The organism is Mycobacterium sp. E1214 (assembly GCF_001666755.1).
Taxonomy (GTDB): Bacteria; Actinomycetota; Actinomycetes; order Mycobacteriales; family Mycobacteriaceae; genus Mycobacterium.
Genome location: NZ_LZJC01000028.1, coordinates 1 through 56,648, shown reverse-complemented (window position 1 = coordinate 56,648; position 56,648 = coordinate 1). Strand labels below are relative to the sequence as shown.

The window sequence follows — 56,648 nt, the reverse complement described above, 5'->3', positions numbered from 1 at the left end:
GCGGATCGGCCCGCGATTTCTCGTCCTACGAGACGAGCTTCGACGGCGACCTGGTGGACGCCATGAACGCCGCGCTGCTCGCGCTGGATCCCGACGCTCGCACCGTGCCTTACATGCTTTCCGGTGGCACCGATGCGAAAGCGTTCGCCCGCTTGGGAATTCGTTGCTTCGGGTTCAGCCCGTTGCGCCTGCCGCCGGACCTGGATTTCAGCGCGGCGTTCATGGCGTCCACCAGGTCGCCGTCGAAGCTCGTCTCGTAGGACGAGAAATCGCGGATCCATTCGCGGGTCACGTCCGGGCCGATCAGTTCGTCGATCTCGGCCTCGAACGCCTCTTTGCGGCCCGGCAGGATCCGGCAGTCGACCACCGCTTCGGCGATCGCCGGGACGACGTTGGCCTTGTAACCAGCCTTGAGCATGGTGGGGTTGGCGGTGTCATAGAGGACCGCCTTGAGCATCCGGGCCGTCGGCCCGAGCTTGTCGATAGCCCCCTCGACGTCCGGAGACTCGACGTCGAACTCGAACCCGGTCTCCTCGCTGACGGCCGCGAGGAATTGGCTGACAGTGTCGGTGAGCACCAGCGGGAAGCGGTGCCTGCCCAAGCGGGCCACCGCCTCGGCGACGGCGGTGACGGCGTTCTGGTCGTGCACCATCGAGCCGTGACCCGCCGGCCCGCGGGCGGTCAACCGCATCCAGGACAGCCCCTTCTCGGCCGTCTCGATCAGGTACAGCCGGCGCTCGGTGCCGTCGGGCCGCGGCACCGTCAGGGAGAATCCGCCGACCTCACCGATCGCCTCGGTGACGCCGTCGAACAGCTCGGGCCGGTTGTCCACCAGCCACTGCGCCCCGTACGTGCCGCCGTGCTCCTCGTCGGCGAGAAAGGCGAACACCAGGTCTCGCGGGGGCACGATGCCGGCCCGTTTCAGCTGGCGGGCCACCACGATCATCATGCCGACCATGTCCTTCATGTCGACCGCGCCGCGCCCCCAGACGAATCCGTCTTTGATCGCGCCCGAGAAGGGGTGCACGCTCCACTCGGTCGGCTCGGCCGGCACCACGTCGAGGTGGCCATGGATGAGCAGGGCACCGCGCCCGGAGTCCGCGCCCGGCAGGCGGGCGATCACGTTGCCGCGGCCGGGTCCGCCGGACTCGACGTACTGCGGCGCGTAGCCGACCTCCGCGAGCTGCTCGGCGACCCACTGGGCGCATTCGGCCTCGCCCTGGGTCGTCTCCGGTTCGCCGGTGTTGGTGGTATCGAACCGGATCAACCTGCTGACGACTTCCACCACATCGTCGCCCGGGTCGGTGGGGGCGTCGGCCGCCCCGCTCTGAAGGCTCACAACCAACGTTCCTACCATTGCCGTCGCCGCCGGGCTCGGGTCGCGCCGCCCGGCTGGGTTAGGCGCCGGTGCGACAATCCGATAGCCTTAGCTGCCAACCCATGCGGTTGGTCTGGTCCGAGTGGCGGAATGGCAGACGCGCTAGCTTGAGGTGCTAGTGCCCTACTAATGGGCGTGGGGGTTCAAGTCCCCCCTCGGACACGTCCGGCGACACGACTTAAGTCGGCAGTCGCCGTGACTCGCTGAAGATGCGGGTCGTAGTCGAGGCGCAGGCCCAGGCTTGCGTATACCTGAGCGCGTTCCGCCCCGGTTGCCTCACCAAGCACTGCTGACAGCCCGCCCAATTCCTCAACCAACTCGCTGATTTGTGCGGCAGTCATGACGCGAGGTCGCTCCGCTTGCTCAAGACGGACCTTCAGCTCGTCGCGCTCGGCGGTGCGGCGGCGCAATGCAACAGTCAAATCCTCAACGGCCACACCAGACTCCACGGCGGTAACCAGAGCAGCAACCTTCGCATTCGCCTCGCTGAGCTGGCGCCGCAAGGCCGCGTAGCCAGCCCCTGCTACCGGGTCCGCGTCTTGCCCGCGTGCCAAGTCGGCCGGATCGGCCAGGGTGGCGATCCATTCGTCAAGTCGCGCAGTCACCTCATCTTCACGGAGGTAGACGGTGCGCGGGTGATCACTCAGGTCCGCGGGTACCGAACGCGACTTACCGAGCTCACAACGGTAGAGGATGCGTGTTGTTCGCTTCCCGGCGCGGGCAGCGCCCTGCATCCGCCGTCCACATGCGGCACAGAACAGCAGCCCACGCAGTGCATATGGCACTGTTGACTCTCTGCTGCAAACAAGACCGGGACCCCGCCGCGCCTGCATCCGAAGACGAACAGCCTGCGCTAGTTCGTCACGGATCAGCGCTTCATGCGTGCGGCGTTCTGGTGCGATCCAGTCGGCCTCATCACGCCACCGCATACGAGTCTCATACCCCGCAGCGACATCATCGGGGTTGACCAGAACCTCGTATTTCTCCTGCTTGCCCCAAACACGGATACCGCGGTACGCCGGGTTGTCGAGTATCGCGCGGATCGCCGAATGGGACCATCCTCGTGGGTCACGATGCCGATTCCGTGCCGGGTCGTACTGGCTCGGTGACGGTACACCATCGTCGGTGAGCCGTTGCGCGATATAGCGCAGGCCCGCTCCGTCGGCGTACATGCGGTAGATCCGCTCGACGACCGAAGATGTCGCGGGGTCGGGTTCGAGGCGGTGAAGCCGCTGCCCAAGATTGGCCTTGGCAGGGTTTGGATGCGGGCCGGCATCGACGAGCCGGTAACCGTAGGGTGGTCGACCACCGAGATATCTGGCGGTGTCGTGCGCGAGTGCTGACATCGCCGTACGGACGCGCATCTGGATTCGAGCGCGCTCTCCCTTGCTCATGCCGCCGAACAGAGTCATCACCAGGTCGTGTGCCTCGGAGCCGGGATCGACCGCTCCGCCGACCTCGGGTACCCACAGGCCAACTCCGTAGTGCGTGAGGACAGGGAAGGTGAGCGCGAACTGCGGCCCGTAGAACGCACGGGCGGGTTCCCCAATCACTACGGCATCAAAGCTACGGTCCCGACAAGCGACATCAGCAAGCAGACGTGACGCCTCTGGCCTGCGCTTCCACGGCAGTGAACGGCTCTGTCCCACATCGAAGTAGTCGGCGGCGATGAATCCGCCGTGCGGAGTGATCAGGTCCATGGCACGCCGCTTCTGCCAGCTGCGGCTCGCCTCCGGGTCTTGAGCGTCCTCCGTGCTCACTCGGCCATAGAAGGCGAACCTCAGGCTCACGCCACTCCCCTCCCTGATCCAAGCATCCGGTCCCGCACAGCCATTATCACGTGTACCAGCGCGCGGTTGGCCTCGGACGGAAGTCGATATTGGTTGGGCACAACAATTTCAACACCCCCCTCTGACACCGTCGGCGCATCGGGACGAGCGTCACACCCGGAGCGAGCACGTGCTGCTCGGGACCTGTCAGCCATCGCTTCCCCCTGGCGGATCCCATTGTTGATTGCGGGCTTGGCCACGGACTTCGATCAGTCCGATGCGGCGGGTGTGGATGTGTTGGACGGCCGCGGAGTAGATGAGGGTCCGGTCGCCGAGGCTGGTGGGGCCGGCACGATCGAATTCCCATGCCACCAGATCATCGCCATCGGTGGAGTCGAGGCCGAGATCATGTTGGTGCGCAGTGCTTTTTAAACGTTGTTCACGGGTCCAGGCCGCGCGACGTTCGCGCAGCGCGGTCATCGTGGTGGAATAGCGGCGGGATTTGCTGGTGATGTGGCCCCGGTAGCCCAGGGTGTGCAGCCACCGACCGACACCGGCCAGTCCCTTATCGGCGAGTTGGCTGATGGCGGTCAGGATCGCCCGAACGTGGTCGCAGACATCGAGGTCAGCGATGGCCTCGGTGGAGATGCGTCGCGCGCTGATCCCGACGTCAGCTAAGGATTTGGTGACGTATTTCGCGAGGTAGCGAGCTACGCGGCGGCCTGGAAGAACCCCGCCGTGTGGTGAATCCTCCTGCACAGCAGAGCCGTCCGTGCCGGCGTGCCGGTTGTCGATGGGTTGGGTGTCGACTTGTGTGCCGAACCTGATCACCCGTGTCGCTGTATTTGAGGATGAGTCGGTGACCGTCACGGCCACGGTTCGAACGGCCTGTTGGATGATGGTGGCCAGTTCGGTTGCCGCAAGGGGCGCATGCCAGTCATGACCGCCAGAGTCATCGCTGTCGGGCGGGTCGAGGCGGATCAGGGCATGAATGTGCGGGATGAGCCGGGCTTGCAGTTCGACGACTTTGATGAAGCTGACCTGCACCGCATCCGGGTCGGCGCCCGAAGCACGTAGCTCTCGGCGCAGTGTGCGTCGCAGGGTGATGGTGAAGCGTCGCCACAGTTCGGGCAGGTGCCATGTGAACAGGACATGCCCGGTGTAGTCGTAGCAGTCCGCGCAGATCGGCTGTCCCGCATAGATATCACCTTCGCCGTGGGTTGTGCTGCACCACAGTGGTTTTCCATGCGGGCATCGGCGGTAGCCGCCAGTGTGGTGGTGGTCGCGACACACACGCTGCTTCTTGTCGCCTGCACGCGCGGCGGCGTGAACAGGCCCGTAGCTAGGTGCGGTGAGGGTGACGAACACCTGCGGACGATCGGCCACTGCTGCGGGGATGTTGTGGTGGCCGCCGGCGGTGCCAGCGTGCACGAGCTGCCACGTGTCGCGGGCGTACAGGTCTGAGCACGATGGGCATACCTGTGCGCGGCGGTTGTTGCACCGTGTCCACACCACCCGATCGCGGCCTATCTCGTCGGTACCTCTGAGTTGGATGGGGTGGGCGCAGAAGCCAACAGATTCCGCGCGCCGCCACCACGATTCGAACCCCGTCGAGGACGCGCGGCGCACCATCTGATCCACCACCGCATTGGTGTCGATCGAGCCGGGAACCCCGGGCAACACCAGCGTGGGGGCTGTCGTTGCAGTAGTCACCGTTGACCCCGGGCGGTGTCGGTGCGCCCGCTGTTGGACTGGTTGGTTCGGGTCGCGGCACGAGGTGGCCGGAATCGTGCTGCCAGAGTGGCGATGTCGTGGTCGGCGACGTGAAATGCCCGTACCCGCACCGGTTGGGCCGTGCCATCGATCATCATGTAGCCCACACCGGGAGTGGTGTCGGGGATGTGATCGCAGTCGGCCCCCGCGTCGCGGGCGCCCTGGCCCAAAACCATGGTGGTTTGGGTGGCTTCGGTCAACCGCAACCCGATTCGCACGGTAAACAGCTGCCGCACCGGCAGGGTGTCTTTGGCCGGATCTTGCACCGCTGCCACCACCGAAATGCCGACGGCCCGGCCTTGGGAGAGCAGCAGGCCCAACAGCTGTTCAATTTCGCTGCGCACCTTGCGGTCGGTCACATACGCAGTCAGCGCGGCGATCTCATCGATCACCACCACGAATAACGGCTCAGTCGGAGTCGGGGTGTGCATGCGCGTCTTGCCCCGTAACCGATTGGCGCGGGCGTGCATCACCTCCACTAGTTGCCGCAGCAGGTACAGGGTGGTGCCAGTGGCGTCGTGGGTGAACACCGTGAACATGGGTGCTCCGGCGCCCAGTTCCATGCCGCCTTTCGGGTCGATGACGCAGAGCCGCACTTGTCCGGTTTTCACGGCGGGGGCGAGGCCAGCGATCAGTGACCACAACACTGAACCTTTCCCCGCGCCGGTCGCGCCAGCCACGAGCAGGTGGTGGCCAAGCAGAGGTAGGTGCCACCAGTGGCGGGTTTCGGTGATCCCGACCCGCACCGACCCCACATCCACCGCAGTCGCCGTCGTGGGCATGGGCAGGGCAATCGGGTCGGCCAGCACGTCGCCGCGCATCAGGGTGATGCGTAGCTCTCCGGGCGCGGTCGCGCGGATGGCGATCCGGTCGGCACGCCAGGCGGCGGCTAGCGCCTCGGATTGCTTGTGCCAATCAGCCAGGGAGTGGCCGGTGACCACTCGCAGCGCCAGGACGTCGGTCGTCTTGCCGATGCGCACCGACTGCAAGGTCGGCACCAAGGTGCGTTCGCCAAGTGTGGCGGTCAGGCCGTGCAGGGTGCACACCGATTGCCAGGTGCGGGTGTAGCGCGACCAGGTCAACCAGCGCCGCCGCACCGGCTCGGTGACCCATCCGTGAAACGATCGCGGGTCCAGCCACGCCCAGCCCGCATACGCGGCAGCGAAAGCAATACCGATGATCAGACCCGCGCGTGAGCCATGGGTAATGGCCATCGCCACGCTGGCGATGATCGGGATGCTGATGGCCGGGAACAGGACCGCCCACCACAGCAGATACCCGGCCGCTTTGAACAGTGAGAGGATGAGGTCGGTGATCCAGTCGTCGTCGTTGGATTGAGAGTTCTTGCTGTTTTTGTAGTTTGATGCCATGACAGGCGTCCCTCTGGTGAGTGAATGGTCGATAGCAGCTCACGTGCTGGGGCGCGACACCCACGAGCGCCGCGCCCCAGCAAATGGGGTTATTTCTGCGCGCGGGACGCTTGATCGCTCGGCGCAGCCGCGGGGTTGGTGGGGGTGATGGCGTCGGCACGGAACGCCACGCCGCTGCGATCACCTTGAGCCCAAGGGATAGCAACCAGACCCGCGACTGAAACAGGTTGGGTGACTGTCACTTTCGGATCCCCGGCGACGGTGACGTTGAGCACTTCACCACCGGTGTCATCCAACGCCAACAGCTGCGCGGCATACAGTGGCACGCCGGTGGCGGTGTCCACTTTTGGGCTGCCGGTCTCGAAGTTCAGCCGCGGCTCGGCCGCTCGGGTGACGATGAACCGTGTGCCTGATGTGTCGATTCTTAAACGCATTGTCCCGCTGTTCCTTTCGTGATCTGTTTGCGCCCGTTGCGGCGCTGGGCTCAGTTCACGTGGACATCGCGGACGTAGCGAGGGACGTTGGCAGGCATTGCCGACACTGCCGCAGACATTTCGGACACGACAGGGACATGCCCGTGGGCATCGGACGGGCATCACCGCCGCGGGGCGGCGGCAGTCGCATGGCAAACTAGGAACCACGCGCTGAGGATGGACAGGGATGACACGGAAAGATGTGCGCTGAGACGACGGGCGATCAGGACGGCGACGCCGAGGCCGCCACGATCCCCAACGATCGCCTCACCCAACGGCTGCACGCCAAGGGACTCTCCCCACAGAGGTTCGCCACTGCGGTGGGCGTGGATATCAAGACGGTGCGCCGCTGGCTGGCCAACATCGACTACAACGTCCGCGAGGACAACGCCCGCCGCGCCGCTAAGCTGCTTGGCTGCACACCGCACAACCTGTGGCCCAACCAGTATCCTGCCCCTACCGCGAGCGCGCTGGCGACGACGTCGCTGGGTGGTCCGTTCACCGCGACGCTGTATGCCAGCCGCACCCAGCTGCCGATCACGACGTGGCAGCAGCATTTCGGCGACGCCACCACCGGCATCGACATCCTCGTCCTGGCGGCCACGTTCCTGTTTGACACCCTCGACGGCTTCCTCGACATTCTGCTCGACGCCGCCGCCCGCGGTGTGGCGGTGCGGTTTCTCGTCGGGGATCCTGACACTGCCACCACGATCCTGCGCGGCAAGGAGGAAGGCATCGGCGAGGCCGTCATCGCCCGCTGCCGCACGTCCGTGGAGTTGCTCGCCCCGCATGCCGATACCCCGGGGCTGGATATCCGCACCCACGACACCACGCTCTACACGTCGATCTTCCGGGTCGACGACGCCATGATCGTCAACTTCCACATCTACGGCTCACCCGGGCGCAACAACCCCGTGCTTGTGCTGTCGCGCCACCACGAACCACGGCTCTGGGCCACCCTCGAAGACGCTTTCACCCAGGTCTGGGATCGCGCCAGACCGCTCAGCGCGAAAGGCTGAACCCTATGCGAACCGACTACTACAACGACCCCAACGCCCCGCTGCCCAACAGCGTCGTTCCGTCAGCCTCGGCCATCGTCACCGACGAACAGGGTCGTATCCTGCTGATCAAACGCCGCGACAACACCCTGTGGGCGCTACCCGGCGGCGGACACGACATCGGCGAAACGATTGCCGACACCGCCGTCCGGGAAGTCAAAGAGGAAACCGGGCTCGACATTGAAGTCACCGGCCTTGTCGGTGTCTACACCAACCCGCAGCATGTCGTCGCGTTCACCGATGGCGAAGTCCGCCAACAGTTCTCTCTGTCCTTCACCACCAAGGTTCTCGGCGGTACCCTGGCCATCGATCACGAAAGCACCGACATCGCCTGGACCGATCCCGACGACATCCCCAATCTGGACATGCACCCGTCGATGCGACTGCGCATCGAGCACTACCTGCAACACCGCGACAGCCCCTACCTCGGCTAACCGGCTGGGTTTACAGCCAATCGCGTACCCGTCGGACCGCCGCCAACAGTTCGTCGCGCCCCGCGTCGACCGCGCGGTGCACCGGGTCCTCGGGTCCATAGCGGCCCAACACCTCGATCAATCGATCTCGCGGTGATACCGGCGCCCCGTCCGGCCCGGTCGTCAGATCGCAAAAGGTCAACACATCCAGAACATCGCTGGGCGGATCGCTGAACGCCGCTAAACCTGACAAGCCGCGCTCGGCAGCTTCCGCGTGCGCCCCAGTATGGAACGCCACCAGGGAGGCGACCAGCTCCCGAAAACCCGCCGCCCGGGCAAACTCTGCGCCATCGAGCGGATGAAACCCGGTCCGGCGCAACGACGGTGCGTAGCCGATATCGTGCAGCCACGCCGCTGCCACCAAAGAGTCCGCTGTCTGGGCATCGAACCGCCGACTCAGCCGCTCGGCAGTCGTCGCGACACCCCGCACATGCGCCAACCGCCGCAGCTGCCCCACCAGTCGCGTCTCGGCCTCTCGCCGTGCACGCTGCGCCAGCATCCCGCTCACAACCGCCATCCTACGAGTCCCATCGCCATGGCGCAGACCCGCAACTGATGCTCAGCGGAGCCCGGGCCGCCATAGCCCGCGAGGAACCGGCGGCTACCTGCGGGCTTCGCTACACTCCCTCTGCTCCCGTCCGCTGGCGCTCCCGTCCGCGCCGCTCGCTACGCTTCGCCCTCCGTCCGCCGCCACACAAGCTTGCACACGACGACGAGCGCTGTACATCTCAACGGCCACGGCATCCTGGCACCACGACAAGCCAGGACTGTCCTCGCTCCTCGCCGCATCGAGACGCCGCGGGCAGCAGGCGCGACCAACGCCCGCCTGACCGCCGCTGGCCTGCGATGTGAGAACTTTCTTTACTGCTATCAAGTCGATGGCGGCACGTTGCCACCAGCTCGACACCGCAGCCGCCCGACTCGAACGCCACGTCGACACCATCACCGCCACCGCCGCACCCGAGCTACAGCGTCGGGCCCGACACCGCTGCCACGCTGCTGACCGCCCTCGGCGACAACCCCGCTCGGATCGGCAGCGACGCCGCTTTCGCCAAACTCTGCGGGGTCAGCCCACTGGAAGCCTCCAGCGGCAAAACGATCCGCCACCGGCTCAATTGGGGAGGCAATCGCGACGCCAACCGTGCCCTGCACGTCATCCTGGTGGTGCGCATGCGCCGTCACCAGCCCACCCGCGACTACTTCGTTCACCGCCTGGCCGAAGGCAAAACCAAGAACGAGATCATGCGCTGCATCAAGCGTACATCGCCCGCGAGATCTACCACGCCCTCCGCCAACCCAGCAGAAGAACCAACGAACTCATTGCCTGAAGAACTCATTGCCTGAAGATAGGAGCATCTGGTATCAACTCCCGAAGGGCACCCGATCCGCAATGTCCACCCATTTCGTGGCGATATGGCACCTCTGTAGATGCCATCAATCCTCCCAGGTGAGTAATGTGCAGGTGGCTAATCGTTCAGGGTCATAGGGAACGCGAGATGATTTCCTTCATCACCTCATTTGTGCCGGCGTAGATTTTCTGCACGCGCTGGTCCACCCACAATCTCGAGATGGGGTACTCGGTCATGTACCCATATCCGCCGTGGAGCTGCAAACAGTCATCGAGCACCTTCATCGCTCGCTCAGTGGTCCACCATTTCGCCATGGCGACGGTCTGGACGTCGAGTTGGCCCGCGAGGTGTAGGTCGATGCAGTAGTCCAAAAATACTCGTGCGATGCGCGTTTCGGTTGCAGCTTCGGCCAAGATGAATTTCGTGTTCTGGAAGCCGAAGACGGGCCGTCCGAACGCTTCCCGCTCACGGGTGTATTTGAGTGTCTGCTCCACGGCAAGTTCCATCGCCGCGACCGCCCCAACCGCGACGATGAGCCGCTCTTGAGGTAGCTGCGTCATCAGCTGAATGAAACCCTGACCCTCGGTCTCGCCCAGGAGGTGCGAGCGGGGCACTCTTACGTCGTCGAAGAACAACTCGGAGGTGTCTTGTCCGCGTTGGCCGATTTTGTCGAGGACCTTGCCGCGCCGGAATCCGGGTCGATCGGCTTCGGCGACGATCAGCGAGATGCCGGCGGCGCCCTGACTTGGATCTGTCTTGGCGACGACGATGATCAGGTCGGCTTGCTGACCGTTGGTGATGAAGGTCTTTGCGCCGGTGATCACGTACTCGTCACCGTCAAGAATTGCTTTGGTCTTGACACTCTGCAGATCAGAACCGGTCCCTGGCTCCGTCATGGCGATAGCACCGATCATTTCGCCTGAGGCCATCTTGGGCAGCCACTGCCTCCGTAGTTCTTCGGCCGCATACTGGAGGATGTAGTGCGCGACGATTCCGCTGTGCAGCCCTGCGCCCCATGAGCTGTCCCCGACTCGGGCTTGCTCTTCGAGTACGACGGCTTCGTGCGCGAATGTGCCGCCTCCCCCGCCGTATTCTTCGGGTATGGACATGCAGAGCAGGCCTAGTTCGCCGGCTTTGTGCCACAATTCTCGGTCAACTTGGTGCTGGTCTGCGAAACGTTGCGCATGTGGGGCCAATTCGGTCGAGAAGAACTTCGCGGCAAGGTCACGAAGCTCGAGCAATTCGGCGCTCATCCAGGGAGAAATTGATGCTGTCACAGGATTCCCTCTCGGCTGTTCAATATCAATGGGTTTGATTTCTTAGGACGTTTCGATCTGATACTCGCCGGCGGAGTGACGCGCGCGTATGGCCTTCTTGTCGTATTTCCCGACGCTTGTTCGGGGAATCTCAGACACGAAGCTCCACCGCTCCGGGATCCACCACTTGGCGACCTTGTCCAACAGAAACGCGCGCAGTCGGTCGATGTCGACCTCGGCTCCACGGTGAACCACGACCAGGGCGAGCGGTCTTTCCTGCCATTTGTCGTCGGGAACTGCCACCACCGCAGCCTCGTAGATCGCCGGGTGACCAATCAGCGTGTTTTCCAGCTCGACTGAGGAGATCCATTCTCCACCTGACTTGATGACGTCCTTCGCACGATCGGTCAGCGTGAGATACCCGTCCGGGTCGATCCGGCCGACGTCGCCGGTGCGCAGCCACCCTCCGTCGAACTTGTCCGGATCATCGTCGCCGAAGTAGGCGCCGGTGATCCACGGGCCTCGCGCCTGTATTTCACCCGCTGATCGACCGTCCCACGGCACTGTCTTCTTGTGGTCGTCACGCAACCGGATCTCGACACCGCACATCGGCCGACCCTGGCTTTCGCGCATCTCCCACGCACGGGTCTCGCCTACTCCGTGCGCTGCGCGTGCGACGGTAGCCAGCGGCGAGGTTTCGGTCATGCCCCATGCCTGCACGATAGGCACGTTGTACTTGTCTTCGAATGCCCGCATCAGCGAGACGGGGACTGCCGATCCCCCGCAGGCAACCAGCCGAAGTGAGGAGATGTCCCGGGCGGGATTCGATTCCAGGTATCGATCGACATCGTTCCAGATCGTCGGCACTGCACCGGCGATAGTCGGCTGAGTCTCTTCGATGATCGACACCAGCGGCGCGGCTTGCAGATGGCGATCGGGTAATACCAAGTCCGCACCAGACATCAACGCCGCGTAGATCAGTCCCCACGCATTGGCGTGAAACATCGGGACAATGGCCAGGATACGGTCGGCCTCGCTCACTGCCAGGGCGTTCGACGTGCAGGCGGTCAGTGCATGTAGGTAGGTCGAACGGTGGCTGTAGACAACACCTTTGGGATTTCCAGTAGTCCCGCTGGTGTAGCACATGGCCGCGGCGGAACGCTCATCGATCTCGGGCCAATCGAAAGTCTCCGGTTGCTGCGCCAGGATCTCCTCGTAACGCAACACCGTCTTCCCGCATCGCTGCAGCGGAGCGAGGTCGCCGCCCCCGGTGGCGATGACCGTATGCACCGACTCCATCGCTGGTAGCGCACTAGCCAACAATGGCGCAACCGACGCATCCACCAGGATGATCTGATCGCTGGCATGGTTGGCGATGTACGCGAGTTGCTCTGGAGCCAAACGAATGTTGAGGGTGTGCAGCACCGCGCCCATGGAGGGAACCGCGCAGTAGGCCTCGAGATGTTCTTGGTTACTCCACTGAAAAGTGGCCACCCGTTGATCTGCCGTTATTCCGAGCCCGCGCAACGCATTGGCAAGTCGGCCCGCTCGCCCCAGGACGCTACGGTAGGACATACTTCGGTATCCAATTCCGTCGGGGGTGATCACCTCGCTGTTTCCGTGAATGGAGGCGGCATGGCGGACAATTGCCGAGATTGTGAGCTGGACGTCTTGCATCGTGCTGTGCATTACGCATCGGCCCTTCAGGCGAACAGGTCTGGATGGCGACTCGCATCGCCTATGAGCGTCCCGTAGTGGGTTCTGAGCGCTTGCAGGATCTCTGCCAGCGGTAGATCGTCGAAGGCGCCTCGATCCCTCAGATATTCCATGTGTTGTGTGCCGTCACCGGCGAACCCGTGCAGCAGGGCGTCTGTGCGCCCGTCGAAATCAATTGGCGGGACGCCGAACCGTGCGCATAGCTCGCGATTGAACGCCGGAGTTGCCTTGACCCAGACACCGCAGAGATGCATGAGGCTGTATCCGTGGTAGACGAAGACGTCGGTACCGCCCATCCGCTCACGCAATGTCTCGGTCTGAAGGTGGTTTCGGACATCGGCGAACCCCAGCCGCGCTGGGATGCCTGCTGCTCGGCAGGCCGCCGTCAAGAGCACCGCCTTCGGGACGCAGTAAGCGCGGTCTGCAGTTGCGATGGTGCTGGCGCGATACGCATGCGGGTCATCGGTCACGGTGTAGGGGTCATACCAAATCGAGTCGCGGACCGCAGTGAAGATGGCTATGGCCTTCGTGGTGTCGTCGACCGCGCCGCGGGTCGCCGATGCAACGAAGTCGCGTACCGATTCATGTTGCCAATCGAGGAACTCCGTGGGCTCCAGGTAAGGCGAGTTCTCACCGCTCATCGGTGCCGCAACGTCACAGGCAGTCCGTCCACGGGAATGGGCAGCGAGGTGTTGTCCCAACGCACGTGATAGTCGTTTGGGACCGTCCAAGTGTAGGTACGCAACATCTGGTGCAGGATTGCCTTCACCTCGAGTGTGCCGAACTGCATCCCAATGCATTTGTGCGCCCCCCCGCCGAACGGCACCCAGGCGAATCGGTGCTGTTGGTCCTCGCGCCGGGGCTCATCGAAGCGCGACGGATCGAAACGGTCCGGGTCGCTCCATATTCTGCGGTCGAAGTGATTTACGGCGGGTGTGATTGCGCACAAGGTTTCACGGGGGATGTGATAGCCGTCGATGGCGACATCGCGGACGGTCTTGCGCATCACCAGCGGAACGGGCGCCAGCAGACGCAGAGCTTCTTTGAGGATCAGATCGAGGACCGTCATCCGCTCCAGTTCGTCGATATCTGGCGAATCGTGACCGAAGGACCGCGCCTCCGCCGCTGCCTTCTCCTGCCACTCAGGATGTTTAGCGAGGAAGTAGGTGACAGCAGTGGTGGTGATCGTGGAGGTGTCATGGGCGGCCATCATGAGAAAGATCATGTGGTTGATCACATCCTCGTCGGAGAACCGTTCACCGTCTTCTGTGGTCGCCTGGCAGAGGGCGGCGAATAGATCGTCGGTCTCGCCTGCACGCGCGGCCGGCAGGTGTCGGGAGAAGTAGTCCTCCAACACGCGCCGCCCATGCACGCCGGCGCGGAACCTGGTGCCCGGGAGTGGAACTCGCACAAAGGAACTCGCCGCGCGAACAGTGGACACGAACGCCTCGTTGACAGCAGCGCTCTCGTCCTTGCCGCGGCCACCCATGAAGACATCCGTGGCAATATCGAGGGTGAGATTCTTCAACAACGGGTAGATCCGGACCGACGGACCGGTCGGCCACGCGGGCACGGCTGCGCGAACGCACGGGGCCACCTGCCCGACATATCCGGTCAGGCGAGGACGCGTGAACGCCTCCTGCATGATGCGCCGGTGCATCAAATGTTCGTCGAAGCTCATGAGCATCAACCCGCGATGGAAGAAAGCATCGATCAGGAAGGACCAGCCATCTTGAGAAAAGGCCTTGGCTTCGCTTGTGAACGCCTCACGCGTTGCGTCTGGACCGGCGATGACCACCATTTTGGTACCGAATGCGCCCATCCACGACACCGAGCCCAAACGTTCGTAACGCTCCCGACTGAATTCTGAACCAAATCGGATGTAGTCGACAGTGTGCCCCAGCAACGGGAGTCCAGCGTCCCCTAGGACGGCTCTCAGCCCAGATCCGGCGGGGGCCGGCGCAAGTTCCCGGACTCTCCAGTCCCGACTCCACTGTCGCCATTTGTCATCGACGACGCGGGGGGCGGGCGCCAACAGGACAGACGTCAACCGCTCCTTGGGGTGACGCGTGATTGCGAGAAGCTGATTAGCCACGATGCCTCCTGGGCGCTCTGCTGCACGGGTATCTGGTAATAGTTTACATAGATGTGCTGAATGTCAATATTCGAACAGTTAACAGTGAAATGTTAGACACCGCCTGCGACCCGGATCATCTGCGCAGCCTCGCGCGGTTCTCACTCGGGCCGTCTAACTGAAGGCGTTCAACGTGCCTGAATAGATAATCGTGACTGCGTGGTTTGCGGGTGAGGATCCGGTAGGCAAATGTAGGCCCAGGCCAGTTCGTCGGGATCGCGCCACTCGAGGTCGTGTACCAGCTCGCGCAAAGCGCCCACACCGACCTTCGCAGCCGCCGGCTCAATCGTGTGTTGTAGCTTTGCTCGATGTCTGGCCTGACGTCGACCGTACGCCCTGGGTCACTCGCCAAAATCTTGATGAGGGCACCGACATAGCGGACCTGAGACTCGATCATGTAAATGATCGACCCGGAACCGACATTCGTGTTCGGGCCATAGAGGAGAAAGAGATTCGGGAACATCGGGACTGTAATGCCCAGGTATGCGTGCGCCTGCGTCCCCCACACCTCGTCCAGAGTCACTCCGCCCCAGCCGCGAACACGCATCGGGGCGAGGAAGTCGGTAGCGCGGAAACCTGTTCCGTAAATGACGACATCCGCGCGATGGAGTACGCCATCGTCGGTCACGACTCCCTTGTCGCAAAGCTTCGCAACCGCGTTGGTCACCAACGAGACTTCACCGTTGGCAATCGCGGGGTAGTAATCATTCGAGAACAACACCCGCTTGCACCCCGGCGCATCTGATGGCGTGAGTTGCCGGCGCAGCATTGGATCGGCAACCTGCCGATGGAGGTGGTAGCGGGCGACCGCGCCGAGAATGCGTGACAAGGGCTTCGCGTCGACCAACGTCACTGCGAGCACTTCAAAAATCAGCCATACCGCGAAACGCTCAAGACGCAGCCACAGCGGCAGAACCTTAATCAGCTGTTGGTGAAGACGTCCGTACCTGCTGTCCCACTTCGGCAAAATCCAAGGCGCCGTGCGCTGATACAGCGTTACGCGCTGTGCCTCGTGTGCGATCCGTGGCACAAACTGTATCGCGCTTGCGCCTGTCCCGATGACGGCTACTTCCTTGCCGCGCAGCGATACCGAATGGTCCCAACGCGCCGAATGAAAACGCGGCCCCTCGAAGGTGTCTTCGCCGGCAATATTCGGCGTATGAGGTCGCGAGAGCTGCCCCACGGCCGAAATCACGACATCGCACCAGATCGTCTCGCTGGATCCGGTCACCAAACGCCAACGGCCGGCCTGTTCATCGAAGGTCATCTCGACGACTTCGGTCCGCGTGCGCAAATGCAGGTCCATTCCGTCGGCCAGGACGAGTCGGCGAAGATATTGGAGTATCTCGGGCTGTTCTGCATAACGTCTCGACCAACGAGTGTTGGGCTTGTCCGAGAGTGAGTACAACGCTGACGGCACGTCGCAAGCCGCTCCTGGATAGGTGTTGTCGCGCCAGACGCCGCCGATGTCTGCAGCCTTTTCCACCATGGTGAAGTTGGTGAATCCGTCCCTCTTCAGCTGATGGGCCATGGCGATACCCGCGACGCCGGCCCCGATGATCACTATCGACGGATCGTGTCCTCGAGGATCCCTCGCAAAGCCGCCTGTCATGAGACAGCTAAGAAGCAGTTGATGGCGCGGTGGCAGTGGAGCATCCACGGTCCCAACACTTTCACCGGTGGGCCGAAGCTTTCAGGAAGTTTCCAGCGCGGTGGATCGCCTCACGAGCCTCGGGCAGGATTCGGAACATGGCTTGGAACACGTGGATCTGTCCCCGGTACACCTGTATCTCAACGCTTGATCCGGCCGATCGGAGGCGGTCGGCAAGATGCCTCGAGTCATCGATCAACATTTCTCTTCCGCCTACCTGAATCAGGATCGGTGGCATGGACCTGAGGTCTGCGTCGAGCACGCTGATTCGCTCATTGCGGTGATCTGCACCAGCCACGTACAGGTCAAGAGCGCGGGCCGCGGACCGAGCAGAGGCGAAAGGATCACGGCGGCGAAGTTCGCGTGCCCTCGCGAGTTCACATGTCAGATCCAGGACCGGAGACATGAGAAGCATCGAATCCGGCAGCGGCAGTCCGTCACTACGTGCGCCAAGGGCGGTGGCCATCGTGAGCTGGCCGCCCGCCGAGTCCCCGGCCACCGCAACACCGCGTTCGCCGGAAGCCGAAGGCTGCCCTGTGACGAGCCAGCGGTATGCGTTCAGTGCATCGTCGGCGGCAGCGGGAAAGGGATAGCGTGGAGCTAGCCGATACCTCACCGCAAAGATGGGCCGACCGCTCGCGGAGGCAAGTTCACCGAGCAGGCCGCGGTGGGTAGCCGGTGAGCACATGGAGTAGGCGCCGCCATGAATGTAGAGCAACGGAACCGCGTGTGGATCGACTGCAGGAGAAGTGATCCAATCCCCGCGTATCTGATTCCCGGCGAACTCGGTATCTATTGTGCGAACCGCCACGCTTCGGCGGGGCCGCGATCCCACAAGCGCCATCCGGAGTACGCGATCCATCACCGCGAGGCCGTGGGCGCTCGACGGGATGAGTTGCGACAGCGGACGCAGTGTGTTTCGCGAAGTCATTGCCACGAAATGACTTGCAAGACTGGGGCGCCGGTCCGCCGCATCAGTGTTGGTCACCGTGCGCCAACGGATTCTGCGCGACGTTCAAATCGGTAATCGGAGAGCCGGAAGGTGCGGCTACGCCAGTAAGTCTCCAGGGTAGTTGACGGACGCAACGGAACATCGCCGTGTTTGTCGAAATAGTAACTGTTGGCATTGGAACAGCTCGGCTGCCAGAAAACCTGTCGATGTCGGCGGCTAACCATGTCACCGAAGTAGCGATCGTTCGCCTGCTGTCTGACCTCTACGTAATCAGCCTTCAGCGTGCGCGCACGACGAAGACAGCGGACGATATGCCGACTTTGCGCCTCGATGAGTGTGAAGTACGAGGAGCCGTTGTAACCATAGGGACCGAAGATATTGAAGTGATTCGGGAACCCTGGGACGCTCACACCCTCGAAGGCTTGGAGGCGGTGCTCATCCCACCAGGCAGACTGCTCCACTCCACCGCGTCCCTTCAGCACATAAGTCGGCATATTGCCCGACTCCATCACTTTGAACCCGGTGGCCAAGACCATGACATCGATCGGATAACTCTTGCCATCTTCAGTGTGAACCGAGGCATGGTCGACATGGGTGATGCCGCTGGTCTCGAGCGAAACATTGCGACGGTTGTACGTTGCGAGATAGGAATTGTGGAAACTCGGTCGCTTACAACCCAACGAATAGCGAGGAATGAGTTGGTCTCGAGTCACCGGATCGTCGACCGCCCGACGCATATAGCGTTTCGCCGCCTCTTCCATGAGGTCCGACACAGGGATCAACGAGTGAAAATGAGCTGCGATGGGAAATGTGAACTCGACGAACGCCTGACTCGCAGTGCGCGTCATCAGTTGTGCCCCTGGCACCAACCGCATCACTGTCGCGGCCCAGCTCGGTATGGAGAAATCCGGCTTCGGCAAGCAGTAAATCGGCGTTCGCTGGAAGACCGTCAGACTTGATGCGATCTTCGCGACTTCGGGAATCAGCTGCACCGCAGATGCCCCAGTCCCGATCACCGCCACCCGCTTACCGGTGAGATCTTTCGTATGGTCCCATCTGGCCGTATGCAGCGTCACGCCGGCGAAGTCGCGCACTCCTGGAATATCAGGCCACTTCGGCCGACTGAGAACGCCAGAGCAATTTATCACAAAACGCGCGGTCAGATTCTGACCAGAGGAGCAGCTCAGCCGCCATAGTGCGGCGCCTTCGTCGAAACAGGCTTCGTCCACAGTCGTGTTGAACCGGATGTAATTTTGGAGTCCGTATTTTTCTACACACCGCTCTGCATAAGCCTTCAACTCATCCCCGTGAGCGTAAGTACGTGACCAGGATGTTCGCATCTCATAAGAGAACTGGTAACTATAGGACGGAATATCGACCGCTATTCCCGGATACGTATTCCAGTGCCATGTACCGCCGACGCCATCGGCGTCATCGACTATAAGAAAGTCCGCAAATCCGGCCTTCAACAGGCTGATCGCTGTACCAATCCCAGAAAACCCGGCTCCGACTATTACAATTTCGTAGTGCTGCCCAGACTCAGAACCCATTACTTCCTCACGTGCGCTTTGATGTTTACCCTATCCGCTGCTGCAGTTCAGCGTGTTTGTGTCAACTTCAGGTCAGCATCGTCACGCCGAGTGATATCGTAATCCCGCATATCCAGACGGGACAGTTCCCTGGTGAACTGAGTCGCAAAGCCCGGATACATCGTGCCGTTATAGCCATCCTCTGTTAAATACCAGCTGCTGCAACCCGAGTTCCATGTCGTGCGTCGTAACCGCCGCTGAATATTGGAGTGGTACGCGTTTTGGCTATTCTCTTTCACATCCAGGGTATGGACTCCGTTACCTTGGTCGCGCAAGAGCTCGATCGCTTTTACGATGTAATCGATTGCCGCCTCCATATATAGAAGAGCGGAGTTGTGGCCAGGACCGGAATTAGGCCCGAAAGTGAAGAACAAATTCGGATACCCGGCCACACTCACGCTCTTGTAGGCAAATCTCCCCTCAGACCACGCGTCTTCGAGTTTTCGCCCGTCGCGCCCCAGGATCGGAAATGGCGTACCGCGTTTACACACATCGAAGCCTGTCGCGAATACTATGCAGTCCACCTCATGCTCGATGCCGTCGGCGGTTCGAATTCCGTTCGGAGCCAGTGTGGCGATCGGCCAGCTGACGAGTTTGCAGTTATCGGCCTGGAGAGCAGGGTAATAGTCGTTAGTCATAAGCATGCGTTTGCACCCAGGTCTGAACTGCGGTGTTAGCTGACGTCTCAACCAGGTATCCTTCACCTGCCGACGCAGATTCGCCTTCGCGGCCGCTTGGATGACAGATGTGGCAGCGGTATCCCAAACCATGCCCACGGCCATGACCTCATGCGCCCAAAACCACGCACCTCGTAGGGCCTGTTCGGTTGCCGGCATGCGCTTGAAAGTCGAACGCGCCCAGGCCGGATGCCGGAAATTCACCCTCGGTAGGACCCAGCCGGGCGTCCTCTGAAACACCTTGACCGACGCCGCCAACTGGACCAATTCGGGAACGATCTGCACAGCGCTCGCCCCGGTCCCGATAACCGCCACCCTCTTACCGCTCATGTCATAGGAGTGGTCCCACCGAGCACTGTGAATCTTTTTCCCCTCGTACGACTCGATGCCACGAATATCCGGGAAACTGGCGTCAGCAAGTGGTCCGCTAGCCATCACGACTGAACGGCCCCGATACCGCCTGCCGCCGGTCGTGTCGACAACCCACTCTCCGGCATCCTCGTCGAATTCCAGTGCACTCACGTCCGCACCGAAATGAATGAACCTCCCAAGATCGTATTTCGCGACAATCGCGTCGATATAGGCGAGGATCTCTGCGCTCCCCGAGTATGCGCGAGTCCAGCCTGGGTTCGGCTCGAACGAGTAGGAGTACAGCAATGACGGAATGTCGCAGGCGGCGCCGGGGTAAGTGTTGTCACGCCAGGTGCCCCCGACGCGATGTGATCGCTCCAAGATGACAAAGTCGTTAACGCCCGCTTGAAGCATTCTCATCGCCGTACCGATACCCGCGAAGCCGGCGCCGACGATCAAAGTCGTTACCGTGTCCGTCATTTAGCGACCGGTTCATAGGTCAGTTCATCCGTCCATGAAGGCGGTCGCCCGAGTACTTGCACGGGGAAGATGTCGATCGCATTGCCTAAGCGCTGGGAAACGAAGTGAAGGGGTTGGGACCGCTTGATCGAGGAGGACATGTGGGCCTTCAAGATGTGATATCCAGGCACCCTCCGCGTGTGCTCACTGCGGTCCCCGACATTGCCATATCGCGTCACCGCGTTGTACAGCTTCTCTTCGGATAGCCCCATCGCGTTGAGATTCATCAACATGCGCGTGAGAAGCGGTATATACAGCAACGCGCCAGTGAGAATACGGGGGTCCATCACAGCGCCGACCGTTTGGATTGCATGGATTCGCATGGGACTGGCGCCGAGGTCATTCAGGACTTGAAAACCTACTGCAAGGTGCCGCGATTCGTCGCTGTTGACCTTATTGAATACTTCCCCGCAAATTGGGTCGTCGACCTCATCAAGGAGAAATTTCAGCAGGGCCCCGTCCAGCGCGGTCTCCAGTGCGGGAATCGCGGCGCCGATGACAGTCAGAGGAAGAGCCTCAGCGTACCGATCTAGCCACTCGATCACGAGACGGATGTTCTTATTCGGTACAGGCTTTTCGCCTTCCTCGATCATGCCCCAGCGACGCATCAGAGCAAGTTCGGCGTTGGCGTGACGCTGCTCCTCGGCGTGAAAGTAACGGTAAATGTCTCCGAGCGCTTCGAAGGGCGCCTTCGGGGCCATCGCAGCAAAGGCGCGCGCTCCGACATGCTCAATCCACACCACGTCGGACATGAATTGCTTGAGTTTGGGACGCTGTTCGTCGGTGATCAACTCCGCACCAGGGGCGCCCCAATCGATATCGGCGAGAGCCCATTGCTTGTTCTTGATCGTCTCGAGCATGTCGCTATATGCGAACGCCATTTCACTGCTCCCTCTGTTCGGCTGGATCGTTCCATGAGGCCACGCGCTCCACCAGCCCCAACGCCCGCGTAAACTGACCGGGTAAAGCTCTTTTCAGTTGCCACAAAATTTTCGCGTCCAGTTGGGGCACTACATAGATTTGTCCGCGATCGTGCGCGTTCAAGGTCGTTCGAGCCACTTGATCCGGCGAAATGCCGGTCCACCTCATCAGGTTGGTCGCGAGTTTCGCCGCCGACTCCTCAATCTGAGGATTTTTGGCGATGTTCGTCTTGACGAAGGTGGGGCAAAGCACTGTGACATTGACGTTAGTACCGCTCAGTTCGGCCGCCAAGGTCTCGGACAGAGCGAGCACTCCGGCCTTACTCACGTTGTATGCCCCCATTCGGGGCGCCGAGCCGAAACTCGCGGCGGACGCCACATTGATCACTCCGCCACGGCCGTTGCTCCGGAGCCGGGGAACGAAAGTCTCGCACCCGTAGATAACACCCCAAAGGTTGACAGAAATCGCAGCGTTCCAGTCCTCGACCGACGTAGCGCCGATGCGATTGCCGCCCGCACCGATTCCGGCGTTGTTGATCACCAGGCTCGCCGCCTTGCCAAACCAGTCTTCACTGGCATCAGCGAGGTTACGGACCTGCTCAAGGTCGGTGACGTCGCATACGACGTCGAAACCCTCGCCGCCGGCCTGCCTCACCAACTCGGCCGACTCTTTCGCAGTGATGGGGTCTTTGTCCGCACACACAACACGTCCACCTCGGCGTGCAAGCTCAACGGCGAACGCGCGGCCGATACCGCTCCCTGCGCCTGTGACTACTGCGTGGGCGCGGTGGGTTCTACCTGGTGAACTACCGAACGGCAAGAACCTCATCTGCTTGCCTTTCGGATCGCGACACTGATTTCCGGTGCGGGAGACCATTGATTTGGGGGCATCAGCCACCATTGGTGTCGCATGCCACCAGTTTGGTCGTGAGCCCGACGTTTTGTCAAGATGTTTGATGTGCGGTCGAGAAACACGCGCTGGGGTGGTCGGACCGGTGCTGAGCGTCGAGCAGAGCGACGGCAGCAATTGATCGAGGCTGCGACCGAGATTTGGAGTGAGAGCGGTTGGGCCGCAGTGACTATGCGCGGCGTGTGCGCCCGGACAGGGCTCAACGATCGATACTTCTACGAGGACTTCAAGACGCGCGAGGATCTTCTCGTCGCAGCGTGGGATGGCGTTCGCAATGACATGCTCGGCGAGGTTTCCGCGCTCTTCGACGAGCGTGTGGATCGGCCGCCGATCGAAACCATCACCGCGGCGATCGCCATCGTGGTCGACCGGATCGCACGCGATCCTGGCCGGGCGCACATCCTCCTCGCTCAGCATGTAGGTAGCTCACCGCTGCAAGATCGCCGCGCTGTGGCGCTGCAGGAGGCAACGCAGTTGGTCGTCGAGGCAAGCCGGCCACATCTCAGAGAAGACGCCGACGAGACGGCCCTTCGTATGGACACTTTGGTTGCGGTGGGGGGGTTCGTCGAAGTCATCACGGCCTGGCACTCCGGTTTGCTCGCGGTGACCGAAAAGGAAGTGGTCGCGCACACGAGCCGACTGGCTGAAACCTTGGCTCAACGCTACGTCGTCAGCGGCTGAGGCTTAACCTTTCCGTGAGTTTCGAGGCCGACTGCACTTGTCTGTATGACTGTCGCCTTGACCCGCCACCGGGCATCCAATCCGTGACGACAGGCGCGCTGTCGATTGTTTGGAGGAACGACGCAGAAACAGTGTCTTTCTGCGTCGCCCTCCTCACGCACTTTTGCTACCCCGGCTGAGCGATGACCTTCTGTGAGCCGTCTTGGTCGAACAGTTCCTTGCTCCATCGCTCCAGGACCGCGGTGCTGTCCCAATCATCAGGGTGGAAGCCGGGGCGGTTGTACGAACGGAATCGCTGCAGCGCATCGGCGGTGAACATCGGGGTGCGACTGAAGCGACGTAGGCTACGCACCAACGTGACCGGGTTATACGAGGCCTTGTCAGAGGCCATCGACAGCGCAGTCTGCAGAATGAGTTCGCCGAACAGAATTGCAGAGGCGATCCGCATGCCCCGTACGCGGGTGCGCTCGGTGCCTCCAATCAGCCGATAGGCGTCGAAGGCGACGGCTTTGTGCTCCGACTCCTCGAACGCATGCCACAGCAGAATCGGTCGAACCTCTGTCTGTCCGATGAGCTTCTGCGCGTCATCGCTGGTGAGAATGATTTCAGCGAGCGTCGCGGTGTAGTGCTCCAATGCAGAGGTCATCGACAGCCGCATTTCTGGCGAAAAGCGCCGCTCCAATCGCTTGATCAGGCGTGCGACGTGGCGGTCGATCCGCGCGGTCGGATAACCCATGGCCTGGAGCCGTTCGTTGAGGAGCCGATGCTGGTGTCGGTGTGTGGCCTCTTGCCCGATGAAACCCTTGACCGCTGTCAGCAATTGGGGATCGTCGATGGAACTCTGGAAATACTTGACCGAGCGGATGAAGAAGTCTTCCCCTTCCGGGAAGGTCGCAGAAAGCACCGAGATGAAATGGCTCATCACCAGGTCGCCATCCACGAAGTGTCGCCGCTTCGTGGAGGTGGGCATGGGGAAACGAACGCGCCGGGGTTTTGGCAATACACGGCTCTTGGTCGAGGCTCGATCTTCCGGCATCTTGACGGGGTCCTTCCTCCGTTGCGTGATCTGACTTTAGGCCTTGTCACATGAGACTGCCAGAATGTAGGGCATGAGTCCAGCACGTGTTTATGGCGGGCTGTCCGCAACTCAACGCGATGCGCAGCGCCGCGCACTGCTGATTGACGCCGCGGTCGCGCTCATGGGCAAGCAGGGAGCCGCCGCGTGCACCGTGACCGCTGTGTGTACGGAGTCAGGAGTGACGAGCCGGTACTTCTACCAGCAGTTTCGCGACAGAGACGCGCTCCTGCGTGCGATGTTCACCAAGATCTCCACCACCTTCCAAGCCGTGATCACCAAGGCGATACCGGATGACACCGTTGCTCCTCAAGAACTCGCTTACGCTCCGATAAAGGCCCTGGTTCAGATGATCGAGAACGATCCCAGCATGGCCCGCATATTGTTTGTCGAATCGGGCGCTGAACCCCTGCTTCGGCAGCTGCGAAGCGAACTGATGTCCGAATTTGCGGAGCTCGTCCTCAGAGAGGCCCGCCTGCATCTCGATATACCCAGCGAGGTGATTCAGGTCGCAGATCTCGCCGCTACCTACGGTGTCGGGGGCCTGTTCGAGATTCTCCGTCGCTGGATAGACGGACAACTAAACCTATCGACCGAAGTGCTTATCGAGCATTGTGCGGGTTTTCTCGGCAGTCTTGGCCTGTATACCCTCGGCCAGAAACCTGACCCGGCCGCTTCGCACATCCAGGTCGATATCAACTCCCCGGCGGGCCACAACAGATGAGACCGGCGGTATTTTCGCCGACACGCTGCGGCGTCACGCTACCGAAGGCTGGTACACCACGATGTGGTCGAGTACGCGTTTGCTTAGCAAACCCCCTGTCGGCCCCGGTTCAATCCTGAGCAGCCTGCGCCGGTTGAAAAATGAGCAGATTTACGGGTTGAGTCATCCTTCCCAGGGTGGTCGCGCAGTGCAGCGTATTGACGACGCCTTCTGTATGGAGCTAGTGAAGTGATCCAGCGTGACGACGACGAATAACCCGGACGCGGACGCGACCAGCTGGCCGGTGGCTTCCTCGCGCAATTCTGTCCGCACTTCGAGTTTCCGGCCGGTTCTGGACACGAGCTCCGCGCTGACCTCGTAGGGAACCCCCAGCAATACCGGCGCGAAGAACTCGGTGTCGAGCTTACGGGTGACGGCCATCTCACCGACGACGTAGAGCAGCATGCCCACCGTGTCGTCAAGAACCGTCATGACTGCGCCGCCATGTGCGATCCCGGGTGCGCCGCGATGTCGGCCGTCGAAGATATGCCTGGCGCCCACCCCGTCGCCACGCCGACGCGCTCGCAGGCGATGACCGTGCGGATTGTCTGTGCCGCAACCAAGGCACCACGGATGGTGCGCATCGAGGTAGTCGCCGTCGGCGGCGATAACACGATTCTGAAAGTTATGCCACCACGCGATGGCCGAATCTTCTTCCGCTTGCTCGTCGATGACGAAATCCTCCTAAATAGGACCACGCAGTGCATGGACCACCATGCGACTGAAGAACTGCGCCGACGTCGGCTGGGCTGATCGCCCGAAGACAGTATGTAAAGGACTCGTTAGCCCGCCGAGATCATCGCTGCGGTACACCTTCCAGTTCCGTCACTATCAGCCATTTGGTCCTGCCCCGCAATACGCCCTCGACGCTGTCGCCGCATAGCTCGCCCGATAATGCTCGGGGTCGTCGTCGGTGCTATAGGGGTCATACCAAATCCTGTCCCCCACAGCGGTGACGGTCAACCTCGCCTTCTGCACAAGGGTCACGAACGTCACCGACCGCGTTCTGGGCGAAGCGCTGAACATCGTCATGCTGCCAATCGAGAAACCAGTAGTCTTCAGGAAACTCGATTGATTTGAAGTGCCACTCACAGATAGCCTTTCAGATGAGCTTCGATGCCGGTATCGACAGTGCCAACGGATCGACTGGCCGTTTCGAGGGCTTCGACGAGGCGCGTTTCGGCGTCCGGGATCGTCGCGGCGACTTTGGCCGCAGCTAGACTACGACTCCGTAGCGATGTGCCGGCATCCGTGGCTGCGGCCGCAAGCGTAGACCACGCTTTGGAAGCATGTCGGGCCGCGGCAGCCGCTTCGGCAGTGGCGGCGTCATCTAGGAGATCGGCGATGTTCTGGCAACCGTCTGCCTGCAGCGTACGAAAGAGCCCGCCGCCGGTACCGGCTTTCTCGATGAACGCCCCGAGCCCGAACAATGCCGCGGTCAGGGCATCGTCATCGAACAGCGTTGGCCAATGCCCTACGTCATCGGCGAAGTCCTGCACACCCTTCAAACCGGAAGATTCGACTTCAGCTGCCTCGATGCGCAGTAGCGGCGCACCTACGGCACCGCCGCGCATGAACGCTGCGCTCGCGGCGAGTGCAGCGGCCGCGATCGGCCCAAGGTCTGGCACTCGCTCTGGCCAGTCGACGTGATATGTGGTGTGCCGGGTAGGTGTGGGAAACCCGACCGAGGACCGCGCCCGGCGTAGGTCGTCGTAGGCCACCGTCTGGGTTGTCTCGCGGTCATTATCGACCACATAGGCGACCCGTTGTTCGTCATCGTATCCGGTGATGACAATGTCGTGACGGCTCATGTGCAATCGGACGCGCAGGTAAGGAAGTTCGCCGATGTCAGCCCAGACCATGACGGGTCGACCTTTGTCGATTTCGTCGGTCACAAATGCCCATCCCACGTCCGGGTCATCGGTCGATCGCACGACGAACTTTGCGCCAACCCGGGAGAGGTAATCCTGTTCCAGGTCGCTTCCTCGTCCTACCAGGTACACCTGGGGGAACAACTGCGTAGAGCGGACGTACGAGAAGTCCAAGACTCCGCCGAGGGTGAAGACCAATCCTTCACTGAGTGCTTCTGTCCCCCATCCGAGTTGGGCCCATTCAGTAAGGTCACGAAGCGCACCGGAACCACAGTGCCCTCCCCTCCTATGGGGATAGGGAACTTGAATCCTCGTCATCGCCGCTTCCTTCCTTGTCAGTAGCACTGTTGAGACTCGTCAAAAGCTACGTTTCATCACGGCTTCCCGGCTGACAGTAGGTGCCAACACCAACACGCGTGACCGCAGCCAACCTCAGCCGCGCATCTCGACAGCCTATGGCGATGGGGCACATTGACTTTCGATCGCTAGTCCTGCATCAACACGTCAACGGTAAGAGCCACAGACGCGCAGCACTCAACCGTTGTACTCAGCTCGCTTGCTCCCGTGGTCGCGCTCCCGCGCTTCGGCTGCTTTATCAGAATCGGATGAGTCCTCGGATGTTGCGGCCCGATCGCATATCCGCGTAGCCTTCGTTGATCTGATCGAGGGTGTACTCACGGGTGATCAGCTCATCCAGCTTGAGGTGTCCGGCGTTGTAGAGCTCGACGAGCCGCGGGATGTCGTGGGCGGCGTTCGAAGAACCGTACAGAGCGCCGCGGATCTGCTTTTCATACAGCGTCAATTCCAGCAGTGAACCCGACATCGAGGTGTCTTCGGGGTGCCCGATCGCGGTAACGACCACACGGCCGCGTTTACCGACCAAGGACAGCGCCTCGCCGATGTAGGACCCTTCGGCGACATCGGTGGTCAAGACGCAGACATCGGCGAGTTTGCCGCGGGTGATGTCACTGATCAGTGACCAGGCCTCGTCGATCGTGGCAACGGCATGCGTCGCACCGAAACCGCCGGCTTGTTCACGCTTGAACGCCACCGGATCGACAGCCACGATGTTCAACGCGCCCGCGATGCGGGCACCCTGAATCGCATTCATGCCGATGCCACCGGCTCCGATCACCGCCACGGTATCCCCGGCACGCACCTCACCGGTGCGCACCGCCGACCCGTACCCGGTCGTCACACCACACCCGATCAACGCCGCCTTGTCCAGCGGTGTCCCCTGGTCGATTTTGACCAGAGACGCCTTGGGGACCACGGTGTATTCCGAGAACGTGCCCAGCAGGCACATCTGGCCGACGTCCTCACCCCTGGCATGGAAACGGTAAGTGCCGTCGATCTGGGGTCCCATCATGAGCGCGGCACCCAAGTCGCACATGTTCCCCATCCCCCGCGCGCAATAGGAACAGTGCCCGCACGACGGCAGGAACGTCAGGATCACCGAATCGCCCTCGGCGACGTTCTCGACACCCGCACCCACTTCGACCACGGTGCCGGCACCCTCGTGGCCACCGACGACGGGCAGCGGAATGGGCAGGTCGCCGGTCACGAGGTGTTCGTCGGAATGGCACAACCCGGTCGCGGTCAGCTGGACGAGCACTTCATCGGGGCCGGGAGGATCCAACTCGATGTCCTCGACTTCCCACTTTTCTCCTAGGCCCCACAGCACTGCAGCACGTGTCTTCATGTGTGTCTCCTTAACGTCAGTGTTTCGGTCGCAGTGGATTGATGATTCACGCCAGCGTCTCGATGATGAGGTCACCGTCGGCGAACTGGCGGCGCAGCTTCTTCTTGTCGAACTTGCCAGTGGAAGTCAGCGGAATGTCGGTGACGAACGCCCACCGTTCCGGTAGCCACCACTTGGCCACCCGCGCACGCAGAAATTCGGTCAGCTCCGCCGCGGTGGCGGTGCGGTCGGCAGCCAGGACGACCACCGCCAGCGGCCGTTCCTGCCACTTGTCGTCGGGCACTCCAATCACCGTGGCGGTGCGCACCGCAGGGTGAGCGGCCAACTCGTTCTCCAATTCCACCGAGGAGATCCATTCGCCCCCGGACTTGATGACATCCTTGGAGCGGTCGGTCAGCGCGATGAGCGCGTCCGCGCTGATCGTCCCGACGTCCCCGGTACGCAACCACCCGTCCGGCGACGCCGCCGGACTGTCATTCTCGTAATACGACTGAGTGATCCACGGGCCGCGGACTTGAATCTCCCCCACCGATTTTCCGTCCCACGGTTGTTCTGCACCGCTGTCATCGACGATGCGGGCCTGCACACCGGCCACCACCCGGCCTTGGGTTGCGCGCAGGTGAAGCGACCTCTCCGGGGTATCAGAACTCCGCGGCAGAGCGACCGAGGCCAGCGGGGAAGTCTCAGTCATCCCCCAAGCCTGCACAATGCGGATGCCCAGCTCGTCATAGGCGGTCATCAACGACCGCGGAACCGCCGAACCACCGCAGGCCACCATCTTCAGCGAACTCACGTCATGGCCAGGATTGTCGCGCAAGTAATGCAGAACATCGGTCCAGATTGTCGGCACCGCCCCCGCCATCGTCGGCCGCACCGCCTCGATCATCTCCACCAAAGGCCCCGCCTGCAGGAAACGGTCAGGCAGCAGAAGCTGCGCGCCGGCCATCATCGCCGCATACGGCAACCCCCACGCGTTGGCGTGGAACATCGGAACGATCGCCAACACCGTGTCGTCATGACCGATGCCCAAGGCATTCGAGGTGCACGCCGCCTGAGAGTGCAACCACGTCGAACGATGGCTGTAGACAACACCTTTCGGGTGCCCGGTGGTACCGCTCGTATAGCACATCGCTGCAGCCGACCGCTCATCGACATCGGGCCACTCGAACGTACTCGACTGGGCGGCCACCACATCGTCGTACCGTAGGACGTCCTTTCCGCACCCCTCGACCGCGGCAAGATCGCCGGTTCCGGTCACTAGCACCGTGCGCACCGAGGTCATCGACGGCAACGCCGCCGCCAAAAGGGCAAGCACCGTACTGTCGACGATGATCACCCGATCCTCGGCATGATTGGCGATCCACGTCAGCTGTTCCGGCGGCAGCCGCAGGTTCAACGTATGCAGCACCGCGCCCATCGACGGCACCGCCGCGTAACAGTCCAGATGCTCCTGGTTGCTCCATTGCAGCGTCGCGACACGCTCATCTCCACGGATGCCGATCTGGCGCAAAGCATTTGCCAACCGTGCCGCACGCTCACCCACCTCGCGATAGGACACCCCAGAGATCTGCCGGGGTCCGCGCGCAGTCAGCACCTCGCGATCGCCATGGACTGCCGAAGCATGGGCCACGATCGCGGGCACAGTCAACGCAACGTCCTGCATCGTGCTCCTCATCGCACACCCGCCCTACAGCCCGCGGTGAGGCGAGGGTCACGCATCGATGAGGTCCTGCCGATTCTGGCTCTCCAGCATCAACCGGTACTCGGGGAACAGGTTCTTGGCCTGCGGGATCAACTTGATCAACTTCGGCACCGGACCTTTCGCACGTACCGTTCCCTTGGCCATCGCCATCGTCAAGTTCACCTTCCCCAACCAGAACTTGTTCCCCGTGTCTGCCGACATGAACAACTCCACGTTGGGCACCGCGGTACTGGCCGCTCCGGTCTCCACCACCTTGTTCGGCATGTCCACCGTCACAACCGCATCCGGATCTGTGTAATGCACCCGCAACACCACACCCGAATTCGCGAGCTTGTCCGCCAGACCCTCCTTCTCCAAACCCCGCCGAAAGATCCCGCCCAGGAAGGCATAGACCTCGTCCTCGTCCCTAAATACCGCCACCGTCAACCTCAACTAACCTCATTGTCAGAACAGAACAGAACAGAACAGGCACCGACTTCTGACGCTGCTCCTCCGGAAAGAATCGTCATGCTCGTTGGGAAACCCCACTAGGTCCTGATGCGCTGCGCCAAGGCGACCGCCGGGCAGCCGCTAGCGTTCCTTTGCCAGCGGGGCTGGATGGCAATTGTCACTGAAGTACCTCTCCAAGACACGCGTCGCATCCGCCGTCGTCGTTCCCACCGCCTACGCACCGCCGGCACCTCAGTCCGAGCCGGCGAGCAACAGTTCGGCCCGTTCGACGGCGACTTGCTGCGTGATGACCCGCTTGCTGAACATGAAGTCGCGGGGACGGTTGATGCAGTCGGCGGCAAGAAGCTCGCCGGCACGGAGGTAGAAGCAGGTGAAGTCGCGCTCCCGGGTCGGGTCGCCGCTGAGGACGACCTCGTCGTACCCGGTGTTGAGACCGGCGATCTGGAGCTTGAGGTCGTATTGATCTGACCAGAACCATGGAAGGGCCGCTATCTTCTTGGACTTCCCACAGACGGTCGCGGCGGCGACCTTGGCCTGCTCGGCCGCGCTCGGCACGGACTCCAGGCGGATGCGACGGCCGTAACGGGCCATGTCGTGGCTGGCGCAGTCCCCGGCGGCCACGATGTCGGGGTCGCTAGTCCGGGCCTGATCGTCGATCACGACGCCGTTGTCGACGACCAGGCCCGCGGTGGCGGCGAGCTCGGTGTTCGGCTCCACGCCGATGCCGACAATGACGAGGTCGGCGGGAATTGATTCGCCACCGGCCAGGATTACTTCGCGGACCCTGCCGTCGCCGGACAGAGCCTCGACCAGCGTGCCCGTCCGGATGTTGACGCCCTCCTCCCGGTGGATCCGGTCGAAGAACTCCGATACCTCCGGGGCGGTGACCCGTTCAAGGACGCGCCCGGTCGCCTCGAGCAGGGTGACCTCCAGACCCAGTGCACGCAACGAGGCGGCTGTCTCCAGTCCGATGTAGCCGCCGCCGACGATCACCGCCCGACGCCCGGGGCCGGCGGCCTCTCGGATCATCTCGCCGTCCGCGGCGGTGCGTAGGTAGAAGACTCCGGCCAGGTCCGCTCCCGGGGTGGGGAGCCGACGAGGCCGGGCGCCAGTGCACAGCGCGAGCTTGTCGTAGGGCAGTGCGTCGCCGGTACTCAGCACGACATGACCAGCCGAGCGGTCGACCGCCGCCACCGTCGCATCCAGGAGTCGGATCCGCTGCTTGGCGTAGAAATCCGAGTTGCGGATCGCGAGTTCGGCCAGTTCGCATTTGTCGGCCAGGTACGACTTGGACAGCGGGGGCCGCTGGTAGGGCAACGCCGACTCATCGCCGACGAGGACGATTTCGCCGTCCCACCCTTCTCGGCGAAGACTGGCGGCGAGCTGGGTGCCCGCGTGGCTGGCCCCCGCGATGACCGCTCGCTGCACGGTCATGCGCCACCTTTCGGGGTGAGGCGGACCATCAGCTTACTGATCCCCCTCACGAAGTTGGACTGCACGTACTCGGGCTCACCGACGACCTCGATGTTCTCGAACCGCGGAAGCAGCTCCTCCCACAGGATCCGCAACTGCATCTCGGCCAGCCGGTTACCCATACAGCGGTGCACGCCGAAACCGAAGGAGATGTGGTTACGGGCGTTGGCCCGATCGATAATCAGGTCATCGGGCCGATCGAACACGCGCTCGTCGCGGTTGCCCGAGGCGTACCACATCAGGACCTTGTCGCCCTTGCGGATGAACTGCCCGTTGAGCACAGTGTCGGCCTTGGCGATCCGGCGCATATGCGCGAGCGGGGTTTGCCACCGGATGATCTCCGAGACCATGTTGGGGATCAGCTCGGGGTTCGCCTTCAGCTTCTCAAACTGGTCAGGGAACTCGTTCAGCGCCAGAACACCACCGCTCATGGAATTGCGGGTCGTATCGTTGCCACCCACGATCAGCAATACCAAGTTGCCCAAGAACTCCATCGGGCGATCGATCAGGTCCTTGGTGCTCTCGTCGCTCTGCAACATGGTGATCAGATCGAAGCCGGGCAGCTCTCCGGCAGCTGTCCGGGCTGCCTTGTCCCGCCAGTGAGCGCTGAGACCTCTAGCCATATCGACCATGCCGCGAAATATCTCGTCGTTGTCCGAGGGCCCACCGTTGGCTTGCTCCATGGAGGTGGCGAGATCGGACCATTGGACGAGCTTGCGCCGCTGCTCGAACGGGAAGTCCAGCAGCGTGGCCAGCATGCGCGCGGTTAGCTCGATCGAGACGTGCTGCACCCAGTTGAACGGTTCGCCAAGCGGCAGAGCGTCGAGCACGTCTACCACCCGCTCGCGGATGAGGCCCTCCATCTCACGCAGGTTCTTCGGTGCGACCACACCCTGGACAGCCTGCCGTTGCCGGTCGTGTTTTGGGGGGTCCATCGCGATGAACATCGCAATGTCGAGGAAGCGCGGCGGGCTCCCGATGACGATGAACGGCTCGGAGGAGAAGACCTCGTGGTTCTTGTCGACGGCCACGATGTCGGCATGCCGCGTCACCGACCAGAACGGGCCGAACGCGCTGTGGGCCTGATAGTGCACGGGAGCCTCGTTGCGTAGGCGCTCGTAATAGGACTTCCAGCGACCCTGACGATAGAGGAAAGGATTGCTAAGGTCGATGTCGGTCAGTTCAACCTCGTCAGCCGGCGGGATCGGTCGCTCGATGAAGATTTTTTCACCGTTGGTGCCGGTGACCCAGCGCCGCGTTCTGTCGTAGAGGTGGGCGCCCTGGATTATTCGGTCCATCGGAATTGTTGCCTGAGCCTTGGCAGTGACTGCCTCGCGAATATTGCTCACGTCTCACCTCTCTTTCGTCATCACAGTTGGAACTCGGGCAGATGGACGATCAAACCGTCCCACGCCTCAGAGACCTGCATCTGGCAGGACAGCCGGGAGGTCGGCTGACGCTCGGGGTTCATCGCGAGCATCTCCTCTTCATTGGCCCCGGAGAGGCCGACCCGATCGGACCATTGCGGATCGACGATCACATGGCAGGTGCCGCACGCGGCTTCGCCTCCGCAGTCGCCGTCGATGCCGGGCACCGCATTGTTGGTCGCGACCCGCATCAGTGACTGACCTTCCTCGAGAGGCGCCTCATACTTCTCGCCGCCGTGGGAGACAAATGTGACAACTGCCATAGCCAGGCTCCTTGCGTGTCCTCAGTTACTTGACACAAGTCTTGCGCCAGATGAGCGCTGCGGCTATGTTCGCCGGAGTCAGAAACTTGTGATTTCGGCTCAAAGGGGCCATGGTCAGTGAACCCCAATGACGCGGGTGTGCCCCCACTCGCATTCGTGCAAATGCTCGAGAGCCCGGCGTTTGACCCAGACGCCGTCGCGCGGCTTCGCAACATCATGGCTCGCGAAGGAACCGACGAGGCGACGCTGATTCAGCGTGATATCCAGGCCCCGTTACGGTGGTTTCGTGAGGCGTACCCCGGTCTAGACATCGATCAGGCAACGCTGCTCGGATTTGCGTTAGCCGAACAGGCACAGTTGACGTCCTTCGGCCCGCTGAGTGTTCCGCTGGTCAGCGCGGGCTCAGTGGCCGAGATCGTAGAGCTGCTGACTTATCTGCCGTTGATCACGACGGCTGTCAAAGCACAGTTTCATCCAGATGACCAAGGCCTCACCGTCGGGCTCTGGGGACACACCAGCGATCGTGCCCTGGACTGCCTCGCCGTCACGTACGCCGGGTTGGCGTTGTTGCGACTGCTGGACATGCTCGTCCGTGCGGCGCCGACCCTCACACTCCACTTGAGTTGGCCAGCGCCCGCCGCCTTGAAAGATCGCGAGGACGACCTTACCGCCGGGCGCCTGTTCTTCGACGCTCCGATGTCCTTCCTCCATGTTCCCGCGGACACGCTCAACGAGGTGTGCCGGTTCTCCGATCCCGTCGCATACCGACTCGCCATCGTCGATCTGCAGCGAACTCTCGACCAGCGGAGCGAAACCACGTCGTTCTCGGAGAAGGTGAGACGGCTGCTGCAGAAGGAGCCCGGACGCCGAAGTAAACATTGGTTCGCACATGAGCTGTCGATGTCCACCAGCACACTCAAGCGGCGCCTCTCCGAAGAGGAGACCACCTTTCGCGAGTTGCGCCAAGCATTCCTGCGCGAGCGCGCGATGCTGCAGCTACTCGACCGATCCCTATCGGTGAGTGAGATCGCCACGGATCTCGGATACAGCGACCTCGCCAACTTCTCACACGCCTTCAAGCGATGGACCGGCCGCTCTCCGAGCGAGTTTCGGCTCTCACCACATTGAGCTGTCCCGGCGGGTCCGGAGATCCCGACCTTTGCGGCGTCTTTCTGCAGCGTCGCCTCTCCCCGGGTGTTCGATGAAGGCCCGAGCCTGCGCGCCGGGCAGCAGATTCACCCGGTCACACAAGCCGGCCAGATGCTCGGCCAGCACCGAATCCAATTGGCGGGCATAACCGAAAGTGAACTCCCGCAACAGCGTTCCCATCGTTGACGGGGGATACACCCGGCGGAAAAAGGGTTTTTATGCCGCCAGCGCGGACCAGGTCGACATCATCGATGTAATCCGCGCCCGCGTACATGCTCGCGATCAGGGTGGCCAGTTTCGGAGCCGGATTGGCCGACCTCGACTTGACCCTGGGAGCTGCGATGTGAATCTTGTTGGCCAACAACTCCGATAGGCCTGCCTGCTCAGCCAGCGCCATCACCGGCACCAGGCCCGCGCACGACACCAGATGTCCTCATCGAACACATCGGACCGCGGGGTGAACGTGTGGGACACTCGCGCCGGAAGTGCCGTTCTCGAACTGGACCGATTGTTGCCTGAACAATATCAATCTTCCCAGCTCAGAACGCACTTTCCTTATCCCGACACCCCGACAAACAGTCCATTGTCAGTGGATCGAGGCTAAGACCGCTCAAGTCACAGCTATCTATAGCCAACGCCGAGGTAGCGGAGCGCCACCCGCGAGATCCGCGCACCCGTGGTGGCGATGTCCGCGGAGGGAAGGACGACGTGACTCACGGTGAGCCGCACCAGAACGTCTGCGACCTCCTCGACGTCTTCGGAGTCGAGATCGGCGAAGTGGTCGTGAAACCACGCGACCAAAGCCGCGGAGGAGAGCTGGAGCAGGGACGCCGATGTCGGCAGGAGAGGAAGAACGCCCGTCGTCGGCGCACCGGCGCGATCATCCCCTGAGTGGCTGGACGTCAGCACCGACTTCAGGAGCGGACTGGCTTCTGCTTCACGCAGGGTGAACCGCACCGCTGCGGTGATGCCGCCCTGAACGTCGCCGGTGTGTTCGGCGAGGATGGCGTGGATACCCTCCAGGAAGCGCTGACCCTCGGCCACCACGAGCGCGTCACCAAGTCCCTGCTTATCGCCGAACTCCTTGTATAGCGTCGGTCGGGAGACGCCGACAAGTTCGGCGACCTCACTCACTCGGACTTGTTCCCAGCCCTTCTCAATGGTGAGTTCCCGTGTCGCCCTCAAGACCTGCTCGCGGATATGTCGGCGAAACGACATCCGCGCCGAATCAGTTGGCATACGAGCAGAATAGGTGGCGAACTGGGATCTCCCGCGCAGCCCGACGACTGGCGTCAAACGGTACGGTCGAGAAAGTCGACGACCGCCGTCGAGAATGCGTCGTTGTTGTCGCCAGCAACCATGTGGCCCGCGCCCGACACGTCAACGGTTTGCGCGTGGGGAACCAAGGTGAGGAAATCCTTCACTGTCTCTTCGGAGACTATGTCCGACAGCAGGCCGCGGACCAGCAGCGCCGGCGCGGACACCTGTCGCGCGCCATCGACAAGGAATGCGCTCATCATCTCGAACTCCTCTGCGCCGTCGTCTGAATCACTCTGCAGGAACTGAAAATTCGACGTCGCAAACGCCGGATCCCATCGCCAGGCCCAGCGACCGTCTCCACGTCGGCGGAGGACTTTTTGAAGGCCGTCGACGTTTTCGGGGCGAGGGCGGTGCGGGTTGTAGGCGGCGATCACGTCAGCGGCCGACTCTAGGCTGTCGAAACCTTCGGGATGGGCCGACATGAACGATAGGACTCGGCGGGCGCCGTGCATCTGCATTCGCGGAGTGATGTCAACCAGGACGACGGCCTGCCATAGCTCCGATGGGGCGAGCAAGTGCGTGCCGAGGATGGTCAAACCGCCCAACGATGCCCCGATCGCGGCAACTGGGCGGGCGGAGCCGGCGTACGCGCGCACGGCCAACAGGTCGGACCCCAGCCGTTCGATGTCATAGCGTCCGTCTGGATCCCAGTCGCTGTCACCATGTCCCCTTGCGTCGTAGGCGGCAACGGTGTAGCCCCGCTGATGCAATCGTTGGGCGGTGACATCCCAGGCGTGCCGGCTCTGACCACCGCCGTGAAGGAGCAACACGACCGCCCGCGGTCCGTCACAGCGGTAGAAGTCGACCGCCAGCGAGAGCCCATCCACCGTGGGCACGCGCTCGACGACAGGAGCGGACGAATCATGTGCTCTGTTTGCAGACATCAAGAGATGGCCTTCGGTGCGACGACGGTGACGGTGCCCTGCGCCGCACACACCGCTCTGCCGTCGTTGCAGATGTCGATACGTGCCACACCGCTGGTTCTGCCCAGCGAGATGATCTCAGCCGTGGCTACACAGGTTCCGCTGGAGACTGGACGAAGCAAATTCAGTTTGAACTCCGTCGTCGCGACCCAGGATCCCATCGGAATCACGGGATAAAACACCACTCCAAGGCAATGGTCGACCATGGCCGACAAGCAGCCGCCATGCAAGTTGCCGAAAGGCGTCTTCAGGTCGTCGCGTGCGTCCATCTCCGCGACGAGCCGTCCAGCAGTGAATTCAGTGTGCCGGAAGCCGAGGTAACCGGCCAGCCCGCCCGTGGTTTCTGCTGCGCTCTGCAGTTGTTCAGCGACCTGCTGGTTGAACGCGGTGAACTGCACAGACATGTCCGGCCTCCTACCTCAGCTGTGGTTGAGACATTACGCCTTGTCTGTCACATCGGTCGACAATGGTCGCTCGCCAGGATTGCGGGAAGGAGAAACCTTGAAAGAAATGTCCGGAGCCCGTCACGACTGCGCTCCCGCGGTCCTCGAACAGTCAGCAGGCTCAGTATCGTGCGGAGAACCCACTCGGCGGCGTCGTCGACGGAGACGCCCGGTTCTACGTAACTCCAGTGTCTCCTGAAGATGGGACGGAGAAACTCGGTGACGAGTTCGAAGAGTGACGTCGAGGTCCCCGCCGCGAGGCCAACGCCGGCGAGTTCCTCGTCGCTGCCGAACAACAATCCGATGATCTCTTCGCGGCGCGCGGCCTCAACTGTGTATTCCACGAAATCGACGAGAGCGGAGCCCAGATCGGTGTGCTCCGCGATCCGGGGGTTGATGCGATCGAGATAGCGCTCGGCGGCGCGAATGATGACGCCCGACATCACCGCCTCCCGATTAGGGAAGTAGCGATACACCGTTGCCCTGGAGACACCCGCTGTTCTGCCGATGTCCTCCATGGTCGTGCCTACCACGCCGCAACTCTCTAGGCACCGCTCGGCAGCATCTAGCAATCGGTCGCGAGCGGAATCACGATCTGACGGCGCGGCGGCACCCCATCGCACCAACTTCGTCGACACAACAGCCAGTATGCCGCGGGCGCACACCATTGTGGCTTGACTGCAGATATGACACCATCGCATTCGTGTCTCACAACAGCCCGTGGCCCTGAGCGAGTGATCGATTGTCGGTAGAAGCGCGTACTCCGGTGGCGGTCGGCGTAGGCGAAGTCACCCATCGCGGGGACGACGTCGTCACCGGCCTCGGTTGGTATTCGACGAAACATTCGGTCGGTGTGTGGTCGGCCACCCCTCCACCAACCGGGTGGCGACTGATCGACACGGCAGACGAACAAACTCCGATCGATTCATCGCGGCTGGCCGTCGCAGGCGTCGACGAGGCGACCGGTCGCGCGACAGTGGACGGGTACACGGTCGAATACGACCGAGACGGGCGACCTCGATGGACACCGACCATCGCGCACCTGTCCGACGGGCGAAGAGTCGTCGCACGCAGCGACGATCCGCAGATTGCCGAGGCGATGGCGGGCGAGATGTACGTTGGCAGAACGGTTTGCCTCCGAAACACAGGGTCGTCCACGGGATTCGAGCTTCCATGATCGCCGAGGCCATGGTGTTGACCGGACCGCGGAATCTGGAGCGGCGCCAGATGACCATCCCCGACGTCGGTGACCGCGGTGCGATCCTGCGAGTTGAAGCATGTGGTCTATGCGGTACAGATCACGAACAATTCACCGGACACCTGCCTGCCGGCTTCTCATTCGTTCCAGGTCACGAAATCGTCGGCATCGTCGAACATGTCGGCAATGCGGCCAGCGAACGCTGGTGCGTCCGGGCCGGCCAGCGCGTGGCCGTCGAGGTGTTCCGGTCCTGCCGAGACTGCCCGGAGTGTCGCCGCGGCGAATACCGGCGATGTGCGGTGAACGGCATCGCCACCATGTTCGGGTTCGTCGACGTGGAGATCGGCGCCGGGTTATGGGGCGGATACGCCACCCATGTGGAGCTTCCGTGGGACGCGATGCTACTCCCGATTGCCGAAGACATGGACCCCGTTCTCGCCACGTTGTTCAACCCTCTCGGGGCCGGTATCCAATGGGGGAAAACTCTTCCCGACACCAAGGCGGGGGGTATCGTAGCGATACTGGGACCGGGCATCCGCGGGATCTGCGCGGCGGTGGCGGCGAAAGAGGCGGGAGCCGCTTTCGTCGCGATGACCGGCATCGGTCCACGCGACGATCAGCGACTGGCCATAGCCAGATCATTCGGTGTCGACCTGCCCATCGACGTATCGCAGGACGATGCAGTGACAGCGCTCCAGCGTGAGACAGGCGGACAGCTTGCCGACGTGGTCATCGATGTCACCGCCAAAGCACCCTCCGCGTTCGCCGACGCCGTCGCCCTTGCCAGGCCTGGCGGCAGGGTCGTGGTTGCTGGCACCCGCGGCGGAGGCGGCGCGCCCGGCTTTGAACCAGACACGCTGGTGTATAAGGAATTACACATCGCCGGTGCACTCGGCGTGGAGTATCCCGCCTACCGGGCAGCCCTCGAGATTCTGGCCACGCGCCGCTGGCCGTTCGACCGGATCACAAGAGAATCAACCGGATTCGCTGGTCTCGCGCCGCTGCTCAGTTCGCTTGCAGATGAAAATGCCAAATCGAGTGCGGCCCTGCACAACGTCTTCGTGCCCACGCCCTCACAGCATGCGGAGCTTCAACAGAGGAAGGTCACACGTGACGAGAACGGAACGCGTACCGATGCTCGACCTTGAGCAGGCCCGGCTGCGGGCTGCCGAGTGTGGGCTGCCCGCAGAGATGGCAGAACTGTCAGTATTTCGCGTGGCACTTCACCAGCCGAGCCTCGCAGTGGCCCTGTACGGAATGCTTGAGGCGCTGCTATTTAACGGTGTGCTCGACGCCCGGCTACGCGAATTGATCATCATGCGCATCGGCTGGGTAACGGGGTCGGTATATGAGTGGACACAGCATTGGCGAATCGCGACGCTGCTCGGTGTGGCTTCGGATGACCTTCTGGCGGTGCGTGACTGGCAGAGTTCCAATCGTCTGGGCCATGCCGAGCGTGCGGTCCTGGCGGCGACCGATGATGTGGTACGTGACGGGGTCATTGCCGAGGAAAACTGGGCCGCGTGCCACAAGGCATTCAATGGCGATCACGCGGTTTTGGTCGAACTTGTCGGAGCGATCGCCAATTGGCGGCTCTTTTCGATCCTGCTTCGATCCTTAAATATTCCGCTTGAGTCGGGTACCGACTCCTGGCCGCCCGATGGGCGAGCCCCTCGACGTGACGATTGAGTAAAAACGGTTGTTCAGCAATCGCACCCAAGTTGAAGCTCGGTTACCCCTTATGTTCCTAGTCAGTTGTGGGCTATTGAATTTCAAACGGGTAGTTGTGATTTCGGTCTCTTAGCCACGGTCTCGGGGTAATGCCACCAACTGGACATGTGGAGCCAACTGTTCTGGGACGCCTACACCAGCTTGAAGCACGCTCCGTCATACGAATACGATCCAAGGGATGTCGAGGTTCTTCGCGACTCAGGCCAACTGTTACTACTGGGAGAGTCGTTCAATCGGGTCGCTGGCAACAGAACGCCAATGAAGGCGATCGTCGGCAGTCACCGCACACAGCACCTCACGCAGAGAATTCAAGAGCCCGCTGCTGCAAGCTAGACCCGGCGTCCGACACCGAGGCGCTGCCGTCTTCATACAGCTGACCACGAACGCCAGCCGCGCCGAAGTCCCACCGGGGACGGCAAACACCTTCCGCCGCAACACCTTCGGATGCAGCTTGGACGGAAGGCCACCAGCCACCATAATATCGACCGTCTCGGCGTCGCCAGCACCGCGGACGAATCGGTGTACCGGCCCGTTGCCACCTCGCCTCCGGCTTGCGCGGGTCAATCTCTCAGGTCGTCGTTGCCACACTCAGAAGTGACATGTACAAATCACGGTTCAGCGAGTGTACAGTTCACGGTGTGGAGGTATCCGTGACCGAGTTGCGCGCGCACCTTAGCGATTGGCTCGATCGAGTTCGGGCTGGTGATGAGGTCGTCATCACCGACCGCGGGATTCCGGTCGCGCGACTCGCTGCGCTGGACAGCGCAGGCACCTTGGAGCGTCTCACGGCCGAAGGCGTGATTGCCAGGGCCACCGCGCAGCGGCCCGTCGCTGCGGGACGGTCCCGGCCCCGACCGCGGCGGCCGGTGTCTGACCAGGTCAGCGACCAGCGGCGCTGACCGGTGCCGCTCGTCTACTTCGACGCCAGCGCCTTCGTTAAACTTCTCACCACCGAGACAGGAAGCTCGCTGGCATCCGCGCTGTGGGACGGCTGCGACGCCGCATTGTCCAGCCGCCTGGCCTACCCCGAAGTCCGCGCCGCACTCGCTGCAGCAGCCCGCAATCACGACCTAACCGAATCCGAGCTCGCCGACGCCGAGCGTGACTGGGAGGACTTCTGGGCCGCCACCCGCCCAATCGAACTCACCGCCACGGTTGAACAGCACGCCGGCCGCCTCGCCCGCGCCCATGCCTTGCGCGAAGCCGACGCTGTCCATCTGGCCAGCGCGTTGGCAGTCGGCGAACCCGGCCTGATCGTCGCCGTTTGGGACCGACGCCTGCACGCCGGAGCCCAAGCCGCCGGGTGCCGACTCGCCCCCGCCCAACTCGACCCCTAATCCGACCGCTCGACGTCAGAGGTGGGTCGACCCCGGCATGGATGACGATCAGGTACCGATTCGCCAGGTCAGAACCCGTGTCGTAAGTGGCCAAGTCCCCCCTCGGACACGCGTGCGACATCCGGTCAAATAGGCGGCCAGCTTCTTGCGTGCGCCCTCGCACGATTCGGTATGCGTAGACTCGGCGTAGCGTTAGCCCGGTCTCTTCCGACCAGCGACAGGTCCTTTGCGATGCATGACGGTGCCCACATAGGCGTTGAGATCGATCTCGACGCTTTGTGGGCCGCTGTGCCCTGCCCCACGCTGGTCGTCGACCGCGCCGGCGCCGTGCACGCCCTGAGCACCTCTGCGCAGTCCCTGCTGCCGGGCACCACACCGGGCGACGAGATCGCCGCCGCGATCGACTGGCTTGCCGACGCGCATCACCGTCTCGTTCAAGCGCCGCCGGCCTCTGGCGCCGCTGCCGTCAAGGACCAGCGCTTGGCGTCGGGCAGCGTGGGCAGCCGCAAGTTCGACGCCTACGCCGCCGTGCTGCCCAGCGGCGAGGTGGCGTGGTCCCTGGTCGAGGACACCGGCCAGTTGCTGCGAGAGGCACAGGAGGCGCTGGCGCGCGAACAGGAGCGCACCGCGATCCTGCTCGAGGCGTCCTCGGTTCTGACGGCGTCGCTCAACGTCGACCGTTGCCGCGAGGCGACCGTGCAACTGGCCGCCCGCCATCTGGCCGACGCCGCCGTGCTGGTCGCCCCGTCGGCGGGCCGCGGCCGGCGGCTGCCCGTCTTCTACAGCGGTGCGGCCGGGGCGGTGGAACAGTGCAGCGTCGACGCCGACCCCGCGGCGGTCGCGGGACTCAGCGAGGCACTGCACGGCTTCCCGCCGGTGTCCTCAAGCTGGATCGACGCCGCGACCGTGCCGGAATGGCTTGTGCCGCAAGAGTTTTCGGGTGCAGTCGGTTCGGTGATGATCCTGTCGCTGCCGGGGCACGGCGTCTCGGCGGGGGCGCTGGTCCTGCTGCGCCGGGCCGATCGACCGGTGTACAACGCGGAGGATGAGGTTTTCGCCGGGATGTTCGCCGCGCGCGCCGGCGCGGCGCTGTCGGCCGCGCGCCTCTACGCCGAGCAGGCGGCCATCACCCGCACGCTGATGCGCGATCTGTTGCCACCACCGCTGCACGGCTTGCACGGCATCGAGTTCGCCGGCGGCTATCGCGCGTCGAAGGACTACGAGGTTGTCGGGGGCGACTTCTACGACTTCCACCCCGCCGCCACCCCGGAGGACGAGACCCTGGTGGTGCTCGGTGACGTGTGCGGCAAGGGGCTGGAGGCCGCCGTCATGACCGGCAAGATCCGCAACACACTGCAGGCCCTGACGCCGCTCGCCCAGGATCATGAGGGCGTGCTGACGCTGCTCAACCGGGCGATGTTGTCGTCCGACCACACCAGGTTCGCGACGCTCGTCCTGGCGTCGGTGGCCTACCGCGACGGCGAGGTGGTGCTGCGCCTGACCAGCGCCGGGCATCCCCCGCCGCTGATCGTTCGGGACAACGGGCAGGTCGAGGAGGCCGACACCAAGGGCACGCTGGTCGGCGCCCTGCCGCGCATCACCGTGCAGTCCTTCGAGACGTCGCTGGCGCCCGGGGAAACCTGCGTGCTCTACACCGACGGGATCACCGAGGCGCGCGGCGGCCCGCTCGGTGGCGACTTCTTCGGCGAGCAGCGCCTCGCCGCGGCCCTGACCGGATGCGCCGGCATGCCGGCCGAGGCCGTCGTCGAACGCGTCCTGATGCTGACCACGCAGTGGGTCGGAAAGCGCGTGCACGACGACATCGCCGTGGTCGCCATCACCGCGCCACAGCGCACCCACCTCAGCGCCGTCGACGGCCACACCAGGGGCAGGTACGTGGCATGAGGTCCCACGATGCCGAGACCACCGAAACCCGCGCCGACGAGCAAGCCGTCGTGCGGGATCGGCTCTGGGGCGCGCTCACCGACCGTGACGAATATGCCGCGGCGGCAACGGTTTTCGCCGCCATGGACGCGGGCATGGCGGCCGAGGACGTCCTGCTCGATGTGATCGCGCCGGTGCAGCACAAGGTGGGCACCGAATGGGCCGCCAACCGGATCAGCGTCGCCCAGGAACACGCGGCCACCGCGATCAACGATCGGGTGATCGCCGCGCTCGCCCACCACCCGGCGGGCCAAACGCCCGGGCACGGCGGCCGGGTCAGCCTGGCCTGCGTCGACGGCGAATGGCACGCGCTGCCGGCCCGGCTGCTCGCGGAGGTGCTGCGGTTGCGGGGCTGGCAGGTCGACTTCCTCGGCGCCCAGGTGCCCACCCCGCACCTGATCGCACACCTGCACCAGCACGGTCCCGACGTGGTGGCGCTGTCCTGCTCGATTCCGGTCCGGCTGCCCAACGCGCACGCCGCGATCATCGCGTGCCAGGCCGCCGGCTACCCGGTGCTGGCCGGCGGCGCCGCCTTCGGCCGCGACGGCCGCTTCGCCCGCCAGCTGGGCGCGGACGCCTGGGCGCCCGACGCCCGCGCGGCCGCCGAACGCCTCGACCACGGCTTCTCCACCGTGCGCCGGGCGCTGGGCCGCCAGCCGGTCGACGACCTGCCGCACCTGCTCGACCAGGAATACACGATGGTCAGCCGGACCGCCGCGCAGCTGGTCAAGTCGACGGTCACCGACTTGGAGAACCGCTTCCCGGCGATGAGCGCTTACACCGAAGAGCAGCACCAGCACACCGTCGAAGACATCGCCCACATCGTCGATTTCCTCACCGTCGCCCTGTACACCGACGACGACGCGTTGTTCACCGATTTCATCGGCTGGACCGCCGAGATCCTCCTCGCCCGCGGCGTGCCGGCCGCCTCGCTGCACCCGGCACTCGACCTGCTGACCGCGCAACTCAACGATTTCCCCCGCAGTCAGCGCCTGTTGCGGGCCGCAACCGATGCCCTCGCCGCCATTGCCAGCCCGGGAGCCGCCGAATGAACCTCTCCTTGAGCGTCGCGACCACGGCGCGGTCGGCTCGCTTGCACGTGGCGGGTGACCTGGTCTACGAGACCACCGACCGCATGGTCGACGCCGCCGACGAGTTGCTCGCCCAGGACCCCGGCCTGGCGCACCTGCACCTCGACCTGTCCGAGTTGGCGTTCTGCGATTCCGCCGGCCTGTCCGGCTTGCTGCTGGTGCGCCGCCGCACTTACCAGGCCGGCGTGCTCCTGCACCTCGACCACCGGCCCCGCTTCCTCGAACGAATTCTCGACATCACAGGCACTTTCGACCACCTGGTCACCACGGGTGCCGCGGAGGCGCCCGGCCCCGACCGGCGGGGCCAGAACGCCCCGGGCGAGTCCGGGGTCCGCTGAACGCCCGCCTCCACCACCACCGGGATTGATCGGCCCACCCGATCACAGCGATCGCGATTCGCGTCTTCTTCTTTGCATCGGCAGGCGGCACCATGTCGGCATGCCACCCGGACCCCGACTCGCCGGGTGGTGCAGGAAAGACCGCCGCCGCCAGACGTTCAGCTCTTGAAAACCCGCCGCCCCCGGAAGAGACATTGACCTCGTCGACGCCCGCATCGCTGCGCTATGACCCCGCCGACACCGCCGTCGTCGTCATCGACCCGCAGAACGACGTCCTGAGCCCCACCGGCACCAGCTGGGAGCTGTTGCAGGCCAGCGTCGTGGAGAACGACACGGTGCGCCACCTGGTGGAGCTGCTCACCGCCGCCCGGGCCAACCGCTATCCCGTCTTCGTCTCGCCGCACTACTTCTACCCCACCGACCACCGCTGGCTCTTCAACGGTCCGCTCGAGTCGGAGGAGTTGCGCACCAACACATTCGGGCGCAGCGGCGCGCTGAACCTGACCGGTTTCCCGGGCTCCGGGGCGGACTGGCTCGAAGAACTCAAGCCGTTCGTCGAGGACCCCGCCACCGTGGTCGCCAGCCCGCACAAGGTATGGGGACCGCAAACCAACGACCTCGTGCTGCAGCTGCGCAATCGGCGCATCAACACGGTCCTCTTGTGCGGCATGCTGGCCAACATCTGCGTGGAGTCACACCTGCGCGACCTGCTCGAGCAAGGATTTCAGGTGGCGGTGGTTCGCGACGCCACCGCCGGCCCGCGGCACCCGGTCTGGGGCGACGGTTACCAGGCAGCGCTGATCAACTACGCGTTCCTCGCCCACGCCGTTCCGAGCACCAGCGAGGCCGTGGCGGCGATGACCGGCTGACCACGTTTCACGGCGGTTCACGACTGAGAATGGACGGACAACGATGCGCGAATTGGATTTAGCGGCCGACGGTGCAACGGACTTTAGCGGTGGCGACGTGTATTTCATCGGCAACGCCACCACGCTGATCCGATTCGGCGGGTTGACGATCCTCACCGACCCCGCCTTTTTGCACAAGGGCGAGCACGTCGACCTCGGGCATGGCATCTGGGCGCGCCGCGAGGTCGAGCCGGCCTGCCAAGTCGCCGACCTCCCGCCGATCGACCTGATCGTGTTATCCCATTACCACGGCGACCATTTCGACGACGTCGCCGCCGAAGAGCTCGACAAGAACCTACCGATCGTCTCGACGGCGGACGCGGTCGGCAAGCTCGCCGCCCTGGGCTTCGAGCGGGGCCACGCCCTGGACACCTGGCAAGCGCTGCGGGTGCGCAAAGGCGAAGCGACGCTGACGATTACCGCGATGCCGGCCAAGCACGCCGCAGACGAGGTGGTCGAGCAGCTGCTGATGCCCGTCAACGGGCACCTGCTGGACTTCGGCCGCGACGGCGAGCTGCTGTACCGCCTGTACATCACCGGTGACACCATGCTGGTCGGCAGCCTCGAGGACATTCCGCGGCGGTATCCCGGCATCGACCTCGGCCTAATCCACAGCGGCGGCACCACGTTTTTGGTGACGGTGGTGACGATGACGGGCGAGCAGGCGGTGCGGGCCGTCGAGATCACCAGGCCGCGCACCGCTATTCCCATCCACTACAACGACTTCTCCGTCTTCTTGTCCGGGCTCGACGACTTCAAGAAGGCGGCCGAGGCGTCCAGCGCCGAGACGGAGTTCGTCTACCTGGCGCACGGCGAAAGCTACTCGTTCACCCCGCAGCCGGCCCCGCGCGGCGCTTGAACCCGTTCGCCGCCAACCGGTTTCGACTGCGGCGCGCTCAGCTAGCTGGTTGACGCCTTCGGTGATCGACGGCGTGGCGGGAGCGGTCCGGCTGGGCGAGCCCCGACGTCGAGGCGCTCGCAGCGACCACCGCCAGCCCTGCTCGCCCAGGGTTCCTGTCAGCGCCTTGCCGCCCGAAGCAGAACCCGATGACCACCGGGTTCAGCTTTGGGGACGCCTCCAAAGCGTCGTACGTCGTAAGGAGACGCTCGCCAGGGTGGGACGGGCCGATCCGCACCGCCGACGGCGCGGCCAAAGAGTTGTGAACGCCGCCACCGGACGTAGGGTTGGGGCAGACCCATGAACCGACCGAACGGCTTCCTCCGGCGAGCGGCGACGCGGACCTTCCGCGACCGTCGGGAGGCAGGCCGCGCGGTGGCCGAGGAGTTGGCGCCGTACCGGGACCGCGGTGACGTGCTGGTGTTCGGCCTGGCCCGCGGGGGCGTGCCGGTGGCGTGGGAGGTCGCCAGGGCGCTGCGCGCCCCGCTCGACGTCTTCCTGGTGCGCAAACTCGGCGTGCCGCGCTGGTCGGAGCTGGCGATGGGCGCGGTGGCCAGCGGCGGCACCGTGGTGATGAACGACGACGTGGTGGCCAACCTGCGCATCACCGAGCAGCAGGTGCGCGACGTGATCGCCACCGAGACGGTCGAACTCGAGCGGCGCGAGCAGGCGTACCGCGGCGGCCGGCGGATCGCCGATCTGCGCGACAAGGTGGTAATCCTGGTCGACGACGGCATCGCCACCGGCGCCAGCATGGTGGCGGCCGTCAGGGCGGTGCGCGCCGCCGGCGCCCGGTCGATCGTGGTGGCGGTCCCGGTGGGCCCGCAATCCGCTTGCCGCGAGCTCGGGAGCGAGGCCGATCACGTCGTGTGCGCGACGACACCGCCCGGATTCGAGGCGGTCGGCCAGGTATACGGCGATTTCCACCAGGTCGGCGACGACGAGGTGCGCGAGCTGCTGCGCACGCCGATCGGCTGAGCGCGGCGAGCGCCGCGCCTACTTCGCGGGTTCGTCGCCGCGGCCCTCCGCCGGAACCGCCGACTGCGTCGGCTCCGCGTCGGCCTCGGCTTCGGTGTGGCCCTCGCCGGATTCTTCCTCCGGATAGTCCACGTAGCTGTCCTCGTCGGCGGCCGCCTCGCCGTCGGGCTCGGCCTCGACGCCCGCGTCGCGGCGTTGGCGCTCCCGCAGCGCGTCGACGATCAGCAGCACCACGCCCACGACGCTGGCCGCGATGCACACCCAAGCAACCAGCTCGTTGCTGGTGACGACGGCGAACACCAGCGCGACGAGCCCGATCAGGGCCAGAACCAGCGCAATGACGAGCATCGGTCACCCTCCCAGGGGACGAACGGACCGCCGGGTCCGGTGCGCCGAGCTCAAGGCCCGGCGAACGCCGGCACGACCGGAGGGGCTAGTTGTTGCCGCGATTGAACTGGTCGAAGCTACCCGCGTCGGCGCTCGAGTCGACCGGGGCGGCGGACCCGCGCTGCCCGAGCTCCTCCAGCTGGGATTCCAGGTAGGTCTTGAGCCGGGTGCGGTACTCGCGCTCGAAGGTGCGCAGCTGCTCGAGGCGGCCTTCCAGCACGGTGCGCTGCTGGTTGATGGTGCCCATGATCTCGGAGTGCTTGCGCTCGGCGTCGGCCTGCAGGGCGTCGGCCTTCTCCTGGGCCTGCCGCAACTGCGTCTCCGAGCGGGTCTGGGCGTCGGCCAGCATCGAGTCGGCGCGCTGGCGGGCCTCGGTGACCGTGGTTTCGGCGGTGTGCCGCGCCTCGCTGAGGATCTGGTCCGCGTTGGCGCGGGCGTCGGCCAGCATCTTCTCCGACTCGGCCTTGGCCGTGGTCGTCAGCCGGTCGGCGGTGTCCTGGGCCAGGGTCAGCACCCTGGCGGCCTTCATGGCCTGCTCCTCGTTCGACGCCGCGGACGCACTGGACACCGGCGCCGGGGCCGGGGTCGGCTTGACGGGCTCGGGCTCCGCGACCGGGATTGCCTGCGTGGGCGCGGCGGCGACCGCGGCGGGGGCGGCACCGCCGCCGGAGGACAGCTCGTGGTCCAGCTCTTCGATCCGTTGACGCAGATCGCTGTTCTCTTCGATGAGCCGCGTCAGCTCGGCTTCCACCAAGTCGAGGAAGGCGTCGACCTCGTCTTCGTTGTAGCCCCGCTTGCCGATCGGTGGCTTACTGAACGCCACATTGTGGACGTCGGCTGGTGTAAGCGGCATTGTTTCGTCCCCTCAAGTTCCTGTCGAACGTTGCAGAAAGTGTAGAACGCAGTGGTAGCCGTCGTGCAACTGCCGTCCATCCTGTCACACGCGACGCGACCGTCGCGGATTAGCCCAATAAATAAGAACCAATTTCAAACAGTCAGGCCAATAAAATCGGAAACCTTGGAATTTTTAAATCGGGGCCGCCAAACCGACGCTAAAACGTGGCCGAACCGTCTCCGGATCGGAAGTCGGCGTGCCGAAGCGCCGCAATTCCGGCGGGGCGGTGCGGCCGGGATCGGATCAGGCCGCGGCGCCGAACGCCAGCTGCATCCCGATGAACGCGACCAACAGCAGGACCATGATCGACAGGTCGAATCGGACCGCGCCGATGGTCAGCTGCGGGATGAGCCGGCGCAGTAGCTTCACCGGCGGATCGGTGATCGACATGATGATCTCCAGCACCACCACGGTGATGCCGGTGGGATGCCAGTCGCGGCTGAACGACCGGATGAATTCGACGACGACCCGTGCGATGAGCAGCAGCCAGAAAATGAACAGCGCGAACCCAAGGATCTGAAAGAACAGCACCAACTGAAGAGCCCCGACCTTACCCGATGAGATGTCAAGCGCCGCGGACCGGCGCGGCGCCTGCCAGCGTACCGACCCGTGGCGTCGGCACCCACTCGGTGGCTCGCGCGCCGACGGGCAAGTGCGGCAGGCCGCGGCCCGACGAGCCGCGGCCTAGCACGTTGTGGTGAGCCTATTGGTAAGCGTAGAAACCGGTTTCGGCGATCCGGCGGCGTTCCTCCGGCGATACGTCGACATCGGCGGGCGAGAGCAAGAACACTTTCGTCGCGACCTTGTCGAAGGAGCCGCGCAGCGCGAACGCCAGGCCCGCCGCGAAGTCGACGAGGCGCTTGGCGTCGGCGTTGTCCATCGACACCAGGTCCATGATGACCGGGGTGCCGTCGCGGAACCGTTCCCCGATCGTGCGGGCCTCGCTGTAGTCCTTCGGGCGCAGCGTGGTGATCTTGGAGAGCGGGTGCCCTTCCTCGAACATCATCGCCATCCGGCGGGGGTCCATCGCCAGCGCGCCGCGGGTGGAGTTGCGCAGCCACGACCCGAAGCGCGGGCTTTGCCGGTTCATGTCGGGGCGGTCGAACTCGCGGGGGTGCACCGCGGCGTAGCGGGGCTCCTCGGCGTACCCGCCGCGGTACCCGGGCGGCGGCGCGTCGTACTCGGGCTCGGGCCTCAGTTCGGCGCGCGGGTCGTCGTAGTCGCGCCCGTCATAACGGCCATATCCGTCGTCGAATCGGGGCCGCGGAAAACCGCGGGAAGGGGCGCGGTCGTCGTAATACTCGTCTTCGTAGTCGTCCATCGGGGCCATACCGAAATAGGCCTTGACTTTGTGCAGTGTGCTCATCGTGTTGACCCTTCTAGCCCCTGGGATTTCTGTTGTTAGTGATGAAGGTGTTACTACAGTGACTACTTACGGTGACGGTAGCCGCCGCGGGCCCATTAGCGCGGTACCGACACGCACACATGTCGCACCGTGTTTGACGGCAATTTCGAAGTCGTTGGACATGCCCGCCGACAGGCCCACGGCGTCGCGGTGCGACTCGAGGATCCGCGAGTGCTCCGCCTGCAGCCGCTCGAACGCGGCGCGCGGATCCGAGTCCAGCGGCGGGATCCCCATCAGCCCGACGAGTCTCAGCTTGTCCGAGCCCGCTACCTGCGCACATACCTCGTCGACCGCACCCGGCCGACCGACGTCCACCCCGCCGCGCGACTCGTCGCCGTCGAGGCTGACCTGCACGTAGACGCGCAGGGGGTCACGGCGGTGCCCGTCAGCTTGCGCCGCGGCGACGCCCCGGTCCAGCGCCGAGGCCAGCTGCCGGCTGTCCACCGAATGCGCGGTGTGCGCCCACCGCGCGACGGATCGGGCCTTGTTCCGCTGGATGTGGCCCACCATGTGCCAGCGCGGCGCGGCGTCCGCCCGTCCGAGCGCCGCCAGCTGGCGCGTGACATCGGTCACCTTCGCGGTTGCCTCCTGGTCGCGGGATTCCCCGACGGCCCGACAGCCCAGGCGGGAGAGGATGACCACGTCGGTCGCCGGGAAGAACTTGGTGACCGGCAGCAATTCGATCTCGCTGACGTGGCGCCCCGCGGCCGCCGCCGCGTCGGCGAGCCGCGACCGCACCGCCGCGAGTGCGTGGGTGAGTTCGGCCTCGCGATCCCCCGGGTTCGCCGGGGGCGCCGTGTCCGCCATCGCGGTCACTCCATCCAGATCACGGAGGCCAGCCGACCGGTCGGCGCGTCCCGACGATGGCTGAACAAGGCGGGGTCGGCCACGGTGCAGCGCGGATCGGTGTCGACCGCCGCGACGCCCAGCCGTCGCAGCTGACCGGCGATCCCGGCCCGCAGGTCGAGGCCGGGCGTGCCGGCCGCGGTCGTGGTGCGGCTGCCGGGCAGCGCCGTCTCGACCTCGTCGGCCATGGCCGCGGGAACTTCGTAGTTGCGCCCACTGACCGCGGGGCCCAGCAACGCCGAGATGTCGCCGGGCTGCGCGCCCAGGGCCAGCATCGCCTCGACCGCGCGGGCCACGACGCCGCGTTGGGCGCCGACCCGGCCGGCGTGCACGGCGCCGACCACACCGGCACGGGCGTCGGCCAGCAACACCGGAACGCAGTCCGCGGTCACCACCGCCAGCGCCAGCCGCGGCGTGCGCGTGACCAGGGCGTCGGTGTCGTCGAACGCGGTGTCGCGCGGCCCGTCGGCCACCTCGACGCGGTCGCCGTGCACCTGGTTCATCCAGACGACGCGGTCTTGCGGCAGGCGGATCGCGGCGGCCAGCCGGGCCCGGTTGGCGGCCACGGCCTTCGGCGCGTCCCCGACGTGGTCGCCCAGGTTGAAGGTGTCGAACGGGGGCCTGGACACACCGCCCGCACGCGTGGTGGTCACCCGCCGGATCCGAACGCTCACACGACCAGTATCCCCAAAGCCGTTGTCGGCCAGGGTCTCCGTCGCCACCGACAGCCCCGCCTCAGCGGCGCATGAACGGCGGCACGTCGACGTCGTCGTCCTCGCCGCCGATGTTGAGCGTGGCGCCGTTGGTGTGCAGCGGCACGCTGACGGCGTCGACCGGCTCGAAGAGCGTCGAGGTGAGCTTGCCGGCCTTGGCCGACTCGATGCGGTGAGCGCCGCCGGTCTTCTCGGTGCCGGTGCTGCCGACGACGGGCTTGCGGCCCGCGCCCGCGGCGTCGAAGCCCGCGGCGATGACGGTGACGCGCACCTCGTCGCCGAGCGAGTCGTCGATCACGGTACCGAAGATGATGTTGGCGTCCTGGTGGGCGGCGTCCTGGACCAGCGAGGCGGCCTCGTTGATCTCGAACAGGCCCAGGTCGCTGCCGCCGGCGATCGACATCAGCACCCCGTGCGCGCCCTCCATCGAGGCTTCGAGCAGCGGCGAGTTGATGGCGATCTCGGCGGCCTTGAGCGAGCGGCCCTCGCCGCGCGCGGACCCGATGCCCATCAGCGCGGTCCCCGCGCCGGACATGATGCCCTTGACGTCGGCAAAGTCGACGTTGATCAGGCCGGGCGTGGTGATCAGGTCGGTGATGCCCTGCACACCGTTGAGCAGCACCTCGTCGGCGCTGCGGAACGCGTCCATCAGCGACACGGCGGCGTCGCCCATCTGCAGCAGGCGGTCGTTGGGGATCACGATCAGGGTGTCGCAGCTTTCGCGCAGCGCCGCGATGCCGCTTTCGGCCTGGTTGCCGCGCCGCTTGCCCTCGAAGGAGAACGGACGGGTGACCACGCCGACGGTCAGCGCGCCCAGCTTGCGCGCGATGCTGGCGACCACCGGCGCGCCGCCGGTGCCGGTGCCGCCGCCCTCGCCGGCGGTGACGAACACCATGTCGGCGCCGCGCAGCAGCTCCTCGATCTCGTCCTTGGCGTCCTCGGCGGCCTTGCGGCCGACCTCGGGGTCGGCGCCGGCGCCCAGGCCGCGGGTGGATTCGCGGCCGACGTCGAGTTTGACGTCGGCGTCGCTCATCAGCAGGGCCTGCGCGTCGGTGTTGATCGCGATGAACTCGACGCCCTTGAGGCCCTGTTCGATCATTCGGTTCACGGCGTTGACGCCGCCGCCACCGATACCCACGACCTTGATGACGGCCAGGTAGTTATGCGGGGGGGTCATCATTCGGGTTCCTCCCTGGTGGGACTGCGTTCCTGGTGGGTGTGTGGTGGTCGGTCGCGGCCCTCCCCGGCAAACTCTCAACCTCAACCATAGAGTTAGAGTTATGTCAAGTAGTTCCGCGCAACCAGAACGGTATGGGCAGGGCGCGCGCGAACCCGGCAGGCGCGCCGACGCGCCGCACGCTTTTTTCCCGCAGCCCGCGCCCCTATTTGACGGTCGGCAGGTCGGGACTGGAGACGTCGTAGGTGTGCCCCGGCTGGGTGAGCAGCGCGGCCAGCTTCTCCGCCTTCTCCTCGGTGCGGTCGGTGGTTCCCCAGGTCACCACCCGGCCGTCGCCCAGCGTGAGGGTGATCGAGGCGACCGAGGGCGCCGCGATCCGCCCGACCTCGCTGGCGACCTCGGGTCGCAGCGCAGTCAGCACCTGCAGCGCCGCCTTGGTCGCCGGATCGTTGGGCCCGGGATCGGCGACGTCGAGGTACGGCAGCGCCGGTGGCGGCGGTCCCGTCGCGAAGTCGACACCGTCGCGGTCGAACAGGTGGGGGCCGTCGGGAAAGTCCTTGACCGCCACCGGGATTCGCTCGACGATGGTGATCCGCAGCGCGGACGGATACTGGCGCTGCACGCGGGCGCTGGCGACCCGCCGGATCGCCGCCACCCGATCGGCAACCTGGCTGGTGTTGATCTGCAGCAGCGGGGTTCCCGGACGGACCCGCGCCGCGTCGAGGACCTCCTCGCGGGTCACCACCCCGGTGCCCACCACCACGATGTTGCGCGCTGACATCGCCGGGGTGAAGTAGAGGATCAGCGCCAGGCCGACGCCCGCAATCACCAGTAACACCGTCACCAGCAGCATCTTCAGGCCGCGCACCACCCCGCGCGCGGGTTTCTGCGGTGCGCGTGGCCCGCTGCCCGCCCGCCCGCTGACCCGGCGCTTGGCCTCGCGGCGCGCCTCCTCGATCGCGGTGGCGCGGGCCTGCGCGGCGCGCCGTTCGGCGCGCTCTCGCCGGGCCCGGCGGCGCGGCCCCTCGAACTCGTCGTCCTGCTCGCCCGCCTCGTCCGCGGCGGGGCCCCCAACGAAGATCGGCTCGGTGGCCGAATCGTCGAAGCCGCCCCCCGGTTCGCCGACCACGTGCGCCGGGGTGGCGTCGTTGGGCTGCGTCATCGCCGCACCCCGGGCCGGCCGGGTACGTCGCGGCTCGCCCGGCCGCGCAGGGCCGTGACGATCTCGGGCCCCAGCAGCGTCACGTCCCCCGCGCCCATGGTGACGATGACGTCACCGGGCCCGGCGGCGGCGGCGACCTGCTCGGGGACCGCGGAGAAGTTCGGTAGGTAGCGCACCGGCGCGCTGACGTGTTCGGCGACGCTGGCGCCGCTGACCCCGGCCAGCGGCTGCTCGCGCGCGCCGTAGACGTCCAAGACGAAGACCTCGTCCGCTGCGTCCAGTGCGGCGCCGAACTCCTTCGCGAATTCCTTTGTTCGCGAATACAAGTGGGGTTGGAACACCGCGATGCTGCGCCCCTGCCCGGTCTCGTCGAGGACCGCCCGGACCGCGGCCAGCGTCGCGCTGATCTCGGTGGGATGGTGGGCGTAATCGTCGAAGACCCGCACCGGCACGTCGGTGGCCCGGCCGAGCACCGAGGAGCCGACCAGTTCGAACCGGCGGCGCACGCCCTCGAAGCCGGCCAGCCCGTCCAGCACCGCGTCCACCGGGGCGCCGATCTGCACGGCCGCGAGCAGCGCGCCCAGCGCGTTGAGCGCCATGTGCCGCCCGGGGATCGACAACCGCATCGCCCGCGGTTGCGAGCCGGGGTCGAGCTCAGCGGCCAGTTGGATCTGGGCGACGGCCTCGGTGCCGTGCTGCTCCCAGGACAGCAGCGTCGCCGCCAGGGGCGCCGCGTCGGCGTCCGGCGACCCGTACCGCAGCACCCGGATGCCGAGGTCGGCGGTGCGGCGGGCCAGCGCGGCGGCGCCGGGATCGTCGACGCACACCACCAGCGCGCCGCCGGGGGCGAGCCGCTCCATGAAGGAGTCGAACACGGCGACGTAGGCCTGCGCGCTGCCGTAGAAATCCAGGTGATCGGTCTCGATGTTGGTGACGACCACGACGTCGGGCGTGTATTCCAGCAACGAGCCGTCGCTCTCGTCGGCCTCGGCGACGAAGCAGTCACCGCTGCCGTGATGGGCGTTGGTGCCGGCCTCCCCCATCTCGCCGCCCACCGCGAAGGACGGGTCGCGGCCGCAGTGCTGCAGCGCCACGATCAGCATCGACGTCGTGGTGGTCTTGCCGTGCGTGCCGGTGACCATCAGGGTGGTGCGCCCGGCCATCAGCATCGCCAGCACGACGGGCCGCAGGATCACCGGAATGCCGCGGCGCCGGGCCTCGACGAGCTCGGGGTTGGTCTTCGGGATGGCGGCGTGGGTGGTGATGACCGCGGTGGGTCCGCCGGGCAGCAGGTCCAGCGACGCCGCGGCGTGCCCGATGCGGATCTGCGCGCCGCGGGCCCGCAGCGCGTGCACGCCGCGCGACTCCTTGGCGTCGGAGCCGGACACGAGCGCGCCGCGGTCCAGCAGGATGCGGGCGACGCCGGACATGCCCGCTCCTCCGATGCCCACCATGTGCACCCGCTCGAGGCCGGGTGGCAGCTCGGGCGGGCTCGTCACGGCGCGCTCCCGGGCGCGACGCCGCGGGCGATGTCGAGGGCGGCCTGCGCGACGCGGCGCGCGGCGTCGGGGTGGCCCTCCCGGGCGGCGGCGGCCGTCATGGCCGCCAGCCGGGGCGGGTCCCCCAGCAGCCCCGAGACCCGCTCGGCGACCACCGTCGGCGTCAGGTCGGCGTCGGCGACGATCATGCCGCCCCCGCCGTTGACCACCGGCAGCGCGTTGAGCCGCTGCTCGCCGTTGCCGATCGGCAGCGGTACGTAGATGGCGGGCAGGCCGACCGCCGAAACCTCGGCGACGGTCATGGCGCCGGAACGGCAGATCGCGAGGTCCGCGGCGGCGTAGGCCAGGTCCATCCGGTCGAGGTAGGGCACCGCCACGTAGGGCGGGTCGCCCGGCCGCGGTTCGCGCAGGTCCAGGGTGTTCTTGGGGCCGTGGGCGTGTAGCACGGAGACACCTGCGGCCGCCAGGTCCGCGGCGGCCCCCGACACGGCCCGGTTGAGGGAGACCGCGCCCTGCGACCCGCCGAACACCAGCAACACCCGGGCGTCGTCGGCGAAACCGAAGTGGCGGCGCGCCTCCGT

Annotated in this window: 54 protein-coding genes, 1 tRNA gene and 4 pseudogenes; 19 read left to right on the top strand and 40 right to left on the bottom strand. The window is 64.5% G+C overall.

The window, feature by feature from the left end:
- Nucleotides 1-202: 202 nt before the first annotated feature.
- Nucleotides 203-1,357 (bottom strand): annotated as a pseudogene (locus A5700_RS03705) (M20/M25/M40 family metallo-hydrolase); the annotation flags it as partial.
- Nucleotides 1,358-1,454: 97 nt separating this feature from the next.
- Here A5700_RS03705 and A5700_RS03700 point away from each other — a divergent pair.
- Nucleotides 1,455-1,540 (top strand) — tRNA-Leu (locus A5700_RS03700).
- Here the strand turns inward: A5700_RS03700 and A5700_RS25040 are convergent.
- The 4 genes from A5700_RS25040 to A5700_RS25035 all read right to left on the bottom strand — a co-directional run bounded on the left by A5700_RS25040 (nucleotide 1,522) and on the right by A5700_RS25035 (nucleotide 6,724).
- Complete coding sequence (locus tag A5700_RS25040; protein ID WP_012394803.1) at nucleotides 1,522-3,168, bottom strand: recombinase family protein; 1,647 nt, start codon at nucleotides 3,166-3,168, stop codon at nucleotides 1,522-1,524. The two genes, A5700_RS03700 and A5700_RS25040, sit on opposite strands and share 19 nt — an antisense overlap.
- 186 nt (nucleotides 3,169-3,354) lie before the next feature.
- Nucleotides 3,355-4,860: a replication initiator gene (locus tag A5700_RS03695; RefSeq protein WP_012394804.1), complete on the bottom strand. Its 1,506-nt coding sequence runs from the start codon at nucleotides 4,858-4,860 to the stop codon at nucleotides 3,355-3,357.
- Entirely contained in the window at nucleotides 4,857-6,290 is a 1,434-nt protein-coding gene (locus A5700_RS03690) for an FtsK/SpoIIIE domain-containing protein (protein ID WP_012394805.1), read from the bottom strand. Before A5700_RS03690 ends, A5700_RS03695 begins: the two co-directional genes overlap by 4 nt.
- Before the next feature lie 89 nt (nucleotides 6,291-6,379).
- The gene (locus A5700_RS25035; protein ID WP_011893911.1) at nucleotides 6,380-6,724 is read right to left on the bottom strand and encodes a hypothetical protein; all 345 of its coding nucleotides are present in this window, start codon (nucleotides 6,722-6,724) and stop codon (nucleotides 6,380-6,382) included.
- A 239-nt stretch (nucleotides 6,725-6,963) separates the two neighbouring features.
- Here A5700_RS25035 and A5700_RS03685 point away from each other — a divergent pair, with 239 nt between their 5' ends.
- Nucleotides 6,964-7,782: a hypothetical protein gene (locus A5700_RS03685; protein ID WP_012394806.1), complete on the top strand. Its 819-nt coding sequence runs from the start codon at nucleotides 6,964-6,966 to the stop codon at nucleotides 7,780-7,782.
- Between the two features lie 5 nt (nucleotides 7,783-7,787).
- Nucleotides 7,788-8,255 carry an NUDIX hydrolase gene (locus A5700_RS03680; RefSeq protein WP_012394807.1) on the top strand — a complete coding sequence of 156 codons (468 nt, stop codon included), beginning with the start codon at nucleotides 7,788-7,790 and terminating at the stop codon, nucleotides 8,253-8,255.
- Nucleotides 8,256-8,265: 10 nt separating this feature from the next.
- On the opposite strand, the gene A5700_RS03675 is transcribed toward A5700_RS03680, so the two are convergent.
- Entirely contained in the window at nucleotides 8,266-8,802 is a 537-nt protein-coding gene (locus tag A5700_RS03675) for an HD domain-containing protein (RefSeq protein ID WP_012394808.1), read from the bottom strand.
- 356 nt (nucleotides 8,803-9,158) lie between these two features.
- Here A5700_RS03675 and A5700_RS26820 point away from each other — a divergent pair, with 356 nt between their 5' ends.
- Nucleotides 9,159-9,638 (top strand): transposase, encoded by a 480-nt coding sequence (locus tag A5700_RS26820; RefSeq protein ID WP_078321963.1) that lies wholly within the window; start codon nucleotides 9,159-9,161, stop codon nucleotides 9,636-9,638.
- A 136-nt stretch (nucleotides 9,639-9,774) separates the two neighbouring features.
- Here A5700_RS26820 and A5700_RS03670 read toward each other — a convergent pair whose 3' ends face one another.
- From A5700_RS03670 to A5700_RS03630, 10 genes are all read right to left on the bottom strand, one after another.
- On the bottom strand, nucleotides 9,775-10,896 hold the full coding sequence (locus A5700_RS03670) for an acyl-CoA dehydrogenase family protein (protein WP_016889182.1): 1,122 nt from the start codon (nucleotides 10,894-10,896) through the stop codon (nucleotides 9,775-9,777).
- 66 nt (nucleotides 10,897-10,962) lie between these two features.
- Nucleotides 10,963-12,588 (bottom strand): fatty acid--CoA ligase, encoded by a 1,626-nt coding sequence (locus A5700_RS03665; RefSeq protein WP_016889183.1) that lies wholly within the window; start codon nucleotides 12,586-12,588, stop codon nucleotides 10,963-10,965.
- Nucleotides 12,589-12,602: 14 nt separating this feature from the next.
- Nucleotides 12,603-13,256, bottom strand: coding sequence for a transglutaminase-like domain-containing protein (locus tag A5700_RS03660; RefSeq protein WP_012394811.1), 654 nt, complete (start codon nucleotides 13,254-13,256; stop codon nucleotides 12,603-12,605).
- The gene (locus tag A5700_RS03655; RefSeq protein WP_012394812.1) at nucleotides 13,253-14,710 is read right to left on the bottom strand and encodes a cytochrome P450; all 1,458 of its coding nucleotides are present in this window, start codon (nucleotides 14,708-14,710) and stop codon (nucleotides 13,253-13,255) included. The genes A5700_RS03660 and A5700_RS03655 overlap by 4 nt, the downstream gene beginning before the upstream one ends.
- Nucleotides 14,711-14,825: 115 nt before the next feature.
- A complete protein-coding gene (locus tag A5700_RS03650) occupies nucleotides 14,826-16,361 on the bottom strand; it encodes an NAD(P)/FAD-dependent oxidoreductase (protein ID WP_012394813.1) in 1,536 nt (511 codons plus the stop codon).
- Between the two features lie 61 nt (nucleotides 16,362-16,422).
- Complete coding sequence (locus A5700_RS03645) at nucleotides 16,423-17,388, bottom strand: alpha/beta hydrolase (protein WP_012394814.1); 966 nt, start codon at nucleotides 17,386-17,388, stop codon at nucleotides 16,423-16,425.
- Nucleotides 17,385-18,902, bottom strand: a complete 1,518-nt coding sequence (locus A5700_RS25025; RefSeq protein WP_012394815.1) for an NAD(P)/FAD-dependent oxidoreductase — start codon at nucleotides 18,900-18,902, stop codon at nucleotides 17,385-17,387. Before A5700_RS25025 ends, A5700_RS03645 begins: the two co-directional genes overlap by 4 nt.
- A 47-nt stretch (nucleotides 18,903-18,949) precedes the next feature.
- Nucleotides 18,950-20,449, bottom strand: a complete 1,500-nt coding sequence (locus A5700_RS03640) for an NAD(P)/FAD-dependent oxidoreductase (protein ID WP_012394816.1) — start codon at nucleotides 20,447-20,449, stop codon at nucleotides 18,950-18,952.
- Nucleotides 20,446-21,369, bottom strand: coding sequence for a hypothetical protein (locus A5700_RS03635; RefSeq protein WP_012394817.1), 924 nt, complete (start codon nucleotides 21,367-21,369; stop codon nucleotides 20,446-20,448). Before A5700_RS03635 ends, A5700_RS03640 begins: the two co-directional genes overlap by 4 nt.
- 1 nt (nucleotide 21,370) lies before the next feature.
- The gene (locus A5700_RS03630; protein ID WP_012394818.1) at nucleotides 21,371-22,237 is read right to left on the bottom strand and encodes an SDR family NAD(P)-dependent oxidoreductase; all 867 of its coding nucleotides are present in this window, start codon (nucleotides 22,235-22,237) and stop codon (nucleotides 21,371-21,373) included.
- Between the two features lie 198 nt (nucleotides 22,238-22,435).
- Between A5700_RS03630 and A5700_RS03625 the strand changes: the two genes are divergently transcribed.
- Nucleotides 22,436-22,999 carry a TetR/AcrR family transcriptional regulator gene (locus A5700_RS03625; RefSeq protein WP_041324713.1) on the top strand — a complete coding sequence of 188 codons (564 nt, stop codon included), beginning with the start codon at nucleotides 22,436-22,438 and terminating at the stop codon, nucleotides 22,997-22,999.
- Between the two features lie 166 nt (nucleotides 23,000-23,165).
- On the opposite strand, the gene A5700_RS03620 is transcribed toward A5700_RS03625, so the two are convergent.
- Nucleotides 23,166-24,035, bottom strand: coding sequence for a metal-dependent hydrolase (locus A5700_RS03620; RefSeq protein WP_012394820.1), 870 nt, complete (start codon nucleotides 24,033-24,035; stop codon nucleotides 23,166-23,168).
- A 73-nt stretch (nucleotides 24,036-24,108) separates the two neighbouring features.
- Here A5700_RS03620 and A5700_RS03615 point away from each other — a divergent pair, with 73 nt between their 5' ends.
- Entirely contained in the window at nucleotides 24,109-24,798 is a 690-nt protein-coding gene (locus tag A5700_RS03615; RefSeq protein ID WP_012394821.1) for a TetR/AcrR family transcriptional regulator, read from the top strand.
- A 162-nt stretch (nucleotides 24,799-24,960) separates the two neighbouring features.
- Here A5700_RS03615 and A5700_RS27180 read toward each other — a convergent pair whose 3' ends face one another.
- Nucleotides 24,961-25,338 carry a PaaI family thioesterase gene (locus tag A5700_RS27180; RefSeq protein WP_016889187.1) on the bottom strand — a complete coding sequence of 126 codons (378 nt, stop codon included), beginning with the start codon at nucleotides 25,336-25,338 and terminating at the stop codon, nucleotides 24,961-24,963.
- On the opposite strand from A5700_RS27180, the gene A5700_RS27345 reads away from it, so the two are divergent.
- Nucleotides 25,306-25,590, top strand: a complete 285-nt coding sequence (locus A5700_RS27345; RefSeq protein ID WP_012394823.1) for a hypothetical protein — start codon at nucleotides 25,306-25,308, stop codon at nucleotides 25,588-25,590. The two genes, A5700_RS27180 and A5700_RS27345, sit on opposite strands and share 33 nt — an antisense overlap.
- 335 nt (nucleotides 25,591-25,925) lie before the next feature.
- Here A5700_RS27345 and A5700_RS03600 read toward each other — a convergent pair whose 3' ends face one another.
- From A5700_RS03600 to A5700_RS03570, 7 genes are all read right to left on the bottom strand, one after another.
- Nucleotides 25,926-27,026 (bottom strand): BtrH N-terminal domain-containing protein, encoded by a 1,101-nt coding sequence (locus A5700_RS03600; RefSeq protein WP_042789224.1) that lies wholly within the window; start codon nucleotides 27,024-27,026, stop codon nucleotides 25,926-25,928.
- A gap of 277 nt (nucleotides 27,027-27,303) precedes the next feature.
- Nucleotides 27,304-28,410, bottom strand: coding sequence for an NDMA-dependent alcohol dehydrogenase (locus tag A5700_RS03595; RefSeq protein WP_012394825.1), 1,107 nt, complete (start codon nucleotides 28,408-28,410; stop codon nucleotides 27,304-27,306).
- A gap of 46 nt (nucleotides 28,411-28,456) precedes the next feature.
- Nucleotides 28,457-30,073, bottom strand: coding sequence for a fatty acid--CoA ligase (locus A5700_RS03590; RefSeq protein WP_016889190.1), 1,617 nt, complete (start codon nucleotides 30,071-30,073; stop codon nucleotides 28,457-28,459).
- A 48-nt stretch (nucleotides 30,074-30,121) separates the two neighbouring features.
- On the bottom strand, nucleotides 30,122-30,532 hold the full coding sequence (locus A5700_RS03585; RefSeq protein WP_016889191.1) for an SCP2 sterol-binding domain-containing protein: 411 nt from the start codon (nucleotides 30,530-30,532) through the stop codon (nucleotides 30,122-30,124).
- Nucleotides 30,533-30,793: 261 nt separating this feature from the next.
- Nucleotides 30,794-31,996: an NAD(P)/FAD-dependent oxidoreductase gene (locus tag A5700_RS03580; RefSeq protein ID WP_068067873.1), complete on the bottom strand. Its 1,203-nt coding sequence runs from the start codon at nucleotides 31,994-31,996 to the stop codon at nucleotides 30,794-30,796.
- The gene (locus tag A5700_RS03575; RefSeq protein ID WP_046188902.1) at nucleotides 31,993-33,333 is read right to left on the bottom strand and encodes a cytochrome P450; all 1,341 of its coding nucleotides are present in this window, start codon (nucleotides 33,331-33,333) and stop codon (nucleotides 31,993-31,995) included. The genes A5700_RS03580 and A5700_RS03575 overlap by 4 nt, the downstream gene beginning before the upstream one ends.
- A gap of 71 nt (nucleotides 33,334-33,404) precedes the next feature.
- Nucleotides 33,405-33,725, bottom strand: coding sequence for a 2Fe-2S iron-sulfur cluster-binding protein (locus A5700_RS03570; RefSeq protein WP_012394830.1), 321 nt, complete (start codon nucleotides 33,723-33,725; stop codon nucleotides 33,405-33,407).
- Nucleotides 33,726-33,887: 162 nt separating this feature from the next.
- Here A5700_RS03570 and A5700_RS03565 point away from each other — a divergent pair, with 162 nt between their 5' ends.
- The gene (locus tag A5700_RS03565; RefSeq protein ID WP_046188922.1) at nucleotides 33,888-34,853 is read left to right on the top strand and encodes a helix-turn-helix transcriptional regulator; all 966 of its coding nucleotides are present in this window, start codon (nucleotides 33,888-33,890) and stop codon (nucleotides 34,851-34,853) included.
- A 69-nt stretch (nucleotides 34,854-34,922) separates the two neighbouring features.
- Here the strand turns inward: A5700_RS03565 and A5700_RS26805 are convergent.
- The 5 genes and pseudogenes from A5700_RS26805 to A5700_RS03545 all read right to left on the bottom strand — a co-directional run.
- Nucleotides 34,923-35,348 (bottom strand): annotated as a pseudogene (locus tag A5700_RS26805) (IS1380 family transposase); the annotation flags it as partial.
- Between the two features lie 147 nt (nucleotides 35,349-35,495).
- Nucleotides 35,496-36,074 carry a TetR/AcrR family transcriptional regulator gene (locus A5700_RS03560; protein ID WP_172827193.1) on the bottom strand — a complete coding sequence of 193 codons (579 nt, stop codon included), beginning with the start codon at nucleotides 36,072-36,074 and terminating at the stop codon, nucleotides 35,496-35,498.
- Between the two features lie 92 nt (nucleotides 36,075-36,166).
- A complete protein-coding gene (locus A5700_RS03555; RefSeq protein WP_012394833.1) occupies nucleotides 36,167-37,078 on the bottom strand; it encodes an alpha/beta fold hydrolase in 912 nt (303 codons plus the stop codon).
- Complete coding sequence (locus A5700_RS03550) at nucleotides 37,078-37,515, bottom strand: PaaI family thioesterase (RefSeq protein WP_041325313.1); 438 nt, start codon at nucleotides 37,513-37,515, stop codon at nucleotides 37,078-37,080. The genes A5700_RS03555 and A5700_RS03550 overlap by 1 nt, the downstream gene beginning before the upstream one ends.
- Nucleotides 37,516-37,568: 53 nt before the next feature.
- On the bottom strand, nucleotides 37,569-38,093 hold the full coding sequence (locus A5700_RS03545; protein WP_008256180.1) for a TetR/AcrR family transcriptional regulator: 525 nt from the start codon (nucleotides 38,091-38,093) through the stop codon (nucleotides 37,569-37,571).
- Nucleotides 38,094-38,368: 275 nt separating this feature from the next.
- On the opposite strand from A5700_RS03545, the pseudogene A5700_RS03540 reads away from it, so the two are divergent.
- The 11 genes and pseudogenes from A5700_RS03540 to A5700_RS03500 form a co-directional block, all read left to right on the top strand.
- Nucleotides 38,369-38,737, top strand: a pseudogene (locus A5700_RS03540) (hypothetical protein); the annotation flags it as partial.
- Nucleotides 38,734-39,906, top strand: a complete 1,173-nt coding sequence (locus tag A5700_RS03535) for a zinc-binding dehydrogenase (protein WP_012394837.1) — start codon at nucleotides 38,734-38,736, stop codon at nucleotides 39,904-39,906. The pseudogene A5700_RS03540 and the gene A5700_RS03535, both read left to right, overlap by 4 nt.
- On the top strand, nucleotides 39,869-40,447 hold the full coding sequence (locus A5700_RS25015) for a carboxymuconolactone decarboxylase family protein (RefSeq protein ID WP_012394838.1): 579 nt from the start codon (nucleotides 39,869-39,871) through the stop codon (nucleotides 40,445-40,447). Before A5700_RS03535 ends, A5700_RS25015 begins: the two co-directional genes overlap by 38 nt.
- A 486-nt stretch (nucleotides 40,448-40,933) precedes the next feature.
- Nucleotides 40,934-41,388, top strand: a pseudogene (locus A5700_RS26800) (type II toxin-antitoxin system Phd/YefM family antitoxin).
- Nucleotides 41,389-41,391: 3 nt separating this feature from the next.
- Nucleotides 41,392-41,826, top strand: coding sequence for a type II toxin-antitoxin system VapC family toxin (locus tag A5700_RS03530; RefSeq protein WP_012394840.1), 435 nt, complete (start codon nucleotides 41,392-41,394; stop codon nucleotides 41,824-41,826).
- A gap of 231 nt (nucleotides 41,827-42,057) precedes the next feature.
- The gene (locus A5700_RS03525; protein ID WP_068067876.1) at nucleotides 42,058-43,731 is read left to right on the top strand and encodes a PP2C family protein-serine/threonine phosphatase; all 1,674 of its coding nucleotides are present in this window, start codon (nucleotides 42,058-42,060) and stop codon (nucleotides 43,729-43,731) included.
- Complete coding sequence (locus A5700_RS03520) at nucleotides 43,728-44,822, top strand: B12-binding domain-containing protein (RefSeq protein ID WP_068067879.1); 1,095 nt, start codon at nucleotides 43,728-43,730, stop codon at nucleotides 44,820-44,822. The genes A5700_RS03525 and A5700_RS03520 overlap by 4 nt, the downstream gene beginning before the upstream one ends.
- Nucleotides 44,819-45,199 (top strand): STAS domain-containing protein, encoded by a 381-nt coding sequence (locus A5700_RS03515; protein ID WP_068067882.1) that lies wholly within the window; start codon nucleotides 44,819-44,821, stop codon nucleotides 45,197-45,199. Before A5700_RS03520 ends, A5700_RS03515 begins: the two co-directional genes overlap by 4 nt.
- 194 nt (nucleotides 45,200-45,393) lie before the next feature.
- The gene (locus A5700_RS03510) at nucleotides 45,394-46,068 is read left to right on the top strand and encodes a cysteine hydrolase (protein WP_231973735.1); all 675 of its coding nucleotides are present in this window, start codon (nucleotides 45,394-45,396) and stop codon (nucleotides 46,066-46,068) included.
- A 43-nt stretch (nucleotides 46,069-46,111) separates the two neighbouring features.
- The gene (locus A5700_RS03505) at nucleotides 46,112-46,966 is read left to right on the top strand and encodes an MBL fold metallo-hydrolase (protein WP_068067885.1); all 855 of its coding nucleotides are present in this window, start codon (nucleotides 46,112-46,114) and stop codon (nucleotides 46,964-46,966) included.
- A gap of 339 nt (nucleotides 46,967-47,305) precedes the next feature.
- Nucleotides 47,306-47,983 carry a phosphoribosyltransferase gene (locus A5700_RS03500; protein WP_068067888.1) on the top strand — a complete coding sequence of 226 codons (678 nt, stop codon included), beginning with the start codon at nucleotides 47,306-47,308 and terminating at the stop codon, nucleotides 47,981-47,983.
- A gap of 18 nt (nucleotides 47,984-48,001) precedes the next feature.
- Here A5700_RS03500 and A5700_RS03495 read toward each other — a convergent pair whose 3' ends face one another.
- From A5700_RS03495 to A5700_RS03450, 10 genes are all read right to left on the bottom strand, one after another.
- A complete protein-coding gene (locus A5700_RS03495; protein WP_068067891.1) occupies nucleotides 48,002-48,331 on the bottom strand; it encodes a phage holin family protein in 330 nt (109 codons plus the stop codon).
- Between the two features lie 85 nt (nucleotides 48,332-48,416).
- Nucleotides 48,417-49,223, bottom strand: a complete 807-nt coding sequence (locus A5700_RS03490) for a DivIVA domain-containing protein (RefSeq protein WP_068067894.1) — start codon at nucleotides 49,221-49,223, stop codon at nucleotides 48,417-48,419.
- Between the two features lie 285 nt (nucleotides 49,224-49,508).
- Nucleotides 49,509-49,799, bottom strand: coding sequence for a YggT family protein (locus tag A5700_RS03485; RefSeq protein ID WP_003878110.1), 291 nt, complete (start codon nucleotides 49,797-49,799; stop codon nucleotides 49,509-49,511).
- A gap of 169 nt (nucleotides 49,800-49,968) precedes the next feature.
- On the bottom strand, nucleotides 49,969-50,631 hold the full coding sequence (locus tag A5700_RS03480) for a cell division protein SepF (RefSeq protein ID WP_068067897.1): 663 nt from the start codon (nucleotides 50,629-50,631) through the stop codon (nucleotides 49,969-49,971).
- 66 nt (nucleotides 50,632-50,697) lie between these two features.
- Nucleotides 50,698-51,477, bottom strand: coding sequence for a YggS family pyridoxal phosphate-dependent enzyme (locus A5700_RS03475; protein ID WP_068067931.1), 780 nt, complete (start codon nucleotides 51,475-51,477; stop codon nucleotides 50,698-50,700).
- 5 nt (nucleotides 51,478-51,482) lie between these two features.
- Nucleotides 51,483-52,190, bottom strand: coding sequence for a peptidoglycan editing factor PgeF (gene pgeF / locus A5700_RS03470; protein ID WP_068067900.1), 708 nt, complete (start codon nucleotides 52,188-52,190; stop codon nucleotides 51,483-51,485).
- A 61-nt stretch (nucleotides 52,191-52,251) separates the two neighbouring features.
- Nucleotides 52,252-53,406, bottom strand: a complete 1,155-nt coding sequence (gene ftsZ, locus A5700_RS03465; RefSeq protein ID WP_068067929.1) for a cell division protein FtsZ — start codon at nucleotides 53,404-53,406, stop codon at nucleotides 52,252-52,254.
- Nucleotides 53,407-53,611: 205 nt separating this feature from the next.
- Nucleotides 53,612-54,568 carry a cell division protein FtsQ/DivIB gene (locus A5700_RS03460; RefSeq protein ID WP_068067903.1) on the bottom strand — a complete coding sequence of 319 codons (957 nt, stop codon included), beginning with the start codon at nucleotides 54,566-54,568 and terminating at the stop codon, nucleotides 53,612-53,614.
- Nucleotides 54,565-56,022, bottom strand: a complete 1,458-nt coding sequence (gene murC / locus A5700_RS03455) for a UDP-N-acetylmuramate--L-alanine ligase (protein ID WP_068067933.1) — start codon at nucleotides 56,020-56,022, stop codon at nucleotides 54,565-54,567. The genes A5700_RS03460 and murC overlap by 4 nt, the downstream gene beginning before the upstream one ends.
- Before the next feature lie 41 nt (nucleotides 56,023-56,063).
- Nucleotides 56,064-56,648, bottom strand: a 585-nt coding sequence (locus A5700_RS03450; RefSeq protein ID WP_304442425.1) for a glycosyltransferase, incomplete at its 5' end; no start/stop codon positions are given.

Excerpts from the sequence above, each read along its gene's own strand:
- A5700_RS03690 (WP_012394805.1), bottom strand. The coding sequence starts at position 6,290 with ATGGCATCAAACTACAAAAACAGCAAGAACTCTCAATCCAACGACGAC.
- A5700_RS25035 (WP_011893911.1), bottom strand. The coding sequence starts at position 6,724 with ATGCGTTTAAGAATCGACACATCAGGCACACGGTTCATCGTCACCCGA.
- A5700_RS03685 (WP_012394806.1), top strand. The coding sequence starts at position 6,964 with ATGTGCGCTGAGACGACGGGCGATCAGGACGGCGACGCCGAGGCCGCC.
- A5700_RS03680 (WP_012394807.1), top strand. The coding sequence starts at position 7,788 with ATGCGAACCGACTACTACAACGACCCCAACGCCCCGCTGCCCAACAGC.
- A5700_RS03670 (WP_016889182.1), bottom strand. The coding sequence starts at position 10,896 with ATGAGCGCCGAATTGCTCGAGCTTCGTGACCTTGCCGCGAAGTTCTTC.
- A5700_RS03665 (WP_016889183.1), bottom strand. The coding sequence starts at position 12,588 with ATGCACAGCACGATGCAAGACGTCCAGCTCACAATCTCGGCAATTGTC.
- A5700_RS03660 (WP_012394811.1), bottom strand. The coding sequence starts at position 13,256 with ATGAGCGGTGAGAACTCGCCTTACCTGGAGCCCACGGAGTTCCTCGAT.
- A5700_RS03650 (WP_012394813.1), bottom strand. The coding sequence starts at position 16,361 with ATGACAGGCGGCTTTGCGAGGGATCCTCGAGGACACGATCCGTCGATA.
- A5700_RS25025 (WP_012394815.1), bottom strand. The coding sequence starts at position 18,902 with ATGGGTTCTGAGTCTGGGCAGCACTACGAAATTGTAATAGTCGGAGCC.
- A5700_RS03640 (WP_012394816.1), bottom strand. The coding sequence starts at position 20,449 with ATGACGGACACGGTAACGACTTTGATCGTCGGCGCCGGCTTCGCGGGT.
- A5700_RS03635 (WP_012394817.1), bottom strand. The coding sequence starts at position 21,369 with ATGGCGTTCGCATATAGCGACATGCTCGAGACGATCAAGAACAAGCAA.
- A5700_RS03630 (WP_012394818.1), bottom strand. The coding sequence starts at position 22,237 with ATGAGGTTCTTGCCGTTCGGTAGTTCACCAGGTAGAACCCACCGCGCC.
- A5700_RS03620 (WP_012394820.1), bottom strand. The coding sequence starts at position 24,035 with ATGCCGGAAGATCGAGCCTCGACCAAGAGCCGTGTATTGCCAAAACCC.
- A5700_RS03615 (WP_012394821.1), top strand. The coding sequence starts at position 24,109 with ATGAGTCCAGCACGTGTTTATGGCGGGCTGTCCGCAACTCAACGCGAT.
- A5700_RS27345 (WP_012394823.1), top strand. The coding sequence starts at position 25,306 with ATGTCGGCCGTCGAAGATATGCCTGGCGCCCACCCCGTCGCCACGCCG.
- A5700_RS03600 (WP_042789224.1), bottom strand. The coding sequence starts at position 27,026 with ATGACGAGGATTCAAGTTCCCTATCCCCATAGGAGGGGAGGGCACTGT.
- A5700_RS03595 (WP_012394825.1), bottom strand. The coding sequence starts at position 28,410 with ATGAAGACACGTGCTGCAGTGCTGTGGGGCCTAGGAGAAAAGTGGGAA.
- A5700_RS03590 (WP_016889190.1), bottom strand. The coding sequence starts at position 30,073 with ATGCAGGACGTTGCGTTGACTGTGCCCGCGATCGTGGCCCATGCTTCG.
- A5700_RS03580 (WP_068067873.1), bottom strand. The coding sequence starts at position 31,996 with ATGACCGTGCAGCGAGCGGTCATCGCGGGGGCCAGCCACGCGGGCACC.
- A5700_RS03575 (WP_046188902.1), bottom strand. The coding sequence starts at position 33,333 with ATGGACCGAATAATCCAGGGCGCCCACCTCTACGACAGAACGCGGCGC.
- A5700_RS03570 (WP_012394830.1), bottom strand. The coding sequence starts at position 33,725 with ATGGCAGTTGTCACATTTGTCTCCCACGGCGGCGAGAAGTATGAGGCG.
- A5700_RS03565 (WP_046188922.1), top strand. The coding sequence starts at position 33,888 with ATGCTCGAGAGCCCGGCGTTTGACCCAGACGCCGTCGCGCGGCTTCGC.
- A5700_RS03555 (WP_012394833.1), bottom strand. The coding sequence starts at position 37,078 with ATGTCTGCAAACAGAGCACATGATTCGTCCGCTCCTGTCGTCGAGCGC.
- A5700_RS03535 (WP_012394837.1), top strand. The coding sequence starts at position 38,734 with ATGATCGCCGAGGCCATGGTGTTGACCGGACCGCGGAATCTGGAGCGG.
- A5700_RS03525 (WP_068067876.1), top strand. The coding sequence starts at position 42,058 with ATGCATGACGGTGCCCACATAGGCGTTGAGATCGATCTCGACGCTTTG.
- A5700_RS03520 (WP_068067879.1), top strand. The coding sequence starts at position 43,728 with ATGAGGTCCCACGATGCCGAGACCACCGAAACCCGCGCCGACGAGCAA.
- A5700_RS03515 (WP_068067882.1), top strand. The coding sequence starts at position 44,819 with ATGAACCTCTCCTTGAGCGTCGCGACCACGGCGCGGTCGGCTCGCTTG.
- A5700_RS03505 (WP_068067885.1), top strand. The coding sequence starts at position 46,112 with ATGCGCGAATTGGATTTAGCGGCCGACGGTGCAACGGACTTTAGCGGT.
- A5700_RS03500 (WP_068067888.1), top strand. The coding sequence starts at position 47,306 with ATGAACCGACCGAACGGCTTCCTCCGGCGAGCGGCGACGCGGACCTTC.
- A5700_RS03495 (WP_068067891.1), bottom strand. The coding sequence starts at position 48,331 with ATGCTCGTCATTGCGCTGGTTCTGGCCCTGATCGGGCTCGTCGCGCTG.
- A5700_RS03490 (WP_068067894.1), bottom strand. The coding sequence starts at position 49,223 with ATGCCGCTTACACCAGCCGACGTCCACAATGTGGCGTTCAGTAAGCCA.
- A5700_RS03480 (WP_068067897.1), bottom strand. The coding sequence starts at position 50,631 with ATGAGCACACTGCACAAAGTCAAGGCCTATTTCGGTATGGCCCCGATG.
- A5700_RS03475 (WP_068067931.1), bottom strand. The coding sequence starts at position 51,477 with ATGGCGGACACGGCGCCCCCGGCGAACCCGGGGGATCGCGAGGCCGAA.
- ftsZ (WP_068067929.1), bottom strand. The coding sequence starts at position 53,406 with ATGACCCCCCCGCATAACTACCTGGCCGTCATCAAGGTCGTGGGTATC.
- A5700_RS03460 (WP_068067903.1), bottom strand. The coding sequence starts at position 54,568 with ATGACGCAGCCCAACGACGCCACCCCGGCGCACGTGGTCGGCGAACCG.
- murC (WP_068067933.1), bottom strand. The coding sequence starts at position 56,022 with ATGGTGGGCATCGGAGGAGCGGGCATGTCCGGCGTCGCCCGCATCCTG.